The sequence below is a fragment of the Agrobacterium sp. M50-1 genome (assembly GCF_049843495.1).
Lineage (GTDB): Bacteria > Pseudomonadota > Alphaproteobacteria > Rhizobiales > Rhizobiaceae > Agrobacterium > Agrobacterium radiobacter.
The window spans coordinates 171289-226840 of sequence record NZ_JBBHZH010000007.1 but is presented as its reverse complement, the minus strand read 5'-3'; the positions used below and the strand labels follow the sequence as shown (position 1 = coordinate 226840).

The 55552-nt window shown below is 60.9% G+C and carries 58 protein-coding genes and 1 pseudogene (2 of these 59 running past the window's edge); 18 read left to right on the top strand and 41 right to left on the bottom strand.

Annotated elements, in window-relative coordinates:
• The 14 genes from WDZ78_RS17950 to ubiT all read right to left on the bottom strand — a co-directional run.
• Nucleotides 1-551, bottom strand: the 5' portion of a protein-coding gene (locus WDZ78_RS17950) for a cytochrome c3 family protein (RefSeq protein ID WP_425673823.1). The gene continues 145 nt to the left of window position 1, outside the view; the window shows 551 of its 696 coding nt (coding positions 1-551); it begins with the start codon at nt 549-551; its stop codon lies beyond the left edge, outside the window.
• 2 nt (nt 552-553) lie between these two features.
• Nucleotides 554-1045 (bottom strand): nitrate reductase cytochrome c-type subunit, encoded by a 492-nt coding sequence (locus WDZ78_RS17945; protein WP_080814697.1) that lies wholly within the window; start codon nt 1043-1045, stop codon nt 554-556.
• Nucleotides 1015-3519 carry a periplasmic nitrate reductase subunit alpha gene (gene napA, locus WDZ78_RS17940; protein WP_425673787.1) on the bottom strand — a complete coding sequence of 835 codons (2505 nt, stop codon included), beginning with the start codon at nt 3517-3519 and terminating at the stop codon, nt 1015-1017. The genes WDZ78_RS17945 and napA overlap by 31 nt, the downstream gene beginning before the upstream one ends.
• Nucleotides 3494-3781, bottom strand: coding sequence for a chaperone NapD (locus WDZ78_RS17935; RefSeq protein WP_060724395.1), 288 nt, complete (start codon nt 3779-3781; stop codon nt 3494-3496). The genes napA and WDZ78_RS17935 overlap by 26 nt, the downstream gene beginning before the upstream one ends.
• A complete protein-coding gene (locus WDZ78_RS17930) occupies nt 3774-4274 on the bottom strand; it encodes a ferredoxin-type protein NapF (protein WP_425673786.1) in 501 nt (166 codons plus the stop codon). The genes WDZ78_RS17935 and WDZ78_RS17930 overlap by 8 nt, the downstream gene beginning before the upstream one ends.
• 7 nt (nt 4275-4281) lie before the next feature.
• Nucleotides 4282-4467 (bottom strand): periplasmic nitrate reductase, NapE protein, encoded by a 186-nt coding sequence (napE, locus tag WDZ78_RS17925; protein WP_425673785.1) that lies wholly within the window; start codon nt 4465-4467, stop codon nt 4282-4284.
• Between the two features lie 204 nt (nt 4468-4671).
• Nucleotides 4672-5859, bottom strand: a complete 1188-nt coding sequence (locus WDZ78_RS17920) for an NnrS family protein (protein ID WP_425673784.1) — start codon at nt 5857-5859, stop codon at nt 4672-4674.
• Nucleotides 5856-6608 carry an ATP-binding cassette domain-containing protein gene (locus WDZ78_RS17915; RefSeq protein ID WP_020010326.1) on the bottom strand — a complete coding sequence of 251 codons (753 nt, stop codon included), beginning with the start codon at nt 6606-6608 and terminating at the stop codon, nt 5856-5858. Before WDZ78_RS17915 ends, WDZ78_RS17920 begins: the two co-directional genes overlap by 4 nt.
• On the bottom strand, nt 6605-7414 hold the full coding sequence (locus WDZ78_RS17910) for an ABC transporter permease (RefSeq protein WP_425673783.1): 810 nt from the start codon (nt 7412-7414) through the stop codon (nt 6605-6607). Before WDZ78_RS17910 ends, WDZ78_RS17915 begins: the two co-directional genes overlap by 4 nt.
• Before the next feature lie 5 nt (nt 7415-7419).
• Nucleotides 7420-8406, bottom strand: a complete 987-nt coding sequence (locus WDZ78_RS17905) for an ABC transporter substrate-binding protein (protein ID WP_425673782.1) — start codon at nt 8404-8406, stop codon at nt 7420-7422.
• A 141-nt stretch (nt 8407-8547) separates the two neighbouring features.
• Entirely contained in the window at nt 8548-8931 is a 384-nt protein-coding gene (locus tag WDZ78_RS17900) for a hypothetical protein (protein ID WP_425673781.1), read from the bottom strand.
• Complete coding sequence (gene ubiV / locus WDZ78_RS17895; protein WP_425673780.1) at nt 8928-9866, bottom strand: ubiquinone anaerobic biosynthesis protein UbiV; 939 nt, start codon at nt 9864-9866, stop codon at nt 8928-8930. The genes WDZ78_RS17900 and ubiV overlap by 4 nt, the downstream gene beginning before the upstream one ends.
• 5 nt (nt 9867-9871) lie before the next feature.
• Nucleotides 9872-10849: a ubiquinone anaerobic biosynthesis protein UbiU gene (gene ubiU, locus WDZ78_RS17890; protein WP_425673779.1), complete on the bottom strand. Its 978-nt coding sequence runs from the start codon at nt 10847-10849 to the stop codon at nt 9872-9874.
• Nucleotides 10840-11355 carry a ubiquinone anaerobic biosynthesis accessory factor UbiT gene (gene ubiT, locus WDZ78_RS17885; protein ID WP_111817554.1) on the bottom strand — a complete coding sequence of 172 codons (516 nt, stop codon included), beginning with the start codon at nt 11353-11355 and terminating at the stop codon, nt 10840-10842. Before ubiT ends, ubiU begins: the two co-directional genes overlap by 10 nt.
• Before the next feature lie 149 nt (nt 11356-11504).
• Between ubiT and WDZ78_RS17880 the strand changes: the two genes are divergently transcribed.
• From WDZ78_RS17880 to WDZ78_RS17870, 3 genes are read left to right on the top strand one after another with little or no spacing between them, the layout of a single operon-like run.
• Nucleotides 11505-11855, top strand: a complete 351-nt coding sequence (locus WDZ78_RS17880; protein ID WP_020010319.1) for a DUF488 domain-containing protein — start codon at nt 11505-11507, stop codon at nt 11853-11855.
• Nucleotides 11856-11911: 56 nt separating this feature from the next.
• Nucleotides 11912-13438, top strand: a complete 1527-nt coding sequence (locus WDZ78_RS17875) for a UbiD family decarboxylase (protein ID WP_425673778.1) — start codon at nt 11912-11914, stop codon at nt 13436-13438.
• Nucleotides 13435-14025 (top strand): UbiX family flavin prenyltransferase, encoded by a 591-nt coding sequence (locus tag WDZ78_RS17870; protein ID WP_425673777.1) that lies wholly within the window; start codon nt 13435-13437, stop codon nt 14023-14025. The genes WDZ78_RS17875 and WDZ78_RS17870 overlap by 4 nt, the downstream gene beginning before the upstream one ends.
• 4 nt (nt 14026-14029) lie before the next feature.
• Here WDZ78_RS17870 and WDZ78_RS17865 read toward each other — a convergent pair whose 3' ends face one another.
• A complete protein-coding gene (locus WDZ78_RS17865) occupies nt 14030-14707 on the bottom strand; it encodes an NnrU family protein (protein WP_425673776.1) in 678 nt (225 codons plus the stop codon).
• A 12-nt stretch (nt 14708-14719) separates the two neighbouring features.
• On the bottom strand, nt 14720-14875 hold the full coding sequence (locus WDZ78_RS17860) for a hypothetical protein (protein ID WP_003504656.1): 156 nt from the start codon (nt 14873-14875) through the stop codon (nt 14720-14722).
• A gap of 137 nt (nt 14876-15012) precedes the next feature.
• Between WDZ78_RS17860 and WDZ78_RS17855 the strand changes: the two genes are divergently transcribed.
• From WDZ78_RS17855 to WDZ78_RS17820, 8 genes and pseudogenes are all read left to right on the top strand, one after another.
• Nucleotides 15013-15546: a cytochrome c oxidase subunit 3 gene (locus tag WDZ78_RS17855; RefSeq protein ID WP_020809037.1), complete on the top strand. Its 534-nt coding sequence runs from the start codon at nt 15013-15015 to the stop codon at nt 15544-15546.
• A 4-nt stretch (nt 15547-15550) separates the two neighbouring features.
• Complete coding sequence (locus tag WDZ78_RS17850; protein WP_425673775.1) at nt 15551-15835, top strand: hypothetical protein; 285 nt, start codon at nt 15551-15553, stop codon at nt 15833-15835.
• Nucleotides 15836-16019: 184 nt separating this feature from the next.
• A complete protein-coding gene (locus WDZ78_RS17845; protein ID WP_003504650.1) occupies nt 16020-16472 on the top strand; it encodes a c-type cytochrome in 453 nt (150 codons plus the stop codon).
• 24 nt (nt 16473-16496) lie between these two features.
• A complete protein-coding gene (locus tag WDZ78_RS17840; protein WP_425673774.1) occupies nt 16497-17843 on the top strand; it encodes a cbb3-type cytochrome c oxidase subunit I in 1347 nt (448 codons plus the stop codon).
• Nucleotides 17844-17909: 66 nt separating this feature from the next.
• Complete coding sequence (locus WDZ78_RS17835) at nt 17910-18722, top strand: CbbQ/NirQ/NorQ/GpvN family protein (protein WP_031233464.1); 813 nt, start codon at nt 17910-17912, stop codon at nt 18720-18722.
• Nucleotides 18723-18794: 72 nt separating this feature from the next.
• On the top strand, nt 18795-20693 hold the full coding sequence (locus WDZ78_RS17830; protein WP_425673773.1) for a nitric oxide reductase activation protein NorD: 1899 nt from the start codon (nt 18795-18797) through the stop codon (nt 20691-20693).
• 146 nt (nt 20694-20839) lie between these two features.
• A pseudogene (locus WDZ78_RS17825) lies at nt 20840-21142 on the top strand (DUF2249 domain-containing protein); the annotation flags it as partial.
• Between the two features lie 81 nt (nt 21143-21223).
• A complete protein-coding gene (locus tag WDZ78_RS17820) occupies nt 21224-21757 on the top strand; it encodes a DUF2249 domain-containing protein (protein WP_425673772.1) in 534 nt (177 codons plus the stop codon).
• An 82-nt stretch (nt 21758-21839) separates the two neighbouring features.
• On the opposite strand, the gene WDZ78_RS17815 is transcribed toward WDZ78_RS17820, so the two are convergent.
• Nucleotides 21840-23072 (bottom strand): NnrS family protein, encoded by a 1233-nt coding sequence (locus tag WDZ78_RS17815; RefSeq protein WP_425673771.1) that lies wholly within the window; start codon nt 23070-23072, stop codon nt 21840-21842.
• Nucleotides 23073-23308: 236 nt separating this feature from the next.
• Here WDZ78_RS17815 and nirK point away from each other — a divergent pair, with 236 nt between their 5' ends.
• From nirK to WDZ78_RS17800, 3 genes are all read left to right on the top strand, one after another.
• Nucleotides 23309-24451 (top strand): copper-containing nitrite reductase, encoded by a 1143-nt coding sequence (gene nirK, locus WDZ78_RS17810; RefSeq protein ID WP_425673822.1) that lies wholly within the window; start codon nt 23309-23311, stop codon nt 24449-24451.
• 109 nt (nt 24452-24560) lie between these two features.
• Nucleotides 24561-25478 (top strand): SUMF1/EgtB/PvdO family nonheme iron enzyme, encoded by a 918-nt coding sequence (locus tag WDZ78_RS17805; RefSeq protein WP_425673770.1) that lies wholly within the window; start codon nt 24561-24563, stop codon nt 25476-25478.
• Nucleotides 25479-25627: 149 nt separating this feature from the next.
• Nucleotides 25628-26329 carry a Crp/Fnr family transcriptional regulator gene (locus WDZ78_RS17800; protein WP_020010304.1) on the top strand — a complete coding sequence of 234 codons (702 nt, stop codon included), beginning with the start codon at nt 25628-25630 and terminating at the stop codon, nt 26327-26329.
• Nucleotides 26330-26387: 58 nt separating this feature from the next.
• Here WDZ78_RS17800 and WDZ78_RS17795 read toward each other — a convergent pair whose 3' ends face one another.
• From WDZ78_RS17795 to WDZ78_RS17745, 11 genes are all read right to left on the bottom strand, one after another.
• Entirely contained in the window at nt 26388-26783 is a 396-nt protein-coding gene (locus WDZ78_RS17795) for a c-type cytochrome (RefSeq protein ID WP_425673821.1), read from the bottom strand.
• A 69-nt stretch (nt 26784-26852) separates the two neighbouring features.
• Nucleotides 26853-27413 carry a gluconate 2-dehydrogenase subunit 3 family protein gene (locus WDZ78_RS17790; RefSeq protein ID WP_425673769.1) on the bottom strand — a complete coding sequence of 187 codons (561 nt, stop codon included), beginning with the start codon at nt 27411-27413 and terminating at the stop codon, nt 26853-26855.
• Nucleotides 27413-29098, bottom strand: coding sequence for a GMC oxidoreductase (locus WDZ78_RS17785; RefSeq protein ID WP_425673768.1), 1686 nt, complete (start codon nt 29096-29098; stop codon nt 27413-27415). The genes WDZ78_RS17790 and WDZ78_RS17785 overlap by 1 nt, the downstream gene beginning before the upstream one ends.
• A 148-nt stretch (nt 29099-29246) precedes the next feature.
• Nucleotides 29247-30101 (bottom strand): sugar phosphate isomerase/epimerase family protein, encoded by an 855-nt coding sequence (locus WDZ78_RS17780; RefSeq protein ID WP_425673767.1) that lies wholly within the window; start codon nt 30099-30101, stop codon nt 29247-29249.
• A gap of 124 nt (nt 30102-30225) precedes the next feature.
• On the bottom strand, nt 30226-31395 hold the full coding sequence (locus WDZ78_RS17775; RefSeq protein WP_425673766.1) for a Gfo/Idh/MocA family protein: 1170 nt from the start codon (nt 31393-31395) through the stop codon (nt 30226-30228).
• A gap of 11 nt (nt 31396-31406) precedes the next feature.
• A complete protein-coding gene (locus tag WDZ78_RS17770) occupies nt 31407-32456 on the bottom strand; it encodes a sugar phosphate isomerase/epimerase family protein (RefSeq protein WP_020010298.1) in 1050 nt (349 codons plus the stop codon).
• A gap of 38 nt (nt 32457-32494) precedes the next feature.
• Complete coding sequence (locus WDZ78_RS17765) at nt 32495-33517, bottom strand: LacI family DNA-binding transcriptional regulator (RefSeq protein WP_425673765.1); 1023 nt, start codon at nt 33515-33517, stop codon at nt 32495-32497.
• A gap of 3 nt (nt 33518-33520) precedes the next feature.
• Nucleotides 33521-34489, bottom strand: coding sequence for an ABC transporter permease (locus WDZ78_RS17760; protein WP_174054780.1), 969 nt, complete (start codon nt 34487-34489; stop codon nt 33521-33523).
• 1 nt (nt 34490) lies between these two features.
• On the bottom strand, nt 34491-35435 hold the full coding sequence (locus WDZ78_RS17755) for an ABC transporter permease (protein ID WP_425673764.1): 945 nt from the start codon (nt 35433-35435) through the stop codon (nt 34491-34493).
• Nucleotides 35432-36925 (bottom strand): sugar ABC transporter ATP-binding protein, encoded by a 1494-nt coding sequence (locus WDZ78_RS17750; RefSeq protein ID WP_425673763.1) that lies wholly within the window; start codon nt 36923-36925, stop codon nt 35432-35434. Before WDZ78_RS17750 ends, WDZ78_RS17755 begins: the two co-directional genes overlap by 4 nt.
• A gap of 103 nt (nt 36926-37028) precedes the next feature.
• Entirely contained in the window at nt 37029-38051 is a 1023-nt protein-coding gene (locus WDZ78_RS17745; RefSeq protein WP_425673762.1) for a substrate-binding domain-containing protein, read from the bottom strand.
• Nucleotides 38052-38357: 306 nt separating this feature from the next.
• On the opposite strand from WDZ78_RS17745, the gene WDZ78_RS17740 reads away from it, so the two are divergent.
• A complete protein-coding gene (locus WDZ78_RS17740; RefSeq protein ID WP_425673761.1) occupies nt 38358-38753 on the top strand; it encodes a (R)-mandelonitrile lyase in 396 nt (131 codons plus the stop codon).
• 203 nt (nt 38754-38956) lie between these two features.
• Here WDZ78_RS17740 and WDZ78_RS17735 read toward each other — a convergent pair whose 3' ends face one another.
• The 12 genes from WDZ78_RS17735 to WDZ78_RS17680 form a co-directional block, all read right to left on the bottom strand.
• The gene (locus tag WDZ78_RS17735) at nt 38957-41266 is read right to left on the bottom strand and encodes a GAF domain-containing protein (RefSeq protein WP_425673760.1); all 2310 of its coding nucleotides are present in this window, start codon (nt 41264-41266) and stop codon (nt 38957-38959) included.
• Between the two features lie 32 nt (nt 41267-41298).
• A complete protein-coding gene (locus tag WDZ78_RS17730) occupies nt 41299-41724 on the bottom strand; it encodes a response regulator (protein WP_425673759.1) in 426 nt (141 codons plus the stop codon).
• An 11-nt stretch (nt 41725-41735) separates the two neighbouring features.
• The gene (locus tag WDZ78_RS17725; protein WP_020010289.1) at nt 41736-42845 is read right to left on the bottom strand and encodes a PAS domain-containing protein; all 1110 of its coding nucleotides are present in this window, start codon (nt 42843-42845) and stop codon (nt 41736-41738) included.
• 93 nt (nt 42846-42938) lie between these two features.
• Entirely contained in the window at nt 42939-43700 is a 762-nt protein-coding gene (locus tag WDZ78_RS17720) for an SDR family NAD(P)-dependent oxidoreductase (protein ID WP_425673758.1), read from the bottom strand.
• Between the two features lie 3 nt (nt 43701-43703).
• Entirely contained in the window at nt 43704-45458 is a 1755-nt protein-coding gene (locus WDZ78_RS17715) for an SMP-30/gluconolactonase/LRE family protein (RefSeq protein ID WP_425673757.1), read from the bottom strand.
• Nucleotides 45383-46366, bottom strand: a complete 984-nt coding sequence (locus tag WDZ78_RS17710) for an NAD-dependent epimerase/dehydratase family protein (protein WP_425673756.1) — start codon at nt 46364-46366, stop codon at nt 45383-45385. Before WDZ78_RS17710 ends, WDZ78_RS17715 begins: the two co-directional genes overlap by 76 nt.
• Entirely contained in the window at nt 46363-47445 is a 1083-nt protein-coding gene (locus tag WDZ78_RS17705; protein WP_425673755.1) for an ABC transporter ATP-binding protein, read from the bottom strand. The genes WDZ78_RS17710 and WDZ78_RS17705 overlap by 4 nt, the downstream gene beginning before the upstream one ends.
• Before the next feature lie 2 nt (nt 47446-47447).
• On the bottom strand, nt 47448-48278 hold the full coding sequence (locus WDZ78_RS17700) for a carbohydrate ABC transporter permease (protein ID WP_142172418.1): 831 nt from the start codon (nt 48276-48278) through the stop codon (nt 47448-47450).
• Nucleotides 48279-48288: 10 nt separating this feature from the next.
• Complete coding sequence (locus WDZ78_RS17695) at nt 48289-49215, bottom strand: carbohydrate ABC transporter permease (protein WP_425673754.1); 927 nt, start codon at nt 49213-49215, stop codon at nt 48289-48291.
• An 83-nt stretch (nt 49216-49298) separates the two neighbouring features.
• Nucleotides 49299-50570, bottom strand: coding sequence for an ABC transporter substrate-binding protein (locus tag WDZ78_RS17690; RefSeq protein ID WP_026363630.1), 1272 nt, complete (start codon nt 50568-50570; stop codon nt 49299-49301).
• Between the two features lie 24 nt (nt 50571-50594).
• Nucleotides 50595-51761 (bottom strand): mandelate racemase/muconate lactonizing enzyme family protein, encoded by a 1167-nt coding sequence (locus tag WDZ78_RS17685; RefSeq protein ID WP_425673753.1) that lies wholly within the window; start codon nt 51759-51761, stop codon nt 50595-50597.
• Nucleotides 51758-52666 (bottom strand): dihydrodipicolinate synthase family protein, encoded by a 909-nt coding sequence (locus tag WDZ78_RS17680; protein ID WP_026363629.1) that lies wholly within the window; start codon nt 52664-52666, stop codon nt 51758-51760. Before WDZ78_RS17680 ends, WDZ78_RS17685 begins: the two co-directional genes overlap by 4 nt.
• A gap of 114 nt (nt 52667-52780) precedes the next feature.
• On the opposite strand from WDZ78_RS17680, the gene WDZ78_RS17675 reads away from it, so the two are divergent.
• The gene (locus WDZ78_RS17675) at nt 52781-53692 is read left to right on the top strand and encodes a 2-dehydro-3-deoxygalactonokinase (protein WP_425673752.1); all 912 of its coding nucleotides are present in this window, start codon (nt 52781-52783) and stop codon (nt 53690-53692) included.
• Nucleotides 53693-53736: 44 nt separating this feature from the next.
• Nucleotides 53737-54375 (top strand): SGNH/GDSL hydrolase family protein, encoded by a 639-nt coding sequence (locus WDZ78_RS17670; protein ID WP_425673751.1) that lies wholly within the window; start codon nt 53737-53739, stop codon nt 54373-54375.
• Nucleotides 54376-54406: 31 nt separating this feature from the next.
• Here WDZ78_RS17670 and WDZ78_RS17665 read toward each other — a convergent pair whose 3' ends face one another.
• Nucleotides 54407-54496, bottom strand: coding sequence for a lipocalin family protein (locus tag WDZ78_RS17665; RefSeq protein WP_425673750.1), 90 nt, complete (start codon nt 54494-54496; stop codon nt 54407-54409).
• A gap of 251 nt (nt 54497-54747) precedes the next feature.
• Here WDZ78_RS17665 and WDZ78_RS17660 point away from each other — a divergent pair, with 251 nt between their 5' ends.
• Nucleotides 54748-55552 carry the 5' portion of a glucoamylase family protein gene (locus tag WDZ78_RS17660; protein WP_425673820.1) on the top strand. Its footprint extends 347 nt past the window's final position, so 805 of the gene's 1152 nt are visible here — the first part of the coding sequence; it begins with the start codon at nt 54748-54750; its stop codon lies beyond the right edge, outside the window.

Sequence of the window (55552 nt, the reverse complement as noted above, 5' to 3'; positions counted from 1 at the left end):
CCCTTGTGGCAATCGATACAGGTGGCCTTGCCCGTCAGCAGATATCGGGAATGGATATCGGCGGCGCGCTGCGTCTGTTTGGTAAAATCCATGGCGGCGGAGGAATGGCAGTTGCGGCATTCCAGGCTGTCATTGGCCTTCAGGCGCGACCATTCGTGCTGGGCAAGCTCCAGACGCTTGTCGAGGAACTTCTTGCGCGTATCGATAGTGCCGAAAATCTTGCCCCAGACCTCCTTGGAGGCCTGCATCTTGCGGGCGATCTTGTCCGTCCATTCATGCGGCACATGGCAATCCGGACAGGAGGCGCGCACGCCGGAACGGTTGGAGAAATGCACCGTCCGGGTCAGTTCCTCATAAACATTCGCCCGCATCTCGTGGCAGGAAATGCAGAAGGCTTCCTTGTTGGTCATTTCAAGCGCGGTGTTGAAGGCGCCCCAGAACATCACCCCGCCGACAAAACCGCCAAGCGTCAGGAAAGCGAGGCTAAGCGTGCCCGCCGGTGTCGTAAGGACCGCCCAGAGCCAGACGAGAAGTTTTTTCACTCGGGCGATCATCATTCGCTACCCGCCGGTTTGACGCCCATTTCGCTCATGTCCTGAAACGTGTTGGGCACGAGCGGCCGCGTATCGGCCTGCGGCACATGGCAGGCAGTGCAGAAATAACGGCGCGGCGAAACATCCGCCAGCATCTGGCCTTCGCGCGTCATGTAATGCGTCACGCTGATCATCGGCGCGCCGGAATCCTGCGTGAATTCGCGCTTGTGACAGGAGAGACAGCGGTTGGCATTGACCGAAAGCTGGTAGCCGTCGATCGAATGCGGAATGACCGGCGGCTGTTCCGGATAGGCGCGCATGCGCCTGAAGTCGTCGATCACCCATTTCGGCAGGGGTTTGGCGGGCTCGGTGCGCATGGCGTCGCCGCGCGGGCCGGACAATTCCGGCACCATCTGCGCAACGGCGCCCGTCGCCACCGCGACCACCAGAAGCGTGGCGACCATCCATCCGTGTTTCCTGATCATGCGACTGGCTCTATCTTGACTGCGCATTTCTTGAAATCCGTCTGCTTGGAGATGGGATCGGTTGCGTCGAGCGTCACCTTGTTGATGAGCTGGCTCGCATCGAACCAGGGAACGAAGATGACACCAGGCGGCATGCGGTTGCGGCCGCGCGTTTCCACGCGGGAGCGGATTTCCCCGCGGCGCGAGACGATGCGGATTTCCGCGCCCTGATTGAGCCCGCGCTTGCGCGCATCATCGGCATTCATGAAACAGCGGGCGCCGGGGAAAGCCTTGTAGAGTTCCGGCACGCGCATGGTCATGGAACCGGAATGCCAGTGCTCCAGCACGCGGCCCGTCACCAGCCAGGTATCGAATTCTTCGTCGGGAGATTCGGCCGGCGGCTCATATGGCACGGCGATGATGACCGCCTTGCCGTCTTTGTTGCCGTAGAACTTCACGCCCTCGCCGGGTTTGACATAGGGGTCGTAACCCTCGCGGTAACGCCACAGCGTTTCCTTGCCGTCCACCACAGGCCAGCGCATGCCGCGCACCTCGTGATAGGCATCGTAAGGCGCAAGATCATGGCCGTGGCCGCGCCCGAAGGCGGCATATTCCTCGAAGAGGCCCTTCTGCAGATAGAAACCGAAATCCTTGGATTCCTGGTTCTGGTAATCCGCGTTGATCTCGCTCAGCGGGAACTTGCCGACATCGCTGTCCTTGAAGAGAACCTCATAAAGCGTCTTGCCGCGATAGGCGGGATTGGCGTCGAGTATCTCCGCCGGCCACACTTCATCGGTGGTGAAGCGCTTGGAAAATTCCACCAGCTGCCAGAGATCTGAACGCGCCTCGCCCGAGGCCTCGACCAGCTGGTGCCAGACATGGGTGCGCCGCTCGGCATTGCCATAGGCGCCTTCCTTCTCCACCCACATGGCGGCGGGCAGAATGAGGTCGGCGCTCATGGCGGTGATGGTCGGATAGGCATCCGAGACCACGATGAAGTTTTCGGGGTTGCGATAGCCCTGATAGGTCTCGTTCTTGGTATTCGGACCGGCCTGAACGTTGTTATTGACCTGCACCCAGTAAAAATTCAGCTTGCCGTCGTGCAGCATGCGGTCCTGCTGCACGGCGTGATAACCCGGCTTTTCCGGGATAATGCCATGCGGGATGCGCCAGATTTCCTCGGCATGTTTGCGGTGTTCGGGGTTGGTCACCGTCATGTCGGCAGGCAGGCGATGGGCGAAGGTTCCGACCTCACGCGCCGTGCCGCAGGCCGAGGGCTGGCCGGTGAGCGAAAACGGGCTGTTGCCCGGCTCGGAAATCTTTCCCGTCAGCAAATGAATGTTATAGACCATCTGGTTGGCCCAGACGCCGCGAACATGCTGGTTGAACCCCATGGTCCAGAGCGACATGACCTTGCGTTTCGGGTCGGCATAAAGCTCGGCCAGCTCCTCCAGAAAACCGGCTTCAACGCCGGTCATGGCCGCGGTCTTTTCCAGCGTGTATTCGGAGACGAATTCCTTGAAGGTTTCGAAATCGATCGCTTCTGTCTTGGTCGGATCAGCGGAATTCGCGGCATTCACCTCCACCGGGTTGTCCGGCCGCAGGCCGTAACCGATATCGGTGACGCCGCGCACGAATTTCGTGTGGTTCTTCACGAAGTCTTCGTTGACGCGCCCGGTCTTGATGATGTGGTTGGCGATGTAATTGAGGATGACGAGATCCGTACCCGGCTTGAAGACCATCGGGATATCGGCCAGATCCATGCTGCGATGGGTGAAGGTCGAAAGCACCGCCACCTTCACATGGTTGAAACCCAGCCGCCGGTCGGCGATGCGGGTCCACAGGATGGGATGCATCTCCGCCATGTTCGAACCCCAGAGCACGAAGGCATCGGCATGTTCGAAATCGTCGTAACAGCCCATCGGCTCATCCATGCCGAAGGTGCGCATGAAGGCATAGGCAGCAGACGCCATGCAGTGGCGGGCATTGGGATCGAGATTGTTGGAGCGGAAGCCGGCGCGCATCAGCTTGGTCGCGGCATAACCCTCGAAGATCGTCCACTGGCCGGAACCGAACATGCCCACCGCCGTCGGTCCCTTTTCCTTCAGCACCCGCTTGCACTGCTCGGCCATGACGTCGAAGGCCTCGTCCCAGCTTACCGGCTCGAACTCGCCATCCTTCGCGTAAACGCCGTTTTTCTTGCGCAGAAGCGGGGTCTGCAGGCGGTCCTTGCCATACATGATCTTGGACAGGAAATAGCCCTTGATGCAGTTGAGGCCGCGATTGACCTCCGCCTGCATGTCGCCGTGGGTGGCGACGACCTTGCCTTCCTTGACGCCGACCATGACGCCGCAGCCCGTGCCGCAGAAACGACAGGGCGCCTTGGACCATTTGATCTGCAAGGCGGAAACGCCGCCCGGCACCGGCTGGGCCGCGGCCGGCAGCGCAATGCCTGCCGTCGCCGCCGCAATGCCGGCGGCATGCGCCTTCAATAGATCACGCCGCGTCAGTTCGCTGCTCATCGCCGCTTGTCTCCTCTGTATCGACGTGTTCGAAAACCATGTTGGCGGCAATCACACCGTCGAGTGTCGAAATATAGGTGAGCGTATCGCCCAGCATGCCGGTGCTCGTGCCATCGATGACGATGACGATCTTGCCGTTGCCCTCGCCATGAACCTCGACATTGTCGAGCGTTAAAAGCGTTGCGAGCACGGCGTCGCGCATCTGCGGCATCACCGCCACCACGGCGCTTGAAACATGATACCGGCCTGTATTTTCAGGCATATTGCTTCTCCGTGGCTGTTTCCTTGATCTCGATCACACCGGCCGGGCAGACGGACACGCAGGCCCCGCAGCCGGTGCAGGCTTGTTCGATAAGTTCAGGCACGAAGGGACCGCCGCGGCGCGGGCGAAACCGGATGGCCTCGGTCGGGCAGGCATCGCGGCAGGCCTGACAATCAATATTGCCGAAGGCGAGACAGCCCTCGCCGATCGCCATGACATGATCGAAGCGTTGCGCGGCGGGGGCGGCAAACACCGGCTCCGGACAGGCCTCGGCGCATTTGCCGCAAAAGGTGCATTCCCCGACGGAGAAATCCACCGAAGGCAAGCCGCCCACCATGGCAATGATGCCGGTGGGACAGGCTTCGACACATTTTGCGCAACCGCTACAAGCGGTGAGGTCGCTCAACGCGACCCCGGGGGGACAGATGCGTGGTCTATGTTTTTGCCCACCACGCAGCAAATCGCGCCGGCTGAGAGAGACTTCCATCATCATGGCGCCCTCAATGACCGGGCGGCCCCGGAGGGCCGTAAATGATCTGGAACATCCAGACGATAAAGCCATAAGCCCCGACAAATCCGACCGCCAGAACGGGCCAGATTCCAAAGGCCAGAACGGCGAAGGTCACAAGTTCCCTCGTCCGGCCAGGCTTTTCATCTGCGTGTTGAGGCGCGATTATTTTAGGCATATTCGCGTTTCCTATTCGTTTCGAGTCATCATCGGCTAAAAGACGGAAATATTCAACTATTTGATTTTATTGATTATTTATTAGAACTAACATTCATCAAGACCGCTCGCCTAAGTCACTGATTTCGCATTGTGCTTTTGCTGAAAAAATAAACAGTCGACGTAAATGGGTTGAACGCCCGACCGTCGGAGCTGCCGGAAGCTCTCATCCGCAGGCTCCCTTATCGTCCATGCCCGGCGCGCGCATGAAAGGGAGAAAACTCTGCAGCCAGGCGCCGAAACTCGCCGCCCAGAGCATTGCACTGAGGCCGTGGTGATAGGGTGACAGGATCGCGGCGAAATCGAACTCAGGCAGGATGCGGATCAGTCCGGCCGCCGCCATCAGGGCAGCCGACGCATGGGCCTGCCATGGCAGAGACGCCAGATTGCGGCCCGTGTGCCGGAGCCCGGCGATGATGAAAACCGCCATGACAGCGCATCCAAGCGCCCCGACCGACAGGAGATGCAGCCCTGCGGCGGGCGTAACGGAAAAACCGAGCCGTGTCGCCCCGAGCGCCAGAAATCCCGCGCCGGCAAAAGCATTACCAAGCCCGAGCAGCAGCACCTCGGTCCTGAAGACCGCACGCCCGATGAACCATTCGGCCAGCCGGTCGAAAAACGCCGCACCGGCCGCAAGCGCTAGCCAGGCGCAGACATCGCTTTGCGGAAAGGCGAGCCTCGTCGCCATATAAATCGTCACCATGGCGCCCGCCATGTGCTGGCGGCCGGGATGCGGCCGGTAAGGCGTGGTCTCCCCGCTTGGATCGAGCGCCAGATTGATGACGACCACATTGATGCGGGCTGCCGAGAGCGAAAACAGCACGATGAAGATGCACAGCGCCACTTCCAGACAGCGGGATGCGAATGCGAGATCGCCGGCCCACCAGCCATAACGCACACCCGCTTCCGTCGCCGCGAAAAGAAGAAGCCAGATGAGGAATGTCAGGTGCTTCACCGTGCGCCGCGCCAGCATTGCCCTGCCGATGAGGGCAGAGAGCGCCAGCAGAAAAGCCATATCGAAAAAGCCGGCCAGCAGGCTCCACGCATCAGCCCCCAAGACACCGATGATGCGGCCCGGCAGCCAGAGGCAGGCAAGATGGACCAGCGCTCTCCCCTGCGCCGGTTTCGTATCCGTCCATTCCGGCACCGCCGACCCGAGGAAACCCGCAAGCGCCATGCCATAGGTGCCAAAAATCATCTCATGGGCGTGCCATTGCGAGGCAGGCACGGCATCGGCGAAAGGCAGGCCATAACCGCCGATAACCACCCACAAAAACGGCCAAACCGCGCCATGCATGGCGGCCTGAGGAAAAAACAGCCGCAGGGCTTCGGAAAGGATCGGCGGCGGCCTCATCTGACCCGCTCCCTCGCCGAAAACAGTTCGGCAAAGGCCGGGCTCTCGGCCAGGCGTTCCGCTTCATCGAACACCGCCCGCGCCATGCGCCCGCCCGGCGAGCCGGAAGGCTTGTGAGCGGCAACCACGCGGCCGTCCATGCCTGAAAGCACGATCAGCCTGTCGGCCACCATCAGCGCTTCATGAAGATCATGGGTGACAAGAAGGGTGGAGAAACCGCGCCTGCGGGCGGTACCCACCAGAAGCTCCTGCAAATGGCGTCGCAGGCCGACATCGACGGCGCTGAAAGGTTCGTCCAGAAACAGCATGTCCGGCTCCACCGCCAGCGCCCGCGCCACACCGGCGCGCTGGCGCATGCCGCCGGAAAGCTCGACCGGATATTTGTCGAAATCCGCTTCTTCCAACCCAACTTCGAGCGCAAAACACCCAGCCCTTTCACGGCGTTCCCGTTTCGGCATGCCGGTGGCCGCAAGGCCGTAGGCGATATTGTCGATCAGCGTCATCCATGGCAGCAGCCGCGGTTCCTGAAAGACCAGACCCTGCCGGCGATATCGACGATGCACGCGGCCGCGAACGGGATCGATGATGCCAGCCGCGATCTGCAGGATCGTCGTCTTGCCGCTGCCGGAAGGGCCAAGCAGCGCCACGGTTTCCCCCGGCGCGATGCTCAGGTCGAAATTCTCGAACAGGCTGCGACCTAAAAAGGCGTGGCCGACATGTTCAAAACGCAGGTTGGAATGATCGCTCATCGTTTGACACCCCATGGCAGCCCGGCGGCGCGCCAGCGTTCCAGCGCTTCGCGCAGCAGATGCAGCAGGCCGTAATCGGTGAGCAGCGCCAGCGCGACGGTGATGGTGAGCCAGGCGCTGACCTGCGCGATATCGAACAGCGCGCGTGCGGTGGCCAGTTCGCCGCCGATGCCGCCGGAATTCGACAGAAGCTCCGCCATGACAGTTACTTTCCACGCACTGCCGGCCGTCGTGGTCCAGGCGGGAAAGAGATAGGAAAGCACATGCGGCATGGTGACGGTCCGCAACCGGTAAAACCATGGAGCACCGAAGGCCTGCGCCATCACCTCCAGCTGACGATCCCGCTTGGCGACACCTTCCAATGCACCGGCAAAGGAAACGGGAGCCGATGCGATGACAACGGTCATGACGGCAGTGCCGCCGGAAGAACCGAACCAGATCAGCGCCAGCACGATCCAGCCTATGGGCGGAACGCCGAGCAGGACGGTGACAACAGGCTTCATCAGCCGCATGGCAGCGAAGGAGTAACCCGCCATCACGCCGGCGACGGTGCCGATGCCCACCGCAATGGTGAAACCGGTCAGGGCCCTGACGGCGCTCTGCGACAGGATCGCGAGGAAATCCGGCCTCGCCGCAAGCACTCCGATAGCCGCGAAGGTCTCACCCGGCGAAGGCAGGATGAAGGAGCCATAAATTTCATGCCCGGCCTGCCAGGCGGCGAGAAAGCAGAAAATACCCGAAAGCCCTGCCCAGCCCGCCCAGAGATAGCGGCCCATCCAGCCAAGACTTTCGAGAATGCGGTTCATGCCTGCTACACCAGATAAAAACCGTCATCCGGCCGCCGACCGCCGATGATCGCGGGGTCGGCCTTGGCGAGTTCATCGTAAAACGCCTCAAGATCGGTACGCGCAGCACTCGCCTTCAGCGCACATAGATGGCTAGTCGGGAAGGAGGCAGCGATGATGTCAGGCGGAAAGCCCAGAGCTTCGGCGACGGCATCGGCCGCCGTCTTCGGATCGGCGATGGCGCTGGCGAGCGCCGCCTCCATGGCGGCCTGCAGCGCCTCTATGCCGGACTTGCCGAGCTTTTGCTGAACCTGCGACGTCAAGGCGAGGCCGGCTTGCGGGATTTCAGCCTTGCCGGCCACCTTCGCCCATTCCTGCTGGATATCGATGGTGCGGTGGACGGTCATGAAAAACGACTTCGCCTTGATCAGCACAGCGGTTGCGGCCGGTTCGCTGAGCAGCGCCGCATCCACCCTGCCCGTCAGCAGCAATTGCACAGCTTCCGGCGGCGAGGCGGCATATTCCAGCTTGATGTCGCCGGGCTTCAAGCCGTTTTCGGCAACAAGCCGGCGCAGCACGAAATCGGGCATATCATTCTTGAACGGCAGGGCAAGCGTCTTGCCGGATAGGCTTTTCAGCGAGGTCAGCGTCTCGTCTTTCGAAACGATATAGAGCAGACCCGTGGTCAGCACGTTGAGCAGCCCGAGGCCGAGGCCGCGATTATGGAGATTGGCGGCCCCATAACTCGGCATCACCACCGCCCCCATGGAGCCTGAGGCGACGGCGGCGCGCATTTCATCCGGCATTTTCCAGGCCCTGAAGACGGACCCAGGCGCAACGTCCTTCAGGAACCCGCTCTTTACCGCATGGGCCAGCACGGCGGACGGCGCGGCGGGAGGCCCGTAAAAGGTGAGCGGTGTCTCCGCTTTCAGAATATGCGGTGCGGCAAGCGTCGCCACCGTGAAACCGGAAAGGGCCGAAAGAGCCTGACGACGGGTGAGATGATGGGCCATGGTCCTGATCCTTGTTCGCGCCGGAAGCGCCCCCGATGCCCGCACAACCGGCCTTGCGGCCCGGAGCGTCACCAACCCGGAAATGACATTTTGCAAGCGGGTGCTCTTTGCGCAGGATCAAACAGCGCCGGAAGCGAGGGGCTATTTGCATGTTTTAAGAGACCGGGCCTCTCGCAGAATGCGCGAACCCTCCTGCGCGGCGGCGGCGATATCGAGAAACATCAGTCTCGCCGTTTCGACGACGCCTTCATCGACCGTATCGTCCTCGGCAAAATCCGACAGCATATCGGCTAGAAGCCCGATCTTGCGTCGCTCCTCGCGGGCGGCGGCAAGGAGCTTGACGACATTGCGCTGGCGCTCGAAATCCTCAAGCTCGCGCAGCGCGTCGTGCACCCTGTCGCGGCAGCCGCAATCGAGCGCGCTTTGCAAAACCACGTTACGCACGAGATGGATCGCCGCCGCGATATCCGCTCCGCCCGGCGCTGCTGCGGACAGCGTTTGTTCACTTTGCCCGTTCGTCGTCATGCATTCACCCCATGCGCCGTGTTGCGGGCGCGGGCGATCCAGGCCGCCCCTTCCCGCCCGTGGTGAAAACCATTGGAAAAAGGCACGTCCGGATAGATTTGGCTGAGACGGGCAAGACCATCTTCCGCACCCCGCCTGCCGGTCAGAACATCGTCATGGATCTGCGCCACCGCCACCATGTCGCAATCCTGCGGCGAGAGGCGGAAGCGGGCGATGCCGGCAGCGGCCAGATCCTGAAGCTCGCCGAGCAGCGACTGGCAGGTGTGCGACACCGTCTGCACCCCGTTCAGCGCCAGAAACGACTGCCGGTCGAGCGTGCGCACCGGCAATCCATCCGGATCGTCGCCACAGACGAACTGGCAATTATCCTTGATATTGCCCTTGGCGCGGGCATGGGCGCAGCGCGCCGAAATGGCGAGCGGCAGGCGGCCGAAGACGAAGATTTCGAAGTCCACATCAGGCGTCTCCGCCACGATGCGCTCCACCGAGATCATCGGCAGTTCCGGCGGCAGGCAGATGGCGCTTGCCCCGCGCGAGGACAGCAGCCGCGCGGTGGCTGCATTATAAACATTCACCATCGGCCCGACGACGTGCGGCGCGCCATGCAGCATGCCAAGGGCGGAAAGGTCATTCGCCTCGACGGAATAGGGACTATCGGCGATCAAGCCGCGCAGCTGGCGGCTTTCCCGTTCCAGCGTCACCAGTGAAAGCGTCGAAAGGATCACCTGTTTTCCGGCGCACTCCAGCCGCTCGATCACCTCTGCCAGATGCGGCTCGGTGAAATGAAACCGTTTGGAACAGACGGTCTCGCCGAGATAGACATGGCTGACGGGCGCTTCATCGGCGATGCGGAAATAGAAATCTCGCCATTTCTCGCCCTGCCAGAGATAAAGGACCGGGCCGAGCGCCAGAGTGGTCGTTACAGGTTTTGCCATCGCCTTCATCTCCAGCGTTTCTCGTAAGCGCCAACGGTGGTGCGCTGGCCTTCGCTTAAGAGCCGCAGGCGTGAGAGCAGCCTGCCGCGTTCTTCGGCACCGGCGGAAAGCGCCCGGTGCAGGGTGGAAACCACTTCCGCCACATAGGCCTTGCCGCGCTGGCGACCCTCGATCTTCAGCGCGCTAACCCCTGCGTCGCGCAGGGAATCGATCTGGTCCATCACGTCAAGCGACACCGGATCCTCGAAGGCATAGGACTTGTCGTCAGCGATCTCGAAACGGCCCTTGCACAGCGTGGGGTAACCCGCCGCCTCCCCCGCCGGAAAGCGGTTGATAGTGTAATCACCGAGTTCTGACACCAGCTCCTGCCCATCCTGCCGGTAATGCACATGGCTTGCCGGCGAGCAGACGCCGTTCATGTTGGGTGATTTGCCTGTGGCGTAGGACGAAAGCGAACACCGTCCCTCCGCCATGACGCAGAGACCACCGAACACGAAGATTTCGATTTCGCAGCGGATTTGCCGCGCCAGCCGGGCGATGTCAGGAATCGTCAGGGTGCGCGGCAGCACCACCCGTTTTGCGCCGAAAGCATCGACGAGAAAATTGACCGCATCGGCATTGGAGGCGGAGGCCTGTACCGAGACGTGGATGCGCTGCTGCGGATGGTTTTCCGCCACATGCGCCATCAGGCCGAAATCGGCGAGGATAAGCGCGTCAGCCCCCGCCTTCACGGCGTCGGCCGCGCCGCGATACCAGATATCCTCATTACCTGCGCGCATGAAGGTGTTGAGCGCCACAAAGGTCTGGACACCGCGTTTCTTCGCGTAAGTGATGGCGTCGGCCAGCTCTTCGCGGGAAAAATTGAGGCCGGGGAAATTGCGAGCATTGGTTTCATCACGAAAGCCGCAATAGACGGCGTCCGCCCCGGCATCCACGGCCTCACGAAAGGCGGCGGGCGTTCCCGCAGGACAGATCAGTTCCATGCCTGCTCTCCCCGCGTTTCGGACAGAACGTGGCCGCGCAGACGGTTCGCGACACGCGTTACCACCGGCGCGAAAGGCCCGGCAAATGCACCGAGGTCGCGCGGCAGATCGATGCCGCTGTCATCAAGCGCATTGCGCAGCGCCAGCATCGCCTCCATGTCGCCGGTGACGCTGAGATCACGCGAAAAGAACAGCGCATCGGCATCCTGCCGCCCCTCCATCAGCGCAAGCAGCATGAAAAGCGGTCCCTCGACCGCCGCGTCCGTCTTGGGCAGGCGGCCCTTTCGGCTGACGGTGATGGCAGGACTTGCGGGTTCGACCATGAAGGCGAAGGGGAGATCGACAGGCAGAAAAGCGTAGCGCTTGTTGCGATGTTCGCCGAGCCGGACGAACATATCCGGGTGCCGCTTCATGATCTGCGCCAGCATCGCCGCCGTCGCTCGCTGCACCACGGCAATCGGCAGAAAATTCAAGGGGGTGGCGATGGCGGCGGGAAAAGGTCTCATGAAGGTTCCTGTCGGCTCTGTTGCGGGCGGCAACCTAACCGCGGCGCACGGATGGCGGTTTGAGCGAACGCAAAGACAGGGTGATTTTCCGGCGTGAAACGATGAAAAGCGCTATAGATCACGGACTTGTCAAGCGAAGGAGGCCGCCCATGTCCGATATAAGGGTCAAACGGATTTACGAACCCGCCAGCGAGGATGACGGCACGCGCGTTCTGGTGGACCGGCTCTGGCCGCGCGGCATGCGCAAGGAAGATGCAAAACTGTCGCTATGGCTGAAGGCGATCGCGCCCAGCAACGAATTGCGCAAGAACTTCTCCCATATGCCATCGCGCTTTGCCGAATTTACCCGGCATTATCATGAGGAACTGGCGGCCAGTCCCGATGCCGTGGCCCAGATGAAGGAGCTGATGGCGAAAGGCCGGGTCACACTGCTTTATGCCGCCCACGATACCGAACACAACCACGCCCTCGTTCTCGCCGACTATCTTCGTTCGCGCTGAACCCGCATTTGCGGCAGCGCAAGGACATGCCCCACTGCCACCGGCAAACAGGCGGCATGAAAGACGAGCGCACAGACAAAGAGACAGAAACGAAACCCTTCCGCGCCGCCGATCTGCGCGGTTTCGTCCGGTTGCTGGAAGAGCGTGGGCAGCTGCGGCGAATCCGCCAACCGGTCTCGCTGGTGCACGAGATCACCGAAATCCACCGCCGCGTACTCGCCGAGGGCGGGCCGGCGCTGCTGTTCGAGCAACCCGTCGACCACGAGGGCAAGGTGCGGGAGATGCCGCTGCTTGCCAATCTGTTCGGCACGCGTCAACGCATCGAATGGGGGCTCGGGCTGGAAACGGGCGGCCTGCCCACGCTTGGACAGAAGCTGGCAGAATTACGAGAACCGCGGCCGCCGAAAACCATGGCAGAGGCCTGGAGCAAGCTGCCTTTGCTCCGGGCGGCGCTTTCCATGCGGCCACGCAACGTCTCCCGCGCGCCGGTGCAGGAAAGGGTGCTGACGGGTGATGCAATCGATCTTGCCCGCCTGCCGGTGCAATGGTGCTGGCCGGGCGAACCGGCCCCGCTCATCACCTGGCCGCTGGTCATCACCCGTTCGCCTGATGATCCCGACGATATCAATGTCGGCATCTACCGCATGCAGGTGTTGGGACCCGAAAGGGTGATCATGCGCTGGCTGGCTCATCGTGGCGGGGCACATCACCACCGGCTTTGGCAGGCGCGCGGGCTGGATATGCCCGTTACCGTCGCCATTGGCACTGATCCCGCCACCATTCTCGCCGCCGTCATGCCGCTTCCCGACCATATCAGCGAGCTTGGCTTCTCCGGCCTGCTGCGCGGCTCGAAAAGCCGCATCGCAAAAGCTTTAACCGTGCCGATGCCGGTGCCGGCCAATGCCGAAATCGTGCTGGAGGGCACCGTTTCGGCAAAGGAAACGGCACTCGAAGGCCCCTATGGCGACCATACCGGCTATTATAATTCGGTCGAATCCTTCCCGGTCATGACGCTGTCGGCAATCACCATGCGCCGCGATCCGATCTATCTTTCCACCTATACCGGCCGGCCGCCGGACGAACCCTCGGTTCTCGGTGAAGCCATGCTCGAGATTTTCCTGCCACTCGTGAAAAAGCAGTTTGCGGAAATCGTCGATCTGTGGTTGCCGCCGGAGGCCTGTTCCTACCGCGTCATGGTCGCCTCCATCGACAAGCGTTATCCCGGCCAGGCAAAGCGGGTGATGATGGGCCTCTGGTCGATGCTGCCGCAGTTCAGCTATGTGAAGCTCATCATTCTGGTCGATCCCGACATCAATGTCCGCAGCTGGGCGGATGTCATCTGGGCGCTCTCCACCCGTTTCGATGCTTCGCGCGATACGATGATCATAAACGATACGCCGATCGACTATCTCGACTTCGCCTCTCCTAAAGCCGGTCTCGGCGGCAAGATGGGACTGGACGCCACCCACAAGCTACCGCCGGAGACGGAGCGCGAATGGGGCCGCGTGCTATCCATGACGCCTGACGTGATCGCGAAAGTCGATCTGATGTGGCGCGATCTCGGCCTTGGAGAACGGCCATGACCCCGTGCCGCGTCGTGGTCGGCGTCACCGGCGCCTCGGGTGCCGGCATAGCCCTGCGCATCGTTGAACGCCTCGCCGGGATGAAAAGCGTCGAAATCCATCTCGTCCTTTCGCAATCGGCCAGACGCACCCTGCTGCATGAGGAAGGTGCACAAGCCATAGGGCGGATGTCGTCGCTCGCCAGTGTCAATCACACCGTCGATGACATCGGCGCGGCAATTGCCAGCGGCTCTTTCCCGACAGCCGGCATGATCGTTGCGCCCTGCTCCATGCGCACACTTGCGGCCATTGCAACCGGCCTTTCGGACAATCTTCTCACCCGCGCCGCCGATGTGCATCTGAAGGAGCGCCGGAAGCTGATCCTGATGACACGCGAGACGCCGCTGCATCTCATCCATCTGCGCAACATGTGCGCGGTGACGGAAGCGGGCGCCACCGTCATGCCGCCGGTTCCGGCCTTTTATAACAGACCGCAAAGCGTCGCCGATATTGTCGACCAGATGGCCGCTCGCGCCATTGATCAGCTCGGCATCGCTTCCGCGCCGCAGGCGACGATATGGCAGCCACATGTGGTGAAGGCGCCCTGATCGATCAGAGATAGGCCATAGGGTCCGCTCCGAAGAGCGCAGCATGGCCCCCTGCAAGCAGCCACCAGATCGTCAACGCCGTCAGCGCCGCAGCAAGCAGCATCGGCCCGTCCACGGCGAGGCGCGTTTTGCCGGAGAGGATTGCTGCGAAGGGAACCGTTGCGCTGCCGGCAGCCGTCGCGCTCCACGCATCGCCCAGTCTTTTCCGCGCGCGTTTTTCGGTCATGGCCATTCCGCCGAGAGAAAACAGCGCAAAGCCACCGAACAGGATGACCGAGCGCAGGTCGCCATTCGGCACGACATGGCCAAGCGACCAGAACAGAAAACCGACAAGCACCGGGTGCCGCGTGATGCGCACGATTGCCCCCGGCTCCTGCCCCTGCCGTACGGAAATGGAGAGCGGATTGACGCTGAGGAGGCCTGCCAGCACGAAAAACAGGCCGAGCGGTGCTGCCAGAAACGTGACATGCGCCTGCCAGGGCGCGACATCCCAGAGCGGAATATAATCGACGGACAACGCGGCATAAAAAACCCAGGCCAGCGTCAGAAGCGAGACGACGGAATAGGCGCCGAAATAAGCGGGCCTGCCGATGGCCGCAATCAGCCGGCCGCGCACGGCCGGCACGGCGGGAATGGAATGCAGCGCCACGAAAAGCGAAAGAGCGGCGACAAGTTCAAGCATGCGACTGTCTTCTCATTGGTTCAGGAACAGCACCGACGCAATCGCCACGGAGGCAAGAACGGCGGAAACCGCGCCCATGCGCTGTAATACTCCCATACGGTACAACAGTACCGCAAAGCCAATGATAACAGGGGTTGCGACAATCAGCCCGACCTGTGCGTCGTTCATGGGAAGCTCCATTTTCCAGAGTTGCGCTTTGTCAGGACAATAGGACTTTGCGCGCTCCCTTCTTTGACCGACCGCAAAGAAGCGGGGTTTGAGGACGCCTAAGCGTGGCTTGCTGTTTTACAATTACGGACAAGGCCATGGCGATCAATACGGAAGAGGAAAGCGGAAATCTGCTCCTGTGGATTCTGGTCTGGAGCGAACTTGCCGCCTTCGGCGCGCTGATCGGGGCGTTCATCATCGCCTTCGCACTCAATCCCGAGGGATTTGCCGCCGCACGCCAGCATCTGCAGCCGCAGCTTGCCGGTCTCAATACGCTGATATTGCTGGCAAGCGGCTGGCAGGCGGCCGTTGCGGCCAGCCGCTACACCGCACTGCCGGGCAAAAGGCGGGCGCTTGTCCTTGCCGGCCTTCTGGGCTTCGCTTTCGTTGGTGTGAAGCTCTATGAATATTCCACCGAAATCGCCTTCGCCTCCGATCCCGCCTATGGCGCATTCTTTGAGCTTTATTTCCTGCTCACCGGCTTCCATCTGCTGCATGTCATCTTCGTCGCAATCCTGCTGTTCATCGTGGCCTGCTGGCCGAAAAACGAGAACATCACGCTGGTGACGACGCTGTGGCATGTCATCGATCTGGTCTGGATCGTCATCTTTCCCGTCGTTTATCTGGTTTGACATCATGATCCATCGCACCTCCCGCCAGCTTGCAAGAAGCTTCGCAGCACTCGCCATTCTCGTTCTCGCCGGCACGGCCGTCGTCATATCGTGGAAGGCGGCGTTTCTGCCGCCGGTCGCAGCCGCCTGCCTGATGCTGCTTTTCGCGCTCATGAAATCCAGACGCGTCATCGACGACTTTCTGGGCTTTCGGAAAGAGCGCGGCCCGCTGCGCGCCGCCCTTCTGGCATGGCCCGCCATCTTCGCCGCCGCCGCGCTTTTGCGGGCGTTTCTCCAGGGCATTTTGTAACTCTGAAAAGCCCGGCGGCACCACCTCTCCCGTTGTTTGCCAAAAGGCAAAGAACGCCCGCGGCCAACGGCTAGAAAGGGTTCAGGCCCCACCGCATTCCGCCAGCCAGCTGGCAAATCCCGGCATGAGGGTTCGATCAAGCCAGTCCGCATAAGCGGTCTTCCGGATGGAAAGGACCATTGGCATGGCAGAACGCCTGACCAAAACAGGAGCGCGAAACGTCTTTTACGGCGGCTCCATCTTCTTCTTTGTCATATTCGTCGGGCTGACCGCCCATAGCCATTATTACATGCGCACCACCTCGACGGACGAAAGCACGCTGACGGAAAGCGTCGCGCGCGGCAAGCATGTGTGGGAGAAAAATTCCTGCATCAACTGTCACACGCTGCTCGGTGAAGGCGCCTATTTCGCGCCTGAACTCGGCAACGTCTGGAAGCGCTATGGCGGCGTGGAAGACAAGCAAGCGGCGCGCGATTCCATCAAGGGCTGGATGGCCGCCCAGCCGACCGGCATCGAGGGCCGACGCCAGATGCCGCAGTTCAATCTCACCGAACAGGAACTCGATGATCTCGTCGACTTCCTCGAATGGACGAGCCGGATCAAGACGCAGAACTGGCCGCCGAACGAGGCGGGTTGAGGTGGACGGCAAGGAAATGACGAGATGAAATACCAGACACAAAAAGTCGCCATGCTGTATTTTTACGGCGCAATCGGGCTGTTCGTGGCGCAGATCCTGTTCGGCGTCGTCGCCGCCACGATCTACGTGCTGCCCAATACGCTTTCCGAGCTTCTGCCCTTCAACATCGTGCGCATGATCCACACCAACGCCCTTGTGGTGTGGCTGCTGATGGGCTTCATGGGCTCGACCTTCTACCTGTTGCCGGAAGAGACGGAAACGGAGCTTTACAGCCCGAAACTCGCCGTCGCGCAGTTCTGGATCTTTCTGGTGGCCGCAGCCGTTGCGGTGGTCGGATATATGTTCCGCATCCATGAAGGCCGCGAATTCCTCGAGCAGCCCTTCGCCATCAAGGTCGGCATCGTCCTCGTCGTCCTGATGTTCCTGTTCAACATCACCATGACGGCGCTGAAGGGCCGCAAGACCACTGTTATCAACATCCTGCTCTTCGGTCTCTGGGGTCTGGCTATCTTCTTCCTCTTCGCCTTCTACAATCCCATGAACCTGGCGCTCGACAAGATGTACTGGTGGTACGTCATCCATCTTTGGGTGGAAGGCGTGTGGGAACTGATCATGGCCTCGATCCTCGCCTTCCTGATGATCAAGCTCAACGGCATCGACCGCGAAGTGGTGGAAAAATGGCTCTATGTCATCGTCGGCCTTGCCCTCTTCTCGGGCATCCTCGGCACCGGACACCACTATTACTGGATCGGCGCGCCCGGTTACTGGCAATGGATCGGCTCGCTCTTCTCGACGCTGGAAGTGGCCCCCTTCTTCACCATGGTCATCTTCACCTTCGTCATGACCTGGAAGGCCGGCCGCAAGCATGAGAACCGCGCGGCATTGCTCTGGTCGATCGGCTGCTCGGTCATGGCCTTCTTCGGCGCCGGCGTCTGGGGCTTCCTGCACACGCTGTCGTCGGTGAATTACTATAGCCACGGCACGCAGCTCACCGCCGCCCACGGGCACCTCGCCTTCTTCGGCGCCTATGTGATGCTGAACCTCGCCATGATGGCCTATGCCGTGCCGGAAATGCGAAAGCGCGCGCCTTACAATCAGTGGCTTTCGATGACGAGCTTCTGGGTGATGTGCACGGCCATGTCGGTGATGACCTTCGCGCTGACCTTTGCCGGCGTGGTGCAGATCCAGCTGCAGCGCGTCATGGGCGAAAGCTTCATGGATGTGCAGGACCATCTGGCGATCTTCTACTGGATCCGCCTCGGCTCGGGTTTCGCGGTTCTCATTTCGGCGGCCATGTTCATCTGGGCAATCCTGGTCCCGGGCAAAGAAAAACAGGGTGGCGTTGCCCGCCTCGTGCAGCCCGCCGAATGAGAAAACGGACCGGCTCTCCTTTTCCCCCGGAGAGCCGGTTCCTTACCATCAAACATGGAGATGACCATGAACACCCTCTTCCGCCCGACGCCGCCGCCCCTGCCGGATGCCCCCTTCTACACGCCGCTCGGCAATGAATGCGTGCTGTTCGAAAGCGCCTGGGTGCGGCAATTGCCGCTTCTGCTGAAAGGCCCGACAGGCTGCGGCAAAACCCGTTTCGTCAGCCATATGGCGGCGAAACTCGGCCTGCCGCTTTCGACAGTTTCATGCCACGACGACCTTGCCGCCGCCGACCTGACCGGCCGTTATCTGCTGAAAGGCGGTGAAACCGTGTGGATGGACGGCCCGCTGACACGCTCTGTGCGCCAGGGCGGCATATGTTACCTCGACGAGATCGTCGAGGCGCGCAAGGATGTGGCCGTCGTGCTGCATCCGCTTACCGACGACCGCCGCATCCTGCCGCTGGAGCGCACCGGCGAGGTTCTGGAAGCGCCCTCCGGCTTCATGCTCGTCGTGTCCTACAATCCCGGCTACCAGAACCTTCTGAAAAGCCTGAAGCCCAGCACCCGCCAGCGTTTCGTCGCCATCGAATTCGATTTCCTGCCGAAGGAGCAGGAGATTGCCGTCGTTTCGCATGAAAGCGGGCTGGATGCGCGCGATGTCGAGCCGCTCGTCGATCTCGCCCACCGGCTGCGCGGCCTGAAGGGTCACGATCTGGAAGAAGGCGTCTCCACCCGCCTGCTCGTCTATTGCGCCAGCCTCATCGATACCGGCCTTCCCGCCCGGCAGGCCGTGCGCGCGGCGATGATCGAGCCGCTGACCGACGAGCCTGACGTAAAGGCAGCGCTGCATGAAGTCGCGGATGCGATCATCCGATAGGGCGCATTTATATCCATCTCGGAGTGCGCGGCGAGGCCCGCGCATTCCGGCTCGATGCCATGAGGATAAACCATGCTGGACTTTCTGGAACTGGAAGAAACCGTCGGCCGCGCCTGGCACAGGCTGATCGGCGAAACCGGCACATGGCTGCGCTTTCCGGATCATGCCGTGAAGCTGGAGGATATGCAGGCCGTGCTGGCCATCTGTTTCCGCGGTTTTGGCGGTGAACATGCGGTGCAGATCGCCCCGGCCCGCGCCCGCACCTCCACGCACCGGCTGAGGCTTCGCCAACGCATGGGCCTTGGCGAAGAAAAGTTGGCCCAGCCCGGCCGTGATCATGCCACGCTGATGCTGCCGCCGGTGCTCGATCTGTTTCCCGACCGCCGCCTCAACCGCGATCTTTATCTCTGGCTCGCTGCCGCCATGGCGCTGATGCCGCTTCAACCGGTCGTGGCCGCCGACCCGCTGCGCAACGATCTTGTCCGGCTCGACCGCGCCGCAGAACTGGCGGAAGCCGTCATCCATGCCTTCCCCGGAATGAAGACCCGTTATCGCCGGCTTTGCGCCGCCCTGCTCGCGGTGCGCCAGAAGCGGCCGCTGCCGCAGGCCGAGCAGCAGGTGGAACAACGGGTGCTCTCCATGCTGGCGGAAGCGGCGGGGATCGAGGGCCATACACCGCCCGCCGGCTTCCCGGCCAAGGCGCCGCCGCGCTACCTGCCCATGCTGCCGGTTCCGCTCTGGCCGGACACGCTGCTGCGCGAAACCTCCGAGGCGCGGCGGGGCGAAGACCAGCCGGCGGCGAGCGCCGCGCCGCAGGGGGCGGAAGCGGCCCGCCATATCGCCGTGCGAGAAAAGGCGGAGAACCGGCAGACCGAGCGAAGCCCCTTCATCCTCAACCGTTTCGAAAAAATCCTTGCCATGGCCGAGATGGTCAATGTCGACCGTCCCGGTGACGACAGCGACGATGCCGACGGCAGTGCGGCCGACGAGTTGGACGACATGACGTTGGGAGAAAGAAAGGGACGGCCTTCCGCCCGCTTCCGCTTCGATCTCGACCTGCCGCCCGAAGCGCTGGATCATACGCCGCTGACGGCGGAACTGACCTATCCGGAATGGGATTATCGCAGTGGCACCTACCTCGCCGACCATTGCCGGGTCATCGCCTCCCCTGCGAAGGGTGCTGAGACGGCGCCGGAACCCGACCCGGACACCAGGAGCCTTATCCGCCGGGTCAGGCGGCAGTTCGAGGTACTCAGGCCACGTCACGAAATGCTGCGAGCCCAGCTTGACGGCAACGATCTCGATCTTGACGCGGTGGTGCGCGCCAGAAGCGACATCGCCGCCGGCGGACAGGGCAGCGACCGCATTCATATTGCAAGCCGCCCGCAGGCGCATGATCTCGCTGTGACGATCCTCGTCGACGTGTCGCTGTCGACCGACGCCTGGTTCGACAATCGCCGAGTGCTTGCTGTGGAGAAGGAAGCGCTGCTGGTGCTTGCCCACGGGCTTTCCGCCTGCGGCGACAACCACTCGATCCTGACCTTCACCTCACGCCGCCGCTCTTGGGTGCGAGTGGAGACGGTGAAGGATTTCGATGAGCCGATGGGCCACGCTGTCGAGCGTCGCATTGCGGCGCTGAAGCCCGGCTTCTACACCCGCATCGGCCCCGCCATCCGCCATGCCAGCGCCAAGCTGCATGAAAGACCGGAGCGCCGCAAGCTGCTTCTGTTGCTGACGGATGGCAAGCCGAATGATGTCGATCATTATGAAGGTCGCTTCGCCATCGAGGACAGCCGCCGCGCCGTTTCCGAGGCAAGGCGCTCGGGCGTCAGCGTCTTCGGGGTGACTGTCGACAGCAAGGCGCAATCCTATATTCCGGCCATGTTCGGCCAGAACGGCTATGCCATCGTCAGCAGGATAGCGAAGCTGCCATCGGCGCTGCCGGCAATCTATCGCAGCCTTGCCGGCTGAAGCCTGTCGCGCAAACGGACCTGACGAATCTCAGGTTTATTTGCGCGGCGACAATGTCTCCCAACCACACGGCGGATAGGTTTTTCCAGTCCGCCGGCCGGCCGCACCGCCGGACATAGTTTCATCCGCGGCCGTGGAGCCAACCTATGTCCGAAGCCCAAACTGCAACCAATATCGATGTGCGCATCATTCCGCACCGCGAACGCCATCCGCGCATTTTCGGCGCGCTTAGCGCATTGGCTCAAGGGCAATCGCTGCAGATCACCAGCGATCATGATCCCCGTCCGCTGCTTTACCAGCTTGCCACCAATTTCCCCGGTGAATTCGGCTGGGAGTATCTCGAACAGGGTCCTGAAGTCTGGCGTCTCGATATCGGCCGGCTGGAAGAACAGGCCGAAGGCTCCGAGGACGATATGTCCGGCTGCGAATGCTGCTGCGGATCCGAGCATCGACCCCAGCGCCTGCGGCATGGTGAAAAGCCCTCTGGCGGACGGCTCGTGCCGCCGCCAGCCGACTAACGAGGTGAAGCAATGACGGAAATGATCAGGGAACTCGATGTCCGGCCGCTTTTGCAGAGCGGCGGCGAGCCCTTTCCGGCAATCATGGAAGCCGTGGCCGGGCTTGCGCCGGGTGAGGCGCTGCGATTATTGGCCACCTTCCGGCCCGTTCCGCTGTTCAAGGTGATGGCCGAGCGCGGTTTTAACCATCAGGTCCGGGAAATCGGCGGCGGCGACTGGGAAGTACTGTTTACGCCGCAATCCAGTGAAGCCGAGCAGATTTCCGTTTCACCGGCGCTTGCGGGCAACGCCGAGGAGCCGCAGATATGGCCCGACCCCATCACCTATCTCGATCTCAGCGACGAGGCGACCGGGGGTCAGACGAGCCGTACGCTTGCCGCACTTGATCGTCTTCCCCCGGGCGCCGTGATCTTCGTGCTGATGCCGCAGGAACCGACCTTCCTCTACCCGGAGCTTCTGGCCCGGGGCCATCAATGGGCCGGCAATTTCGACGAGGCGCGCACGGCGTTTCGCATCTTCATCCGCGCCGGGGCCGGTGCACATTAAACCATCGGGTATCCTCGATAACGAAACGCCCCGGAAATTGCTTCCGGGGCGTTTCGTTTTGGCGGTTTAGCAACGAACCCGACTACGCTTTCAGCGGTTTGCGCTCACGCATCAGGATCGGCCCGTATTCGACGCAGAAGAGACCGAAACCGACGATCCAGAGAAGCGCCGAGCAGGCGTAAAGATGCATCATCGCGCCCGGGAAGAACTCGGCTGCCGGTCTCAAGAGCGCGCAGGCGATCAGAGATACATAAGCTGCGATGGTGACCCTGCTGGCCGCAAGCTTGCGTCCGGTGTGGCCAAGGCTTGCTCTCGTCATGACCGCAAGCATCATGCAGCCGATGACGCCGACGGTGAAGACATGCAGGACGGAGCGCGTATCCATGACATCGAGAGCCGCCAGCGCAATGGCGATGAAACCGGCGGGGATGAAGGCATAGGCCACATGCAGCACCACCAGCACCTGCTCAGGCCAGGTCGTCCAGCCGCGCCAGCGGATCAGACGCACGGCGTGCATGAAAGCTGCCAGAAGCGCCGTGGGCACGGCCACCATGCTCTCGGGCTCTATCGTCCAGACGGCCAGCGCCGCAATGCCGGTGAGGATGGCGGCGGTGTCGAAGCCGTTATAGGGCACGGGGAAATCCGTGCGGCCGAAACGGTTCAGCCAGTTGCGGGTGAAACTCGGCACGATGCGGCCACCGACGATGATGACGAGGACGGTATAGGCCGAGACCGCAAGGCGGGTCGCCATCTGGCTGTGATCGCCGCCAATCGCCGCCACATGGAAAATGATATTGGCGGCGGAGAGCGCCAGCAGCCCGCCCAGCACTTTGAGGTCTTTCCATTTGCGCCCGGCAATGACTTCGCGCGCGCAGATCGTGAGAAGCGCCGGCAGGAAAAGCCCGTCCACGGCTGCAGCGGTGACCACGCCCACTTGATCCGGCACAAGCAGCAAAAGCCGGCCCGCGCACCAGAGCGCAAACAGCCAGACCAGCGGTTTGCCCGACACGGGCAGCCGCCCGGTCCAGTTCGGCACAGCCGTCAGTAGAAAGCCGGCCAGCACCGCCGAAGCGAAACCGAACAGCATCTCATGGGCATGCCAGTTCGGCGCACCGTAATCTCCGCCGATGTCGACAAGGCCGGAAAGGGCTGCGATCCACAACACCATCGCCACGATGGCCCAGATGGCGCCGCCGAGGAAAAATGGCCGAAAGCCATAAGAAAAGATAACCGGGCCGGTGCGCGCCAGCCCTCTTGGAATGCCGCCCTTTGGCCGGCTGCGCCCTTCGGTGAGAACGGTTTCGCTGCCACTCATTATAATGCTCCTTGCTTGGTCTTGACATATGTCTAGACCCAAGCCCGTCCGGCTTCTTTGCGAACAGGCAAAGAGGAGGTGCGACGCCTCCGCATGAAGCCGTAACCGCCTGCCAAAATGTCGCAGGTGGCCCGACGCGCAGTTTGCTCCATCTCAAATTGTATTTCCGCCCCTCCGCTACAAATGCTCTGACAGAGCGAAACATGCTCTGCCCTAAGAGGGACAGGAGAAATATGATGACGGAAACCTTCCACATCACACGGCGTAATATTCTCGCAGGCGCAGCATTTGCAGGGGCTATAGCTCCCGTCATCATGCCATCGGCAGCGAGCGCGGCAGAGGAAAAGAAGGCCGCAGCCAAGCCATTGACGAGCGCGGAGATTGCAGCGCTACCTCGCGTAAAGGTTGATCTCGTCAAGCCGCCCTTCGTGCACGCCCACACGCAGAAAGCCGAAGGCGGACCGAAGATCGTCGAGTTCACCTTGACGATCAAGGAACAGAAAATGGTCCTCGACGACAAGGGCACCGAGGTCCATGCCATGACCTTCAACGGTTCGGTTCCCGGGCCTCTGATGGTGGTGCATCAGGACGACTATGTCGAACTGACCCTCATCAACCCCGACACCAACGAGCTGCAGCACAATATCGATTTCCACTCGGCCACCGGCGCGCTCGGCGGCGGCGGGCTCACCATCGTCAACCCCGGTGAAAAGGCGATCCTGCGCTTCAAGGCCACCAAGGCCGGCGTTTTCGTCTATCACTGCGCACCTCCCGGCATGGTGCCGTGGCACGTCACCTCGGGCATGAACGGCGCGATCATGGTGCTGCCGCGCGAGGGCCTGACGGATGGCCACGGCAAGGAGCTTGTTTATGACAAGGTCTATTATGTCGGCGAGCAGGACTTCTACATTCCCCGCGACGAGAACGGCAATTTCAAGAAATATGAAAGCGCCGGCGACGCCATGGCCGATACGCTGGAGGTGATGCGCAAGCTGACGCCGAGCCACATCGTCTTCAACGGTGCAGTCGGCGCCCTGACGGGGGAACACGCCCTTCAGGCCGCCGTTGGCGAAAAGGTGCTAATCGTCCATTCGCAGGCAAACCGCGACACCCGCCCGCACCTCATCGGCGGCCACGGCGATTATGTCTGGGCGACGGGCAAATTCCGCAACCCGCCGGATCTCGACCAGGAAACCTGGTTCATTCCCGGCGGCACGGCGGGCGCGGCCTTTTATACCTTCGAGCAGCCCGGCATCTACGCCTATGTCAACCACAACCTCATTGAAGCCTTCGAACTGGGTGCAGCCGCCCATTTCAAGGTGACTGGTGAGTGGAACAACAGCCTGATGCAGGCCGTGCTCGCTCCGTCGAGCATATAACGCCCGGAAGCGCGCCGCCGCCAACAGAGTGCGGCGCGCTTTCTTTCTGCTCTCTGCGGCCTGAAGGCAGGCCCGAACTTTGGCGTTCCCGCAACGCAGGCAGGTTTCCATGGGCATTCCCGGCAACAGCCATTTCCCAAATGCCGTCTCGCTTCTTTTGCCGCTCTCGCTTGCCACACTGCTGGCGACGGTGATCGGTTTCCAGTCCGGGATCATCCACGGTAGCTCCGATCAGCGCACGGCCATGACCCAGCCGCAGGTCGTTACCGTACCTGCTGGCAGTTTCACCTACCGGGCGGAAGGCGAATATTTCCGCAATGGTTATGCCGTCGATGGACCGATGGTCGACGTAACGATGCGGCAAAACCTCACAATCACGAAATATCAGGTGTCGAGCGCGGATTATGCGCGCTGCGTCGCCGAAGGCGGCTGCCAGCAGCCGGAACCCGGCTTTGCCGCTCCGGTCGACGGCGAGATACCGGCAACCGGCATCAGCCAGGATGACGCCCGCGCCTACGCCGCATGGCTGAGCGAGCGGACAGGCGTCACCTGGCGCCTACCGAACGATACGGAACTGGCCTTTGCCGCCGGCTCGCTTTTTCCGGACGAGACGCTTGGCGTAGCTGCCGATAGTGAAAACCCCGCTTTGCGCTGGCTGGCGGATTATGAGCGGCAGACCAGCCGCAAGGCCTCGGGCAATCCCGTTCCGCAATCCTATGGCAGCTTCGGCGAAAACGAATATGGCCTTGCCGATTTCGGCGGCAATGTCTGGGAATGGACCTCGAGCTGCAGCCGGCGTGTGACGCTTGGTAATGATGGCGAAATGCTGGATACCGTCGCCTCATGCGGTATTCCCGTCGCTTCGGGAAAACACCGTGCGGCGATGAGCGCCTTCGTCAAAAACCCGAAAAGCGGTGGCTGCGCCGTCGGCGTACCGCCTGATAATCTCGGTTTCCGGCTCGTGAAGGATACGCGCTGGTATGCGCCGCTTCTCGAAAAGCTTCGCGCAGCCGCCCTGATTTCTTGATAATCATCAATTAAAACAATTAGTTGATTCATATCATTTGATCTTCTTCCACCGGTGATAGTGCTGTATTGTGAAGATACAGAAGAGGCCGACACCCGGGTGCCCATGGCGGGAACCGTGGCGGCGGCCGACCACCGGAGAGGGTTCAAGTGAAGATTGACCGAAGCGTCATCCGGTCGCTGGCCTTGTTTGCCAAGATGGCCGACGATGAGCTGGACGGACTGCTGACCCACGCCACATCCCGGCTCGTGTCGGCGGGCGAAGCCATTTTCGAGCAGGGCCGGCCGGCCACGCATTTCTTCCTGCTCATCCACGGCCGCCTGAAGGTAACGCAAGTGACCCATGACGGTCAGCAGATCATCGTGCGCGTGGTGCACCCCGGCGATCTCTTCGGTTTCGCAAGGGCGCTGCAGCGGGCCGATTATCCCGGTACCGCAACGACGGCTGCCGAAAGCGTGATCCTGTCCTGGCAAACCGATCTCTGGCCGCAATTCGTCGAGCAGAACCCGCATCTTGCCGTCTCAGCCATGCAGACAATCGGCCAGCGTCTCGAGGAAGCCCATACGCGCATCCGCGAAATGTCGACGCAGGAAGTGGAGCGCCGGGTGGCCCATGCCGTGCTGCGCCTTTCGCAGCAGGCGGGACGCAAGGAGCTGGACGGCATCCGCATCGACTTTCCGATTTCGCGTCAGGATATCGCCGAAATGACCGGCACGACGCTGCACACCGTTTCCCGCATCCTCAGCAGTTGGGAGAGCAAGGGGCTGGTGCAGGGCGGGCGGCAGAAGCTTCTGGTCTGCAATCTGCCGGGCCTCGCCCAGCTGGCGGAAGGCGAAGTGAGCCAAGTGTAACGCGCAGGCGCCTGACCTTCGCCAGAAGCTTTACTTCTACCGCGTAGCTGCACTGCTCTCACTCAGCCGGTTTCGAAGCCGCGCTTTCGATATAGGCGATGAGATTGTCCAGATCTTCCGGCTTGCTGATGCCGGCCAGCGCCATCTTGTTGCCGGGTATTTTCTTCTTGGGCGCGCTCAGGAAATCCCGCAATTCTTCCGGTGTCCAGACAAGGCCGTCCTCGCCCGCTTTTTTCATCGCAGCCGAATAAGTATAGTCAGACACGCCGCCTGCCGCACGGCCGATGATGCCGTTAAGCTGTGGGCCGACCCTGTTTTTTGCGCCCTCGCCTATGGCGTGACAGGCGGAACAGCGCTTGAAAACCGCCTCCCCCTTGGCAACATCGCCCTCCGAAAGAGCGGGAACGGTGCTTGCGGTCAGCATAGCCGCCGCGATGATGAGTGTCTTGCGCATCATGTCATCCTTGTCTTGCCGTATGAATGCGGCCCGCGCGCAAATGCGGACGGGCCAACAGTTCTCTCTTCAGGTCGTGCCCCAGGCAGGCGTTCCCTTCTTGTAGGGAACGCGGTCTTCGAAACCACCGGGGATTTCGTCGTAGACGAGAACTTCCGTGGCGCCGATCTTCGAGGTGAAGAAGCCGAGCAGCGTCAGCTGCTTGACCAGCGTGAAGGCGTGCGGCTTCGCCGGCGTCTGTTCAGCCTTGGCCTGCCTGTCCAGCGCGGAAAGCAGCGCCTGCCGCTCTCCTGCCGTCAGTTCCAGAAAGGCCTTTTTGTGTTCGGCCTGACTGCGCTTCTCGATGTCGGAAATTGCCGAAAGGAACAGCGTCCGCTGCTCCTCGGTGTAGCAATCGGCCGCATAGACGGCCATGAAGGCACCCACTTCAGCATCCTTCGCACCGGGCGTGGAAGTGCGGGGAATGATGGTCTCCGCCACTTCGTCCAGAAAGCGGATTTCCTCCGGTGTAAAGACATGGCCAGCGCCGGCAGGCTTGGCAGCATTTTCCGCGGCCGTCAGGACATCCGCGCCGATCAGCGGAAGGCCGGTGGCAATGGCTATCAGTTTCAGCAGTTCGCGTCTGTTCATCACAGGTTCCCCTTCTTGCGTTCGGAAACGGCAAATTCGGCGGCACGCGCCGTCAGCGCCATGTAGGTCAAAGACGGGTTGACGCAGGAAGCCGAGGTCATGCAGGCACCATCAGTCACAAAGACGTTCTGTGCATCCCAGACCTGGTTGTTGCCGTTGAGGACGGAGGTTTTCGGGTCACGCCCCATACGGGCCGTTCCCATTTCGTGAATGCCCATGCCGGGTGCATAGTTGCCCCTGGAGGGTTTGACGTTCTTGATGCCGACCGCCTCGAACATCTCGACGGCGTCATTGACCATGTCTTCGCGCATGTCGAGTTCGTTCTGCTTCATCTCGACATTCATGGAGAGGACCGGCAGGCCCCATTTGTCCTTCTTCTCATGATCGAGCTTCACGCGGTTCTCATGGTAGGGCAGCATTTCGCCGAAAGCGGTCATGCCGATGGTCCAGCCGCCCGGCTCGGTCAGCGCTTCCTTGTAATCGGCTCCGATATTGAGCTCGGCGATTTCCCGTTCCCAGCGCGAACGGCTGGCCGAGCCCTGATAGCCGAAACCGCGCAGATATTTACGCTTGTCGTCGCCGGTATTGCGGAAACGCGGAATGTAGAAACCTGCCGGACGGCGGCCCTTGAAGTAGAAGTCCTCGAAGCCTTCCACCTGGCCGGTCGCGCCCATGCGGAAATGGTGGTCCATCACGTTGTGGCCGAGTTCGCCGGAGCTGCTGCCGAGGCCGCCTTCCCAGACATCGGTGGCCGAATTCATCAGCACCCATGTCGAGTTCAGCGTCGAGGCGTTGAGGAAGATGATGTCGGCGGTGTATTCATAGGTCAGGTTGGTTTCTGCATCGATGATCTCGACGCCGCGAGCCTTCTTCTTGTCCTTGTCGTAGAGGATTTCCTTGACGATGGAAAAAGGCCGCAAAGTGAGATTGCCGGTGGCGACCGCCGCAGGCAGGGTCGATGCCTGCGTGCTGAAATAGCCGCCGAAGGGACAGCCCAGCCGACACTTGTTGCGGAACTGGCAGCGTGTGCGCTCCTGATCGGGAAGTTCCTGGGTGATGTTGGCGCAGCGCGAATTGATGAGGTGGCGCGTGCCCTTGAACTCTTTCTTCAGCCGGCTGGCCACATCCTGCTCGACGAAATTGAGCGGAATAGGTGGCAGGAATTCGCCATCAGGGAGAATATCCAGCCCTTCGCGACTGCCGGAAATACCGGCGAAGCGCTCGACATAGTCATACCAGGGGGAAACATCCTCATAACGGATCGGCCAGTCGACGGCGATGCCTTCTTTCGCATTGGCCTCGAAATCGGTCTGCGACCAGCGATAGGTCTGGCGTCCCCAGAGCAGCGAGCGGCCGCCGACGTGATAACCGCGGAACCAGTCGAAGCGCTTTTCCTCGACATAGGGCGTTTCCTGCTCGTCGGCCCACATGCCGAGCGTCGCCTCTTCCAGCAGGTAATCGCGGCTGAGAACGGGATATTTCGCCTTCATTTCCTGCGTGGCGCGGTTGCGATGGGGGTAATCCCAGGCTTCCTTGTCGGCATTCTGATAGTCGGTGATGTGCTCGATGTTGCGGCCGCGCTCCAGCATCAGGACCTTCAGGCCCTTTTGCGTGAGTTCCTTTGCGGCCCAGCCTCCACTGATGCCTGAACCGACAACAATCGCATCATAATGATTGTTTGCCATGATAACTCCTCCGATGTGAGCTTGGAAAAAACGACAGGGCAAAGCGCTTCCCGTCGCAACGCGGCGGAAACTGGTCATGCGTCTGTCGAACCTCATGCGCCCCGGCGAACCGGCCGCCGGGGAGCGGTTCTGGTTTTACTGGCAGTGTTTACTGAATGGTCGGAAGGCGTTCATTGAGGAACGCGTTGCCCTTGGTCACGACCGCTTCGGCATCGAGCGGAAGGTCGTGCTCAAGGATGAACCATTTTGCGCCGGCCTGTTTTGCCGCCGGCAGGATCGTCTTCCAGTCGAGAGTGCCGGTGCCGAGTGTGGCGAAGCCGCGCTCGTTTTCCGCCGTTCCCGCAGGCGCATTGTCCTTGGCGTGGATGGCAAAAACCTTGCCCTTCAAGGTGCCGAGGAACTCTGCCGGATCATTGCCGCTGCGCGCCACCCAGGCGACGTCGACTTCGGCCTGCAGTTTCGGGCCTGCCGCATCGAGCAGCAGTTCAAGCGCCGTCTTGCCGTCGAACTTGACCATTTCAAAATCGTGGTTGTGATAGGCCATGGAGAGGCCTGCCGCAGACAGTTTGTCCGCATATCCGCCGAGCTCCTTGCCGAAGGCGGTCCAGCCTGCAGCATCCTTCGGGCGGTCTTCCGGCTTCAGGAAAGGCACGGTCACGACAGGATTGCCGACGGCCTTCTGCTCCGTGATGACCTCATCGAGATTACCGCGCAGCTTGTCGATCGGCACATGCGAGGAAATGACCTTGATCTTGTGCTTTTCGAGAAGCGTGTTCAGCTCGCCGGGGCTGACCTTCTGCATATCCACCGTTTCCACGGCGGAAACGCCAGCGCGGTTGAGGATGGCAAGCTGTTCTTCCAGCGTTCCGGAATTGCGCAGGGTGTACATCTGCGCCGCAATCGGCAGCGTCTTGCTGTCATCGGCAAAAACCGGATTTGTGATGCCGGCCGCCAATGCGACAACGACTGCCATGCCTGCGAATTTTGACTTGAACGTTTTCAAACGCGTAACTCCCTTTCCGTTTGATCAATGTGACGACACGCCCACCCTTCCCGGTCTCCTTGACCGGGCCGGTGCCGGGCACAACCTCCGTTGCCCCGCGTCGTCTCCTCCGATAGGCTGCGACCTAGATGTCGATTTTGACCCAGGTCGAGGTCTGGCTGGAGCGAACGGCGGCATCGATGAATGCGAGACCCGCAAGGCCGTCCTCCATGCCGGGGTAAATCACCTCCCCGGCGGCTATTTTTCCCTCCCTCTTGGCGATGATTGCGTCTGCGGCTTCGCGGTAGATCGTCGCAAAACCCTCGAGATATCCTTCCGGGTGCCCTGACGGCACGCGGCTGACGCGGCTGGCGGCGGCTCCAGCGCCCGCACCGTTGCGGGTGATCAGCCGCTTGGGCTCCCCGTAAGGTGTGAACCACAGCTCATCCGGCACCCGGTGGTGCCATTCCAGCCCGCCCTTGTCGCCATAGACCCGCAGCGACAGCGCGTTTTCATTACCGACCGCGATCTGGCTTGCCCAGAGCATGCCCTTGGCGCCGCTTTCGTAACGCAAGAGAATATTGGCGCTGTCATCCAGCTGCCGGCCCGGCACGAAGGAGGTCAGATCCGCGTAAAGGCTGCTGGGGATTTCGCCCGTGACGAAGGCGGCGGCGTTAAAGGCGTGCGTGCCGATATCGCCGATTGCCCCGCCCGCGCCGGAGCGGCTGGGGTCCGTGCGCCATTCCGCGCCCTTCGCCCCGGTCTTTTCAACCGCTTGCGTCAGCCAGTCCTGCGCATATTCGGCCTGGACGTGACGCAGCTTGCCGATGTCGCCACTGGCAATCATCTCCCGCATCTGCCGCAGCATGGCATAGCCGGTGTAATTATGCGTCAGAATGAACAGCCTGTCGGATGCCCCGACGATTTTGGCCAGTTCCTTCGCCTCCTCCAGTGTCGCGGTCACCGGCTTGTCGCAGATGACGTGAATCCCGGCCTCGAGAAAGGCCTTGGACGGGGCGAAATGAAGGTGGTTGGGGGTCACGATGGCGACCGCCTCGATTCCGTCTTCACGACCGGCCTCAACCGCCGCCATCTCCTCGAACGAGGCATAGGAGCGCTCCGGCGCGATGCCGAGCAGCGTTGCCGACGCGCTAGCACGCGCCGCATCGGAAGAAAGCGCGCCTGCCACCAGTTCGTAACGGTCATCGAGCCGGGCGGCGATGCGGTGCACTGCGCCGATAAAGGCGCCCTGACCACCGCCGACCATGCCGAGACGGATACGGCGGCTATCGAATTTTTTTGTAGCGGAGGACATGGCTATCCCTTTCAAAGTCCGAGAAGGCGACGGTTGGCGGCATCATCGACGCCGCTTTTGGCGAAATCGTCGAAAGCCCGCTCGGTCACGCGGATGATATGGTTTTCAATGAAGGCTACGCCCTCACGCGCGCCATCTTCCGGGTGTTTCAGCGCGCATTCCCATTCCAGCACCGCCCAGCCGTCGAAGTCATATTGGGTGAGCTTGGAAAACACCGCGCCGAAATCGACATGCCCGTCACCCAGCGAGCGGAAACGCCCCGGCCGGTCGACCCAGCTCTGATAACCGCCATAGACGCCCGAGCGGCCCGTCGGATTGAACTCGGCATCCTTGACGTGAAAGGCGCGGATACGCTCGTGGTAAATGTCGATGAAATCGAGATAATCCATCGCCTGCAGTACGAAATGCGAGGGATCGTAGAGGATGTTGGCGCGCGCATGATTGCCGGTGGCGTCAAGAAAACGCTCGAAGGTGACGCCGTCATGCAGATCCTCACCCGGATGCAGTTCATAGCAGAGATCGACGCCATTCTCCTCGAATGTATCGAGAATGGGTGTCCAGCGCTTGCCGAGTTCGGCAAAGGCCATTTCGACAAGACCAGCCGGACGCTGCGGCCACGGATAAACGAACGGCCATGCGAGCGCACCGGAGAAAGTCGCATGGCTTTTGAGGCCAAGATGCTGCGACGCCTTCGCCGCACACTTCAGCTGGTTGACCGCCCATTCCTGCCGCGCCACAGGGTTGCCGCGCAGTTCGGACGGTGCAAAACCGTCGAACATTTCATCATAGGCGGGGTGAACGGCCACAAGCTGGCCCTGAATATGGGTCGAAAGCTCGGTGATCTCGACACCGATCTCGGCCAGACGGCCCTTGATATCGTCGCAATAACCCTTGGAGGCGGCGGCTTTCTCGAGATCGAAGAGCTTGGGATCGGTCGGCACCTGAATACCCTTGTACCCCAGCGAAGCCGCCCATTGGCCGAGATTGTCGAGCGTGTCGAAGGGGGCTTTGTCCCCGACAAATTGCGCGAGGAAAATCGCCGGGCCTTTGATCGTCTTCATGTCCTTACACTCCTTGCATTCACAATTCCGGCTGGCCGCTACCGGTGCGGCGGGCGGCAGGGCGCGACCGAGCCGCGCACCACCAGTTCCGTATCCAGCACGATGGTTTCGGCCGTGCGTTTGCCGTTCAGCCGGTCCACCATCAGCGCCATGGCCCTGCGGCCCATTTCCTGCCGGGGCTGGCGCACCGTCGTCAGCGGCGGTTCGAAGGCATTGGCGAAGATGATGTCGTCGAAGCCGATGACCGAGACATCGGACGGAACCGACAGGCCCCTGCCCCGCAGCTCGCTGATCGCACCGATCGCCATCTGGTCGCTCGATGCGAAGATCGCGGTGAAGGCAATGCCATTTTCAAGAAGACCTGCAATCGCCTGACGGCCGGCCTCGATGCTGTAATCGCCCGTCACAACAAGTTCGTCGGCATAAGCGATACCGGCCTCGCCAAGTGCATCGCGGTAACCGTCGAAACGCTCCTGCGCGAGACTTTCCGGGACCGGGCCGGCCAGATGCACGATCCGTTCATGCCCCGCCTCTATGAGATGGCGCATGGCGTTGATGGAAGCGGCGCGGTTGTCGACCTTGACGGTCGGCAGCGCGAGGCCGGGCACCGTTTCCGACGCGATGACGATCGGCGGCAGCGCATCGCCCTGATCGAGAAGCTCGGACGGGAACTGGCCGGTCATCAGGATAAGGCCGTCGGCATGTTTCTGCCGCACCATGTCGATATGGGTCGCCACGCGGTGTTCATCGTTGCGGGCGTCACCCATCAGCACCTTGAAACCCGCTTCGCCTGCCGCCTCTTCCACGCCCTTGTAGATTTCGAGATAAAACGGGTTGCCGATATCGCGAACGAGAAGGATGACGGTGTTGTTGGATTGTCGGCGGAAGCTCGCCGCCTGCGCATTGGGAACGAAGTTCGCCTGCCGCACGGCGTCGAAAACCTTCTTTCGGGTTTCCGGGCGAACCTTGTCGGGTTGCTGCAGCGCGCGCGATACTGTCGCGATCGAAACGCCCGCGAGAGCTGCAACTTCCCTGATATTCGAACCTTGGTCTTTGCTCATCTGTCACACACGCAACTGCTTTTGGCGGCCATAAAGCAGCATCAGCGCTAGCAACGTGACACCGAATATGATCTGCCGTGCCCATACATCGAGGTTGAGCGTTATCAGTACGCTTTGCAGAATGGTGAGCGCAACTGCCCCGGCCATGGTTCCGACATATCCGCCCGCACCGCCGGCAAGCGAGGTGCCGCCGATGACGACGGCGATGATCGACGGAAGCACATATTGGTCGCCGACGGAAATGAAGGACGTGCCGGTGTAGCCGATGACGCAAACCCCGGTCAGCCCGGCAAACAGGCCGGAAAGGCCATAAAGCAGCGTGCGGATCAGGGAGACGGGCAATCCGGTGAGCGTCGCCGCTCTCTCATTCGAACCGATGGCATAGATGGCAAAGCCGAAGGCCGTGCGGCGGAGCACGAACAGCATGATAGCGGCAATGCCCAGCCAGACGAAGAGCACGCCGGGAATGCCGAAGATGAGCGGACGGTTGATGAAGCCCGCCAGCAGCGGCGCCGCCGCCCCTGATGGAACGCCCTGCGAATAGACCACCAGACCGCCCTGAATGACCGCCGTCATGCCGAGCGTCATGACCAGCGGCGGAATGCGCACGAAGGTGATACCGAGGCCGTTGATGAGGCCGATCAGGAAGGGAACGCCACCCGCAACCAGTATGGCGAGCGGTATGCCCGCATTCTGGCCGTTCATCATGTTGCCGGCAAGGACCGCGCCGAGCGAGATCATCGCACCGACGGACAGATCGATGCCTTCGCGACCGCCGAGGATGACGAGGTTCTGCCCCGCCGCGACGATGCCGAGAATGGCGGCAATCGTCAGCAGCCGCACGATCTGCGAGCCCTGTGCGAAGCCGGGTGAGAGCAATTCCCCGACAAGCAGCAGGAAGGCCGATGCGCCAATGGCAATGGTCAGGGGATCGGTGAGGAGGGTTTTGAGTTGCAAGCCGGGATTGGTCATATCAACGCCTCGTCACCAGAACGCCGCCGGCCAGCGCCGTCAGCACGATCAAACCCTGCACCAGCGTCTGGTACTCGAAGGGCAGGCCCGCAAAGAAAATCACATTACCGATCATGCCAAGCACGAGTGCGCCCGCAATCGACCCGGTCGAGCTGCCGAAGCCGCCGGAAAGCGCCGTGCCGCCCAGCACCACCGCCGAGATGGAGGAAAGCGCCAGACTTGCGCCAAGAAGCGGGTCGCCCGAGGCCGTCTCGCCGGTGAGGCAGAGCGCCGCCAGCGCCGAAAACAGCCCGGAGATCATGTAGGCGCCAATGCGGATGCCGGAAAGGCGCAGGCCCGTCTGGAAGGCTCCGGTGCGATTGCCGCCGACCGCCAGGAGATGCGTGTGAAACGGAATGCGCGATACGATCAGCGTGAAGGCGATGCCGGCCACGAGCACCCACAGCACGAAGGGCACGCCGATGAAGCTGCCGGAATAGGTCTGCCAATAGGCTTCCGGCACCGGAAGACCCGCCTGCGGCAGCACCCAGATCGCCAGCCCGGCGAAGATGATGCCCGTCGCGAAGGTGGTAACAATCGGCTGGAAACGCAGGCCGGAGATGAAGAGGCCATTGACCAGTCCACAGAGAAGCCCGACAGCCGCACCCGCCGCCATGCCGGCAAAGACCGCGCCCGTCGTACCACCCAGCGCCGCGATGACACTGACGGTGACGACATTGGCGAGCGCAACGATGCTGCCGACCGACAGATCGATATCTCCCGCCAGAATGACATAGGTCTGGCCGATGGCGACCAGGATCAGCGGCAGAAACGTCGTCAGGTTCGATTGCAGCACGGAAGGCTGAACGAAGGAGGGCTGCAGAAACGTGTTGACGGCAACGAGAACGGCCAGAACAACGAGGGTGATGATCCAGGGTTGCCTGCGCAGAAAACCGGAAGAGCTCATGCGGCGTCTCCATAGGCGGCGCGGGTCATGTTTACGGATGTCATGTCGGCTCCGGTCAGTTCCGCGGAGATGCGCCCGCCATTAAAGACGAGAATGCGGTCGGCATATTCGAGGATTTCCGCATCTTCCGAGGAATAGAGAAGAATGGTCGCGCCGGCATCGGCCTGCTGCCGCATCAGCGCGAAGAGGTCGGCCTTTGCACCAAGATCAATGCCCTTGGTCGGATCATCGAGCAGCAGCAATTTTGGTGCGGTGGCGAGCCAGCGGGAAATGAAGATCTTCTGCTGGTTACCACCGGAAAGCGTGCCGATCGGCATATCCAGGCCGGCAAATTTCGTTTTCATGTCATCCGCGACCTTCTGCACGCGCGGTCTCAGCGTCGCGGGCCGGATCAGCCGCATCTTTTCGCGCACCATGAGGGCAGCGACGAGATTTTCGAAGATCGACCGGCCCTGAAGCGACGCGTCACGTCCGCGGTCACCCGAGACATAAGCAAAACCACTATGAACGGCCTGAGAAGGCTTGCCGATGGTGATGTCACGACCTTCGAACCGGATTTGCCCCGTTGCAAACGGGTTGGCGCCGAAGAGGCCCTTCAGCAAGGCTGACTGGCCCTGCCCCTGCAAACCGGCCAGACCGACGATTTCGCCCGGATAGGCTTCCAGACTGACGCCGCGAACGCCCTCGCCCGCAACATCCGTTACCTTGAGGCTGGGGACTGCGGCGGCACGCCCCTGCCGGCGAGCCGGTGCTGCGCGGACATCGCCGACCATATCGTGCACGACGGCCTCGCGGCTGGTGGCTGCCGTATCCAGTTCGGAAATCGTCGCGCCATTGCGCATCACGGTGATGCGGTCGCAGACGGCAAAGACCTCATCGAGACGGTGGGAAATCATGATGGTGGAGACACCGTCGGCCTTCTTGGCCCGAAGTATCTCGAAAAAGCGCTGCGACTGGCGGCCATCGAGCGCCGCTGTCGCCTCGTCCATGATCATCAGGCTGGCATTCTGGGCGAATACCTTGAGGATTTCGACAAGCTGGCGCTGATCCGGCGGCAGCGTGCCGACGATCGCATCCGGCGTCAGCCCTTCACCGGCGACACCGTCAAACAGCGCGATCAGTCTCGCCGCCTCGGCCTTCAGCGCCTTGCTGTCAACAAAGACGCCGCGTTTCGGCTCGCGCCCGAGGAAAATATTATCGGCAACGGAAAGCTGCGGAATGAGGCTCAGTTCCTGGTAGAACAGGGCGACACCGGCATTTTCGGCGTCCCGCGGGCTTTTGAAGCGCACGTCCTCACCGTTGAACCTGATTGTGCCGCTGGTCGGAGCCACCGCGCCCGCAACGATCTTGCAGAGCGTGCTCTTGCCGCAGCCATTGGCGCCCAGGAGCGCGTGAATTTCACCGCGGCCCACGGTCAGCCTGCCGTCCGAAAGCGCACGCACAGCGCCAAAATTCTTCGTTATGCCGGCCGCTTCCAAAGCGTTCGCCATCGCATGTCCCCGAATTATGCTTGTCACAGGCGGATGGCCAAGGCCCGGTCCGCACTCGAATTTCTGGTTCGGGCCGGCGTTCGCCGCCGGCCCGAGACGGATATTACTTGAAGAACTCGCCGGCCTGTTCCGGCGTCACGGTTGCCGTGACGGACCAGTATCCGGGCTTTCCTTCTGCAGCCTTGATGTTGTCGGCAAGGTTGTCGTTGCTGACAAAGGGGATCGGAATGTAGATGGCGTTGCCATAGGTGCCACCAAAAATGCCGTCCTTGAATTCCTTACCCTGCAGCTTCAACACCGCGACGTTGAGCGCGCTGGCCATGACGCCGGGAGGATTGACCGAAGCGCCGGAATTGAACTTTTCCTTTTCCCAACGGGTCATGAAGTCCTTGCGGATTTCACCTGTTGCAGCGATGTCCTTGGTCTTGCCGGCGGCTTCGATGGCGCGCCATGCGCCGTCTGCCATGCCGTCCTGCACCCAGACGCCGCTGATATCGGGATAGGTTGCAAGCAGGTTCTGCATGGCCTGCTGGCCCTGCGCCTGATCCCAGCTCGCATTGGCTTCGTTCAGCACCTTGATGTCAGGATATTTCTTGAACACTTCGCGGTAACCGGCGACGCGGGCTTCGTTGGCCGGGTTGCCGGCGATGCCATTGATGGCGACGACGCTTCCCTTCCCCTTCAGCGCATCCGCAAGCCATTGCGCGGACTGGGCCGCCCATGCCTTCTGGTCGATGCCGACATAGATCGCATCCTTCGAAGACACTTCCGCGTCGGTTGCGATGACGAGAATGTTGCGCGCCTTGGCCTGCGCGAAGATCGGGTCGAAGGCCGTCGGGCTGCCGGGATTGATGAGGATCGCATCAACGCCCTGGTTCATGAAGTTGCGGATATGACCGATCTGCCCCTGCACATCGACATTGCCGCTCTGGACGACGACTTCGACCTTGACGCCCTTTTCGCCCCACGCTTTTGCGGCGGCCTGAGCCTCTTCGATCATCTGCGTGCGCCATTCGCTGCCGACGAAGGAATTGGAAAGGCCGATCTTGAAGCTCTGCTCCTGGGCGTGCGCGGACGTGCCGGCCGCCAGCACCATAGCGGCGGCAGCCATCAAATGTCTAAACATGAAATTTGCTCCTCCAAGCACGATTTTCAACTGATGAAACCGTTTACATCGGCGAATGTAACCGGTTTCATAATTGAGTCAATCCCGAGAATGATTTTTATTGCGGCGTGTGGAAAGGAGTTGAAAGACGGCTGGCGGCGTTCGAAAACCCATATGGAAGAGCGGCATAACCACACGAAAAGATCGTATCATCGGGTTTTCGAGAAGCATATGAGCGTCTCCGGGCGGGCAGATTTTCACTCGACTGTGGACAAGCGGAGAATTCCCACATCAAATCACCGCCCAAGACCAGTCAGGAGAACAATCATGGAAATATTGCGCGCGGGAACACGGGCATCGGGCAAAGGCCCGGATGCCTGGTTCACCGGTTCGGTACGTATCGATCCGCTCTTCAACCCCTTCGATGCCGAACGGGTGCAGGGTGCCCAGGTGACTTTCGAACCCGGCGCCCGCACCGCCTGGCACACCCATCCTCTTGGCCAGACCCTGATCGTGGTATCCGGCCTAGGCCGCGCACAGCGTGAGGGTGGGCCGGTGGAGGAAATCCGCCCCGGCGATATCGTCTGGTTTGCACCGGGTGAACGACACTGGCACGGCGCCGCGCGAGATGTGGCGATGACCCATATTGCGCTTCAGGAGGTCAAGGACGGCAAGGTGGTGGACTGGCTGGAACATGTGACGGATGAGCAATACGGCGCATGACGCTGCCCCGCCGATCTGGCGGATGAACGGCCCGTAGCAGCGTGCGGGAGCCCGGCATCCGCAACCGATCCGGTGCGCCTGCGAGCCGCAACGCTACAGAAGCTGTCTGCAGCCTGGACAACGCTCAGGCGCTGGTCACGGATCCTCCCACGTCGATGGATGCGCTCGGGCCATACCGTGGGCCGGATCACTTGGACCGGCTGTCACTGCCCAAGCTGTGAAACTAGCGCATGCATGGCGACGCGCAGTCCATCCGGGTCGTAGTTGACCTCCACCCCCCCATTTCCCATCAGGCCCACGCGGATGAGCTTAGAACCAAATCCTTTGCCGGACGGTAGCGCCACGGGGGGACCGTCCTGTTCATTCCATTCCAGCACGAGTGTGCTTTCGCCACCGACAGCTTGGATCTTCCAAGTCACCGCGACGCTTCCTGCATCATTGGACCAAGCCCCGTATTTCAGCGCATTCGTGCCGAGTTCATGCATCAGGAGCGCAAGGCTCAAGGCAGTCCTTGGACCAACTTCGAGGTCCACACCTGACAGATGATAGCGACCTGGAAGGGAAAGTTGCCGGAGCACGGGATCAATCACAGCCACCATGCGTGCATAGGACCAATTCTGATTGAGCAGAACGTCATGCGCCTTGGACAGCGCATGCAACCTGCTGGTAAAGGCTTCAACAGGCGCTCGATCTCTGACGGGCCGCAAGGTCTGGGTCGCTATCGCCTGAACCATCGCCAGCGTGTTTTTGAGACGGTGGCTTATCTCGTGATTGAGAACCTGCTGCTCCTGCTGCGCGCGGATTCTGGCAATCGCCTCGCGTGTCCGGTCGGCAATCGTACGCACGAAATCGCGTTCTTCAGGCGTGAATTCATGTGGTTTTTCGTAATGTACGAACATGACGCCGGCGAAGGCGCCACGTTCGAGAATGGGGACATTGACGAGCACGGACATGCCCAGCGATTGAAGAAGATCGGCGGAATCCAAGGTTCTCGGATCGGCAGCGACATCCGATATGATGACCAGTTCGCCGCGCTTGAGATCCTCAATATAAGATCCGTAGTCCCGGAATTGATGAAGGCCGGCAACACTGAACATTCCATCCGCACACCAGTCCGGCTGCATCTGCACAGTCTCGGTAACAGGGTCAACGACGCCGTAACCGGCTCTTGTTGCCCCTTGCAGATTACGTGCCATGATTTCCGCTGCCGCGAATGCGACGTCGGCAACCGTGTCAAGCTCGCGGATCTTCTCCCCAAGTTCCAGGAACGCAAGTTGCCTGTCCTCCGAGAGTTTTTGCGCCGTAGCGTTTCTTGCGACCTTGATGAAGCCCGACAGATGGGATGATGAATGATTGGGCATCGGCCGTATCGTGCCATCCAGAAAAACACGCGTGCCATCGGCAGCGAGGTGCCACCGGCGATCAAGAGCAACGCCTTCGCGGGCCGCAGTTTTGACCTCGAGCGCAGGAATACCGGCTGCGCGATCTTCTGCCGTAAACATCTTCTCGAAGGGCCGGTCGAGCATGTCCGCCTCCGACCAGCCGAAAGTTTCCTCGGCGCCGCCGAACCAGCTCGTGATCCGCTGGTCTTCGTCAATAGTAAGGATGATGTAGTCCTTGGCTCCTTCAACGATCAGTCGCAGTTTCGTTTCGCTGTTCCGCAAGGCTTCTATCGCCTGCATGCGATCGGTCACATCAACGAAGATGATGACGAATTTATCTTCTCCGGTGGCCTGGACATAGCCATCGAACCAGCGATCCAGCGAGCCGACCCTGCGCGTGAAGCGCTTGCTTTGCCGGGTCTCCATCGCTTCGGCGACGTCGGAAATCCATTCTTCCTCGAAATCGGGAAAGACGCCTCGCATCGTTTGGCCTGGAACGTTGTCAGCCGCCAGGCCGAGCAAAGCACTCCATGCCGAATTGACCGTTTCATACCGCCAGTCGATGATTGTGCCGTCGAGATCACGGATGACCGAGCCGACGACGATCCCTTCTTCGAGTTGCTCGAAAAGTGCTCCCCAACGCTGCTCGGAAAGGAAGGTGGCGATCTGGTTGGACGCGACCCGGCCGATCCGGCTGAGCAGTTCCAACTCGCTTTCGGTCCAGGTTCTCGGCTCTCCGTCGATTGCGGCAAGCGCTCCAATCACCATCCCGTCAGGCATCGTCACGGGCACGCCCATGTAGGAAATCACACCCAAATCGGTGATAGCCAGATTATCTCTGACGAGGTCGTGAAGCGTTGCGTCTCCGATGATGAGGGGTGCTTTGTCGCGAACCACATGCTGGCAAAAGGAATGTGTAAGCGGCGTCTCAGCCGCTTCGGCCCATTTCTCCGGAAGGCCGAGATGGGCGATGAAGACCTGGCGATGCTCATCGAGAATCGAAATCAGAGCGACCGGACATTTCAGCCCAGCCTTCACGACTTCGATAATATCCTGGAATTCGGATTGGCCCTGAACATCAAGCAAACCAGAATTGCGAACTGCATCAATGCGTTCAGATGGTGAGTTCAAGGTCAATTCCTAGTCACGGAGCAGTGGCGTCATCACGCCGACAATGCGGCCAGCAGGTTGGGAGATAAAACGAGACTTGGCGGCACGGTAGCGGACCGGACGTCTCCACTGACAATAGTTTCAATGAATTGCAGCGCGTTCTGCAAGCCGTTCATCGTGTAAGGTTTCTCAATCGCGCCAAGCGCACCCGCGAAGTCCTCTGGGATCCTCTTCAGATTACCTGAAACGAAGACATAGGGAACTGCGCGGGAAGCAAGATGTTGGCCGACGCCTATTCCAGTCGGGCCGTCCAGTAACTGGATGTCTACGAAGGCAAATTGCGGCGACACCTTTTCTATCAACGAGAGAGCCTGCTTGCTGTCGGCGGCAATGCCGACGATCTCGTGTCCGGCGTCTTCCACTTCGCTCTCCAGCTCCATGGCCAGCAAAGCTTCGTCTTCGACGATCAAGATTTTCACAAAATATCCTCTCAATCTTTTACGGAAAGCGTGACCCGGACGTCGGTGCGGCGCTCATCGACTGTCCTGACGATCGTTGCACGCAGCTGCTTCAGGGAGGCTTCCAGCATTTTCTTGCTGAAGGCGGCCTGTTCCCCATCCACCTCCACCGGAACGACGGTATCGACAACCCTGATAAGGAAGTGCCCGTTGAGCCGCTTCACCTCCAGGTGCAGTTCGCCACCGCCCTCCCTCAGCCCCCTGCCAATGGCGTCGTCAATGAGCTCATTTATGATCAAAGCCAGAGGGGATGCCTTGGTGGCGGGAACCACGACCTCATGAAGGTCCGTCGTGAGATGTATATCGGCCCGTTTCAAGGCGCCGATCTTGTCCAACATCAGGGTATTGGCGAAATCCGCGACATCAAAATGGCCTACGTCCTCGTCGTTCAGAAGCTTTCGCTGGACGGTACTGAGCGCTTCGACCCGATTCAGCACCGACATCAACGTCCGCTCGACGACCTCATTGTCGGTCATGCGCGCCTGGAGTTTGACGATGGAGGCGATCGTCAGAAGGTTGTTTTTCACACGATGGTCGACCTCATGGACCAACGCGGTTTTGGCGCGCAGGGCTTCGGTCAGATCCGCCGTTCTCTTCGCCACTTCTTCCTCGGCGAGATGTCGCGCGCGGGCGAGTTCGGCCTCCTTGCTCTTTATATTGGTGAAGTCGAGCTGCGAGGCGAAAAAGTAAATCACCACTCCGGATACATCGCGCACCGGGCTTACAAACAACGCGTTCCAGAACTTCGTGCCGTCTTTCCGATAGTTGAGGATATCGATGGATATGTCTCTTTCCGACGCAACGGCGTCACGCAGTCTGTCGACCGCGGCCGAATCGGTCTGTGGCCCCTGAAGGAGACGGCAGTTTCGTCCAACCAATTCCTCCACCGCATAGCCGGTGAGGATGCAGAAGGCTGTATTGCAGAAAATGATAGGATTGTCGGGTTGCCGGGGATCTGTAATGAGCATCGGCATGCGGGTGGCCTTGAATGCCGCCGCAAACGGATCTTCGGAAGCATGCCCTGAAACGAGACGCTGTCCGGCGTCTTTGGCATTCTGCCGGGAATGGGGATCGTCTTTCATTCAGCGTCCTGAAAATTGCACGCCCATGAAATGGGTTATCTCGGCTTTTGTTCCAATCCCTGGAAAAAATCAGGGACGCAGCGTCAGTCGCCTTTAAAAGCCCCCGGTCATGAATATGGTTTCGCCTGTCATGAAGCTGCAAGCTTCGGAGGCGAGGAAGACCGCTGCTCCTACCATCTCCTCCGGTTTTCCGGCGCGCCCCATCCAGTTCAGCGTCCTTACATAGTCATCCCAACCCTCCGGATCCTCAAGGCGGCGATGGGCGTTGCGGTCGGTATCAATGAGGCCGGGCGCGAGAGTATTAAGCAACACATTATCGCGCGCGTAGTCTCTTGCCTGGCTTTGGATCAGATTGTGCTGCGCAGCCTTTGTTGCCGCATAAGCGGTAACGACGCTTTTGGGCCTCAGCTGATTGACTGATCCTATGGAGACGATCCTGCCCCATTTCCGAGCCGCCATTCGCGGCAGCGCCGTCTGCAGCATGTCGACCGTCGAGCCCAGATTGACCGCCAGTTGAAACGCCAGATCACCTGGCGTCAACGCCGAGAGCGTGGCATTGATCTGAGCACTGGCGTTGATAACGAGGATGTCGAGTGGCGCGATCGCCTCTGCCTGTTCGATAAGATGCCGGCCAGCATCGGCTTTTGAGAGATCTCCCGCCAGCTCAGACGCCGTTCCGCCGCCTGCGATGATCCGTTCCCGGACAGCTGCCGTGGCGCCCGCCTTCACGCCATGCAGGATGACCTGTGCACCCGCCCCGGCCAACCCTTCGGCGATCGCCGCCCCTATGCCCCGGCTTGAACCGGTGACGAGCGCCGTGCGGCCTTTCAGGCCAAAGATGTTTTCGAGGGACATTCGTTATCCTTCAAACAACGAGACGCGCGCGCCGGAAACTCCCGGGCGACAGGAAAACAGACCGCCTGACAGAGGCGCGTCGGCGAGTGTGGATGCAGGCAGGCGCGTCCGGGCGCTGGTGATGAACAGCGTCGACAGGTCCGGCCCGCCAAAGGCGATGCTGGAAGGACGCGGCACCGGCATATCGATTACCTGATCCAGCTTGCCGTTCGGAAGATAGCGACGCACGGACCAGCCATCCCAGATCGCGCACCAGACCCCTCCCTCCACATCCACGGCAAGACCATCCGGCCGGCCATCGGCGACGGGGATACGCGCGAATTCGCGCCGGTCCGACAGCGTTCCGGTCATGGGATCGCAATCATAGGCGTGGATCAGGCCGGGCACCGTATCAACGAAGTAGAACGTTCTGCCGTCCGGGCTCCAGCCGAGACCATTGGAGACGATGATGCCGCCCTCCTTGCGTTCGAATGCCCCATCGGCGTTGATACGATAAAGCGCGCCGGTGGGTTTTGAGGCGTCAATCCTCATGGACCCCACCCATATTGCACCGTCCGGTCCGCATTTGGCATCATTCAAGCGGTTGTCAGCGATGCCTGCCTCAGGGCTGACGAAGGGTGTGAGGCGACCGGATGCAAAATCAAGCCATTCAATCCCATCCTGAGACGCGACCAGAAGGCGGCCATCGCCAACCGGAATGACCGCGCTCACCAACTTGCCGGTCTCGCAGGTCTCGTTGCGGCCTGTCGCCGGATCGAAACGATGGACAGCAGGGTGGAGAATATCCACCCAGTAGAGAGCGTTCTCGCCATCGTGCCACACGGGGCTCTCGCCCAGTTGCGCACCCCATGGCAGGATACAACTCAAATCAGCACTCGGGCGGCCCGTTGCCGATCGCGGCCTCGGTCTGGAACTGATGGCGACGGCCCCCGCGGCGCCCGTGATGCGCCGCGCGGCGGCAATCAGCTCGCGGCCGGCAGGATGGATGTTGGAAGAATCAAGCCGCGAGGACGGGCCAAGCGCAACGAGCACACCCATCGGCGTATTGTCGCGACCCATGACGGGGGCGGCCACCGAATTCACTCCTGGCAGGTGCTCCTCATAGGAAATCGAATAACCGCGCGCCCGGGTCAGCGTTAGGTCGGCTTGGAGCGCATCGAGCGTGGTGATGGTTTTCGGCGTCTGCACATCGAGCGTCAGACGGTCCAAGAGGGCGCGGCCGACTGCGGGATCCTGGAAGGCGAGCAGCGCCTTGCCCGGTGCCGTGCAATGCAGGGGAACGCGACGCCCCACTTCGACACGAACCGAAAGCCCGTTAGGAGAACGTTCGGCGAGATATTGGGTCATCGTGCCGTCCAGGCGGCAGAGCGCCACCGTCTCCCCGAGTTCCGCCGCAAGCCTCTCGAGCTCCGGTGTTGCGGCGGAAACGAGATCGAAGCTCTCCCAAACCCTGTGCGACATTTCCAGAAAGCGCTGGCCGAGCACATAGGTGCCCCGCGCCTCATCCTGCCGGACGAGTCCATAGGCGATAAGCGTCCGCAAGATGCGTGCAAAGGTCGGCTTTGGCAGACCGGAGGCGCGCAGCAGCTCCGCAAAACGCGGCGGCTCCGGCGCATCGGCGACCATGTCGAGCAGCGTCAATCCCTTGGCCAGCGCGGCCGTCCCTCCCGGTGTCTCCGGCTTCATTGCGTCCGCTCCTTCGCGAGGCGCTGCCGTCTTGCGGCGGCCGCCTCTTCCAGCATCCGGTCCATCGTCCATTGTGCTTCAAATCCCAGAGTATTTTTGATGCGCTTGTTGGACGTATGGTAATAAACGCCGCCGCCGGGAAAATCGACTGTCACGATGGGAAGGCCAGTCAGCGCCGCCATCTTCGGCAGAAGTTCGCTGAAGTCGGCCGGTTCATCCCCGCCGAGATTGAAGGTGCCACCCGCCGACCCGGGGTGATCGAGAGCCAGCAGAATACCGGCAACCATATCGCGCGTATCCGTGATGTGCATGCGGAATGGACGGCCGTTTTCGTTGCGCGCCAGTATATGCGATGGCGCGCCTATATCGCTCGACTGCAGCAACTCGGCTATGGCGGTGTTTCCAAAATTTTCCTGCTGGCGAATGCGCGGTCGCAGGAAAAACCGCGGACCAGAAAAGAAACTGTCTTCATCGAGCAGCTCTTCCGCATCCTGCGTATGAGAGAAACGCAGGATCACCGTTTCCATGCCGCCCGTCCGCTGGTGAAAGCGCACCAGCTCTTCTCCCAGAAGCTTGGTGAGACCATAGGGCGAATTGGGGCGAAGCGGATGGTCTTCGGTGACCGGCAGGAACTGAGGACGGTTTTCCGGATACACCTCCCCGGAGGAGGCAAAAACGAACCGCCGAACGCCAGCCGCCGAGGCTGCGTCCAGAAGCCGATGCGTACCCTCGACATTGACAGCGAACATGCGGTCGCGATCGGCCGGGGCCCAAGACATGAAGGCTCCAAGGTGCAAGACCGCGCTCACGCCCTCCACGGCTTTGGAAACGGCCTGCACATCCTCCAGCGAGCCGACAATTTCCTCGCCACCGGCTCCCGCCGGCTTCAGATCAAGGCCCCGAACGTTTCGGCCCTGCGCGCGAAGTGCTGTTACAACGGCCTTGCCGACACGGCCGGCTGACCCGGTGACAAGGATCATAGCCGTCCTCCGGTTTTTGCGTCGAAGAGATAAAGCTGGGCCGGATCGAAGCCGAGCCGGAGCGCCTCGTTGCCGGGAAGATTACCGGTGTGCGAGACGCGGGCGATCAGTCCCTTGGACTTGCCCTCTTCGCTATCGGCCACCCTTGCGCCTTCATCACCGAAGTAGACGTATTTTTCCGAACCCAGGCTTTCCACCAGTGTCGGGCGCACGTTGAACATCACGGGCGCTTCGCCCAGCGTCAGATGCTCCGGCCGCAGGCCGACGACGACATCGCCTTCATGGGCTGTGGCCGCGGGCATGGCGACCGTCTGGCCAAACAGCGTCAGTGCACCATTGCGAAGTTCCGCATTGAGGAAATTCATGCCGGGCGAGCCGATGAAACCGGCAACGAAAAGATTGGCCGGGTTGTTGAAAAGCTCGTCCGGCGCTGCGATCTGCTGGATGATGCCGCCCTGCATGATAACCACCCGGTCCGCCATGGTCATGGCTTCCACCTGGTCATGGGTCACATAAACGGTGGTGACCCCTATGCGTTTGTGCAAAGCGCCGATTTCGGCACGCATGTGGACGCGCAGCTTGGCATCGAGGTTGGATAGGGGTTCGTCCATCAGGAAGGCCTGAGGCTGGCGCACGATGGCGCGGCCAAGCGCGACGCGCTGCCGCTGGCCGCCCGACAGATCCTTGGGCTTGCGTTCGAGATAGGGCGTCACCTCCAGAATGCGCGCGGCATCGTCGACCCTGCGATCGATTTCCGCCTTGTCCGTACCACGCATCTTAAGACCGAAGCCGATATTCTGGCGTACAGTCAGGTGCGGATAAAGCGCATAATTCTGGAACACCATGGCGATGTCGCGGTCGCCCGGCGCCAGATCCGTGACTTCGTTATCGCCGATGAATATCTGCCCTTCGCTTGCGGGTTCGAGACCGGCGAGGATTTTCAGCATCGTCGACTTGCCGCAGCCGGAAGGCCCGACCAGCACCACGAACTCGCCGTTCTCGATCTCAAGCGAAAAGGGCCTGAGCACGTTGAGCGCGCCATAGGACTTGCTGACGTTGCGAATGGAAATATTGGCCATGCTTATTTCTCCGCGCCAGCGGTGAGGCCGCCGACCAAATAACGTTCCAGGAACAGGTAGATTGCGATGATCGGCAGCGCGATGAACACGGATGCGGCGGAAATGTCGTTCCAGTAGGTGACGTATTCGCCCTGCATCGTGGTGATGCCGAGATTGGCCGTCCAGTTGTCCGGCGAGTTGACGAGGAAGGTGCGCGCATAGGCATAGTCCGCCCAGCTAAGCACAAAGGCATAAAGGGCCGTGGCGGCAAGGCCCGGCGTGGCGATGGGAAGAACGACGCGCACCATCGCTCCGATCGGCGAGCAGCCGTCGACCATGGCGGCCTGTTCCAGCTCTTTGGGAATGGTGTCGAAATAGCCTTTCAGCATCCATGTGGCGAAAGGAATGATCATGGTCGAATGCGCCAGCACCAGCGTCCACAGGCTGCCGATCAGGCCGAAGCTGGAAAAGATCGAAAACAGCGGAATGACGAGCAGTGTCGCAGGCAACATCTTGGCGGTCAGCACGAAGAGACCCATGGTCGCGCCGCCCCTCATCGAATACCGCGACAGCGCATAACCGGCGCTGACCGAGACCAGCATTGACAGCGCCACAGAGCCGATCGCCGCCAGCATCGAATTCCAAAGCCACAGCAGGATCGGTTTTGCCGCCCAGACCCGGGCGAAAATGTCCCATTGCGCATCGTCGGGCCAGAAGGTCGGTGGCAGGCGATACAGCTCATCGGTGGTGGAAAGCGCAGTGACTAGCAGCCAGTAGACCGGGAACAGGATCATAACCAGCGTGAAGATGACAGTCGCATAAAGCGCAAGGCTCTGTAAAAATGTCCGTTTCATCAAAGCCCCCTCAATAGATCGATTTCGAACGCCGGCCGAGCATCAGGAGGCTCGCGACGATGCAGATCACCAGTGTCAGCACGCCGACGGCGGCGGCGCGGCCAAAATTGTGATACTGAAAGGCTTGGTCATAGGTCATGATCGACAGCGTCTGGGTCGAACGCAGCGGCCCGCCGCCTGTCAGAACCTTGATGATGGAAAAGTCCCGGAAGACCCACAGCAGCGTCAGCACCAGCGTCACGCCCAGCACCGGCATCAAAAGCGGGATGGTGATCCAGCGGAAACGCTGCCAGACGCTTGCACCATCCACCTTGGCGGCCGCGTAGTAATCGGCGGGAATGGACTGCAGGCCGGCCAGACACATGATCGACACGAAAGGGAAGCCTTTCCACACCATGGTAATGGCAACCGCCCAGAAGGCGGCCGTAGAACTGCTGACCCAGGGGATCATCTGCTCGGTAAAACCAAGCTTTATCGCCAGCCAGCCGAAAAGGCCGAAAGAGGTATCGAACATCCATGCAAAGATAACGACCGCGATGATTTCCGGCACCGCCCAGGGCAGCGCCATGCCCAGGCGAGCGACGGTGCGGCCTTTGAAACGGTTATTGGCGAGAAGCGCCGTGCTGAGGCCGACCGCGACACTACCGACTGTGACGACGATGACCAGTTTCAACGTCACCCAGCAGGCCAACCAGAATTCCGGCGAGGAGAACAACCATGTGTAATTGCTCAGCGAAAACGGCCGGCTGGCGCCGCCGAGTCTCGGTATCTTGACCTGCTGGAACGACAGGTCGATGGCCAGAACGAGCGGCCAGACGATGATGGCGGCAACCATCAGGACCGCGGGCGCGATCAGAATATAGCCGAGGAGATGTTGCCGGCTGGGGCGCGCAAGATCGAAAAACTTGCGACGCCCAGCCCGAACGGGTTCGGTCATGGATGGTCCTCCTGCCGGATGCGGATGATGGCCATGGCCCTTTACGGGCCATGGCAGGACAACAAGATCAGGACAATGGGGGATCAACCCTTGATGGCTTCGGCCTTCGCCTGCATGGTTTTCGCCACCTCCGCCGGATCGAGATCCTGAATGATCATCCGCTGGCTTTCTTCCATCACCATCTTGCTGAACTCGTTGTAGAAGAGCTCAAGTCCGGTCGGAATGCGGTCGATACCCGCCTCGGATGCGGCCTTCATCGTCTCGATCAGCACCGGAAAATGCGGGATGGTCTTTTCGACGCCCGAGACGTCGGCCTTCGGGCTTGGCGGGGTGTTGCCGCCAAGGGTGGCATAGCTGCGCTGGAATTCCGGCGTCATCGTCAGCTTGATGAAATCCCAGACCAATGCCTTCTGGTCGTCGGGAATATCGGCCGGCATGGCCAGCACGTTGGACGAGCCGCCAAGCGGCGGATGAAGCGGCGGCGCGACATAAACGATGTCGCTCTTGGCCGAACCCTTTTCGGTCGTGCCGTAAAGCCAGGGCCCATCGAGCCGCATGGCCATCTTGCCGTCGGCAAACAGCTTACGCACGTCGCTGGCGCTCATGTCCACCGGGCTGATGCCGCTCTTCATCACGGTTTTCCATCGGGTCAAACCTTCAACCATCTGCGGCGTATCGATGGTGATGTTGCCGTCCTTGTCAGTCCAGTAGGCGCCGGCGTCGAGAATGTAGTTCAGCATCTCCGTCAGATATTGACCCGGCCCGCCCTTGGTTTCATGGCCGGTGCCGAACTGGTCGATAATGCCGTCGCCGTTCAGATCCTTGGTCGTGGCTTTTGCGGCCGCCAGAAACTCGTCATAGGTCTTCGGAACCGCGACGCCCGCATCTTCCAAAATCTTCTTGTTGTAGGCCATCACGAAACCGAAATAGTTGGTCATGATGCAGACGGTCTCGCCGTTCCATTCGCATTTCTGCTGGCCGGCCCAGCCGGTCATGTCGATGCCGTCCTTCTTCAGCCACGGGTCAAGCGGTTCGAGCCAGCCGCTATCGGCAAACATCTGGAATTCGAAGGAGGCGAGATGCACGATCTGCGGCGGCTGATTGGCGGCAAAAAGCGTCGTCATCGTGTCGGCGTAGGAACTACGCTCGGCCTTGGTGAACTCGATCCTGACGCCCGGATGCTGTTTCTCGAAGGCCGCGATGGCGGAACGCCACCATTCACCAGTGCCGGCATCGTCCGTTTGCCAGGATATGAATTTCAAAACGGTATCGGCCATCGCTGGTGCAAGTCCGGTCAAGGTCATTAGCATCGCGGTCGCTGTGCCAAGCGCCAGCTTTTTTATTCTTTTAGTCATGGGTTCCTCCTCCAGAAAACCAAATCAGATACGTTCAATAAGAGCGAGCGCCGCCTCCGACGGCTTGACGCCAAGTCCGGGGCCCGAGGGCAGGTGATATCTGCCTTCGCGGCAATCCATGTCGCCGGCAAGCAGCCGGCGGTTGGGCTCGAAAATCGAGTGCTGGAACTCGTGGCCCTTCAAAGTCGGCAATGTCGATGACGCCTGCAGGCTGGCGGCAAGGAAGATGCCCGCGCCGACTGTCGCGTGCGGAATTACGTCAATGCCCTGCTCGGCGGCAAGAGCACCAATGCGGATGAAATTGGTGATGCCCTTGTGGCCCATTTCCGGCTGCACGATTGCGATGCGGCAGCGTTCAATGCGGGCGCGCATGTCCCAATGGGTGCGCCATTCCTCGCCAACGGCGATCGGAACCTCTGTTCCCTTCGATACTTTTTCCAGCCCGGCGATATCTTCCGTCCAGACCGGCGCTTCGGCGAACCACGGGTCGAACGGCGTCATCTGCGCAATGAGTTCCAGCGCCCTTTCCGGCGTCTGGTTCCAGTGCATGTCGGCGGCAATCTTTGCCTGCGGGCCAAGAACCTGCCGGAGATTGGCGATCTCCGCCGCCGGGCCATCGTCGGCCACCGGCGTTGCGAATTTGAAGGCATCAAAACCACGATCCTGCCAGTATTTCGCCAGTTCCCCTCGCGCCTTCAGTGTCTTTTCGGGCAGCCCCGAAACATAGGCCGGAAAGCTGTCCACGCCGCCGCCGAGAAGGTCGCGCACCGATTTTCCGGCTTCCTGCCCGGCAATGTCCCAGAGCGCGATATCGAGCGCGGCGAGCGCATCCACGTAAAAGCCGCCGGTATAACCGCGCACCCGCATCATGTCGTAAAGATCGTCATAGATCGCCGAAGGATCGGACGCATCCCGACCGACCACGAAACCGGCAAGAAGATCGTTGATCAGCGCGGCGACCGCGCCGGGGGCGACGATGCCATAGGTCTCTCCCCAGCCGATGGTGCCCGCCTTGGTCGTCATGCGCACCAGAACGCTGCGGTCGAAGGTGGGGTAAACCGTGCGATTGCCCTTGCGAACGATATAGCCGTTCGGGTTGACCACTTCACCTTCCCTGAGAGCGCCAAGATAGGGGACCTTGCGCGGCTGGGTCAGGGTGAAAACTTCGACGGTTGCGACGGGGCTGCTCATGCTGCCTCCGGCGTAATGAGGCCGAGCTCGACAAGATTGGCGTCGATATCGGCAATGGCGGCCGAGTCGAGTTCGGGGGTCGGCGCACGCACGCCGATGCCGTCGATGACGCCGCGACGAGCCAGAACATATTTGGTCAGCCGCATGCGGTAGACCGCCTGAAGAACGAGGAGAGGCAGGGTGCGGACGTAGATCCTGCGGGCGTCTTCCGACCTTCCGGCGTTGAGTGCGCGATCGATGGCCACATGTTCCTCAGCGATCTCCAGCGCCGGCATGGCCGCGGTTGCCCCACGGGCATATTCATCGAGAATATAGCGCGCGCCGCCGCCGCCGATGACGCCCTTCAGCGTCGAAGGCGCCTGCGCGATGATGTGACTGATGGCGGGACCGGCGGGAAGCGTCTCTTCCTTGACATAGGTAACCTGCGGCAAGGCCTGCACGATTTCCACGATCGCCTGCGGCGAGAGGTCCGACCCTCGCGGGGCAGGCGCATTCTGCAGGATGATCTCAATACCTGGAAGCGCCTCGATGACCTTGCCGAGGAAGTCGATCAGCGCCGGCCCATCGGTTCCGACCGCCTTCGGCGGCTGCACCATCAGATGCCGGATGCCGAGCGCGGACGCCACTTTCCCGTGTTCGACCACCTCGCGCCAATCAGCAGCACTTGCTCCGGCGACAACGGGCGCACGGCCGCCGACCGTATCGACGACGATCTTCAACAGAACTGCCCGTTCTTCAGCAGTCAGGCTTTCCACTTCGCTGGCGAAGCCAGGAAACACGACCCCGTCCACGCCTTTTTCCAGGGCGAAGGCCACCAGCCGCTTCATGCCTGCTTCATCAATGCCGCCGTTCGCCAGAAACGGCGTCGGCAGAACGGGCAAAATCCCCTTAAGGCCGGCCACCATCATTCTCCTCCTATTTGGTATCATATATTGATACCTTGAATTCACTAATTGACACTAACGCGCATTGCGCCTTATGACAAGCCCCTAATATGAGCGCAGCAGGAGGATAGCCGCATGACAGGACAGCCGACGTCGATCGTAGTTGATTGGGGGACAACGTCGTTAAGGGCGGTGCTTGCCGATAACCATGGACAACCCATCGCTTCCCTGGAAACCGCGGACGGAATAACGACTGTCGCAAAAGGCGGCCACGAGGCGGTTCTTATGGCTGCCCTGACGCCCTGGTTCTCAGCACATGGGACACTGCCGGTCGCGGCCTTGGGAATGATCACCAGTCGTAACGGATGGGTAGAGGTTGATTATGTCGCCTGCCCCGCGGGTCCGGAACAGCTGGCCAGCGGCACGGTCAGGCGAAAGCTGCCGAACGGATCTGATCTGGTCTTCCTGCCGGGTCTCAAGGAGCCCCGGCGGACGCCGTTTCCGGACGTTATGCGCGGTGAAGAAACCCAGATTGTCGGCCATGGCCTCAATGATGAAATCATCGTCATCATTCCTGGAACGCACAGCAAATGGGCGCGGGTGAAAGCCGGGAAAATCGACGGCTTTCAGACATTTGTCACCGGCGAAATATTCAATCTACTGATCAACCACTCTTTCATCGCTAAAGGCTCGACGCAGCCGCCGGTGGATGATGACGATGCCTATGTGTGGGGCCTGAACGAGGCAAAACAGTCAATCGCCATGTCGTCTCTCCTGTTTGCAGCGCGCACGGGCGTGCTGGCCGGCAAGCTGTCTGCCGACCAATTGCGATCATTCGTCCGCGGTCTGGTGATCGGCCAGGAGTTTCGTCAGGCACGGGATGCCGGTTGGTTTGTCGAAAACGGTGAAGCAACCATCGTCGGTAATGACGGCTTGAACGACCTCTATGCCGAGGCGGCGAAAATCTTCGATCTGCAAATTTCGATGGGCGCCGACGATGATTTGACGAGAGGGGCGCTGCAGGTCCTGCATCGGGCGCTTCCGTGAATATCGCGTCCTGACATTACCCGTTTTACCTCAAAGGAGGTGATATGTACCAGTTTCCAGCCAGCATCGGCACCAGCCGCTACGACAGCGATATCATGACCACCCTCATGCGACTGCAGCGGCTGGGGCTGCCAGACGATCCCATAGCGTTTTACGGCTCCTCTTCCTTCCGGATGTGGAGTTCTCTTGCAGAGGACCTCAATTCCCTCAACGCCGTCAACCTCGGTTTTGGTGGCGGCACCTTTCTGTCTGCCCTGCATTACATGGACCAGCTTCTTGTGCCTCTGAAGCCTCGAAGGGCTTTTTTGTATTTCGGCGAAAACGATATTGCCAGCGATGGCCAAACGGCTGAAACGACGTATCGACATTTCCAGACATTAATCGATCGGATTTCCGCAGCCTTGCCACACGCGCAGCTGTTCGTTCTGGCGGTTAAACCCAGCCCGGCACGCTGGATTTATCGCGATGAGTTCGAGCGCTTCAACCACTTGACGCGCGATTGGTGTGACAAGGCGGCGACCGTGACCTTTCTGGACCCTAACGGGCGCCTCCTGGGTGAAAACGGACTGCCCATGTTCCGCTATTATCAACCGGACCTCGTTCACCTGAACGCCGCGGGCTACGCCGTCTGGGCCGAGGCCCTCAAGCCTGCCCTCGGGAAGGTCGCGCGGCCCGAGCGCTAGGAAGACGTAACGTCGGGCTGCGGACAGCCGATTAATAACCGCTCATTTCCAGGTAGCCCCGTCCCGAGGCGTTGCCCGTAAATTCGACCGGCCCGCCCCAAGAAGGGGTCGAAGTCGCCATCCATGCCTGTGAGGTTGAGGCAAAAAACCGTCGGTGAGCCGCGCAACATCAGGCCACCTCTCCGTGTGCATTTGGAATCAATGGGCGAGTCGGATAAGCCTGTCTGTGGGTCTGCTTCTTGTTTTGCTGGGGATCATCCGAGGTTGGAAGTGACGGACGAATTTTCTGCTGAACTTGATGGCCTGCATCACAGTACCTTCGATTATTTCTGGTCCGGCAGCCATCCTGAGAGCGGCCTTCCGAGGGACCGCATGGGATCGGAGGGTCGGCCGATCCACGAAATCACGTCCATATCGGGTGTTGGCTTCGGATTTCTTGCGCTGATCGTCGGCGTTTACCGTTCCTGGATCACAAGGCAGGCGGCGGTCGACCGGGCAAACCGCATGCTGCGATCTCTCAGCGCGGTGAAACTATTTCACGGCGCCTTTCCGCATTTTGTCCATACGTCTGGCGGCAAGACAATCCCATTTGCAAAGTTCGACGACGGCGGCGACCTCGTCGAGACTGCGCTTCTGGTTCAGGCGCTGATCTGCGCCCGCGAGTTCTTTGGCGGGCAATCATCAGGCGAAATCGATCTGCGCCGGTCCGTTAACGACATCGTCGAGGCGGTGGAGTGGGACTGGTTTACACAGGGAAAGCCCGGGCCCCTTTTCTGGCATTGGAGCCCCCGGTTCGGCTGGGCGAAGAACCTGCCGATCGTGGGATGGAACGAGGCTCTGGTGTGTTATGTGCTTGCGGCGGGATCAGCCGCACACGCGATAGACACGGCGTCTTACCACTCCGGTTGGGCGCGCAAGGGCGAAATCAGGAACGGTGAGACTTATCTCGGTGTCAGGTTGCCGCTTGGCGAGCCTTTTGGAGGTCCGCTCTTCCTGTCGCAATATTCGTTCTGCACTCTCGATCCGCGCGGTCTGGGTGATGCCTATTGCAGCGATTATCTTGAACAGGTTCATGCGCACAGCCTGATCAACTATCGTTATTGCAGCACTCGCTATGGGCCAGACGACGGATGGGGTCTCTCCGCCTGTGATGGGCCCAAGAAGTATATCGTCAATT

Coding starts and splice junctions, on each gene's coding strand:
- WDZ78_RS17875 (WP_425673778.1), top strand. CDS start 11,912: ATGAAAGACGAGCGCACAGACAAAGAGACAGAAACGAAACCCTTCCGC.
- WDZ78_RS17820 (WP_425673772.1), top strand. CDS start 21,224: ATGACGGAAATGATCAGGGAACTCGATGTCCGGCCGCTTTTGCAGAGC.
- WDZ78_RS17920 (WP_425673784.1), bottom strand. CDS start 5,859: ATGAGGCCGCCGCCGATCCTTTCCGAAGCCCTGCGGCTGTTTTTTCCT.
- WDZ78_RS17705 (WP_425673755.1), bottom strand. CDS start 47,445: ATGGCCAATATTTCCATTCGCAACGTCAGCAAGTCCTATGGCGCGCTC.
- WDZ78_RS17760 (WP_174054780.1), bottom strand. CDS start 34,489: ATGACCAATCCCGGCTTGCAACTCAAAACCCTCCTCACCGATCCCCTG.
- WDZ78_RS17900 (WP_425673781.1), bottom strand. CDS start 8,931: ATGACGACGAACGGGCAAAGTGAACAAACGCTGTCCGCAGCAGCGCCG.
- ubiU (WP_425673779.1), bottom strand. CDS start 10,849: ATGGAACTGATCTGTCCTGCGGGAACGCCCGCCGCCTTTCGTGAGGCC.
- WDZ78_RS17830 (WP_425673773.1), top strand. CDS start 18,795: ATGCTGGACTTTCTGGAACTGGAAGAAACCGTCGGCCGCGCCTGGCAC.
- WDZ78_RS17715 (WP_425673757.1), bottom strand. CDS start 45,458: ATGGACGATGGACCGGATGCTGGAAGAGGCGGCCGCCGCAAGACGGCA.
- WDZ78_RS17870 (WP_425673777.1), top strand. CDS start 13,435: ATGACCCCGTGCCGCGTCGTGGTCGGCGTCACCGGCGCCTCGGGTGCC.
- WDZ78_RS17855 (WP_020809037.1), top strand. CDS start 15,013: ATGGCGATCAATACGGAAGAGGAAAGCGGAAATCTGCTCCTGTGGATT.
- WDZ78_RS17685 (WP_425673753.1), bottom strand. CDS start 51,761: ATGAGCAGCCCCGTCGCAACCGTCGAAGTTTTCACCCTGACCCAGCCG.
- WDZ78_RS17750 (WP_425673763.1), bottom strand. CDS start 36,925: ATGGCGAACGCTTTGGAAGCGGCCGGCATAACGAAGAATTTTGGCGCT.
- WDZ78_RS17850 (WP_425673775.1), top strand. CDS start 15,551: ATGATCCATCGCACCTCCCGCCAGCTTGCAAGAAGCTTCGCAGCACTC.
- WDZ78_RS17845 (WP_003504650.1), top strand. CDS start 16,020: ATGGCAGAACGCCTGACCAAAACAGGAGCGCGAAACGTCTTTTACGGC.
- WDZ78_RS17915 (WP_020010326.1), bottom strand. CDS start 6,608: ATGAGCGATCATTCCAACCTGCGTTTTGAACATGTCGGCCACGCCTTT.
- WDZ78_RS17790 (WP_425673769.1), bottom strand. CDS start 27,413: ATGAACAGACGCGAACTGCTGAAACTGATAGCCATTGCCACCGGCCTT.
- WDZ78_RS17835 (WP_031233464.1), top strand. CDS start 17,910: ATGAACACCCTCTTCCGCCCGACGCCGCCGCCCCTGCCGGATGCCCCC.
- WDZ78_RS17740 (WP_425673761.1), top strand. CDS start 38,358: ATGGAAATATTGCGCGCGGGAACACGGGCATCGGGCAAAGGCCCGGAT.
- WDZ78_RS17935 (WP_060724395.1), bottom strand. CDS start 3,781: ATGCCTGAAAATACAGGCCGGTATCATGTTTCAAGCGCCGTGGTGGCG.
- WDZ78_RS17680 (WP_026363629.1), bottom strand. CDS start 52,666: ATGGTGGCCGGCCTTAAGGGGATTTTGCCCGTTCTGCCGACGCCGTTT.
- WDZ78_RS17720 (WP_425673758.1), bottom strand. CDS start 43,700: ATGTCCCTCGAAAACATCTTTGGCCTGAAAGGCCGCACGGCGCTCGTC.
- WDZ78_RS17840 (WP_425673774.1), top strand. CDS start 16,497: ATGAAATACCAGACACAAAAAGTCGCCATGCTGTATTTTTACGGCGCA.
- WDZ78_RS17930 (WP_425673786.1), bottom strand. CDS start 4,274: ATGATGATGGAAGTCTCTCTCAGCCGGCGCGATTTGCTGCGTGGTGGG.
- WDZ78_RS17785 (WP_425673768.1), bottom strand. CDS start 29,098: ATGGCAAACAATCATTATGATGCGATTGTTGTCGGTTCAGGCATCAGT.
- WDZ78_RS17745 (WP_425673762.1), bottom strand. CDS start 38,051: ATGTTTAGACATTTGATGGCTGCCGCCGCTATGGTGCTGGCGGCCGGC.
- nirK (WP_425673822.1), top strand. CDS start 23,309: ATGACGGAAACCTTCCACATCACACGGCGTAATATTCTCGCAGGCGCA.
- WDZ78_RS17910 (WP_425673783.1), bottom strand. CDS start 7,414: ATGAACCGCATTCTCGAAAGTCTTGGCTGGATGGGCCGCTATCTCTGG.
- WDZ78_RS17865 (WP_425673776.1), bottom strand. CDS start 14,707: ATGCTTGAACTTGTCGCCGCTCTTTCGCTTTTCGTGGCGCTGCATTCC.
- WDZ78_RS17860 (WP_003504656.1), bottom strand. CDS start 14,875: ATGAACGACGCACAGGTCGGGCTGATTGTCGCAACCCCTGTTATCATT.
- WDZ78_RS17805 (WP_425673770.1), top strand. CDS start 24,561: ATGGGCATTCCCGGCAACAGCCATTTCCCAAATGCCGTCTCGCTTCTT.
- ubiT (WP_111817554.1), bottom strand. CDS start 11,355: ATGAGACCTTTTCCCGCCGCCATCGCCACCCCCTTGAATTTTCTGCCG.
- WDZ78_RS17880 (WP_020010319.1), top strand. CDS start 11,505: ATGTCCGATATAAGGGTCAAACGGATTTACGAACCCGCCAGCGAGGAT.
- WDZ78_RS17695 (WP_425673754.1), bottom strand. CDS start 49,215: ATGACCGAACCCGTTCGGGCTGGGCGTCGCAAGTTTTTCGATCTTGCG.
- WDZ78_RS17755 (WP_425673764.1), bottom strand. CDS start 35,435: ATGAGCTCTTCCGGTTTTCTGCGCAGGCAACCCTGGATCATCACCCTC.
- ubiV (WP_425673780.1), bottom strand. CDS start 9,866: ATGGCAAAACCTGTAACGACCACTCTGGCGCTCGGCCCGGTCCTTTAT.
- WDZ78_RS17775 (WP_425673766.1), bottom strand. CDS start 31,395: ATGTCCTCCGCTACAAAAAAATTCGATAGCCGCCGTATCCGTCTCGGC.
- WDZ78_RS17795 (WP_425673821.1), bottom strand. CDS start 26,783: ATGCGCAAGACACTCATCATCGCGGCGGCTATGCTGACCGCAAGCACC.
- WDZ78_RS17690 (WP_026363630.1), bottom strand. CDS start 50,570: ATGACTAAAAGAATAAAAAAGCTGGCGCTTGGCACAGCGACCGCGATG.
- WDZ78_RS17770 (WP_020010298.1), bottom strand. CDS start 32,456: ATGAAGACGATCAAAGGCCCGGCGATTTTCCTCGCGCAATTTGTCGGG.
- WDZ78_RS17945 (WP_080814697.1), bottom strand. CDS start 1,045: ATGCGCAGTCAAGATAGAGCCAGTCGCATGATCAGGAAACACGGATGG.
- napA (WP_425673787.1), bottom strand. CDS start 3,519: ATGAGCAGCGAACTGACGCGGCGTGATCTATTGAAGGCGCATGCCGCC.
- WDZ78_RS17700 (WP_142172418.1), bottom strand. CDS start 48,278: ATGAAACGGACATTTTTACAGAGCCTTGCGCTTTATGCGACTGTCATC.
- WDZ78_RS17670 (WP_425673751.1), top strand. CDS start 53,737: ATGTACCAGTTTCCAGCCAGCATCGGCACCAGCCGCTACGACAGCGAT.
- WDZ78_RS17665 (WP_425673750.1), bottom strand. CDS start 54,496: ATGGCGACTTCGACCCCTTCTTGGGGCGGGCCGGTCGAATTTACGGGC.
- WDZ78_RS17815 (WP_425673771.1), bottom strand. CDS start 23,072: ATGAGTGGCAGCGAAACCGTTCTCACCGAAGGGCGCAGCCGGCCAAAG.
- WDZ78_RS17710 (WP_425673756.1), bottom strand. CDS start 46,366: ATGATCCTTGTCACCGGGTCAGCCGGCCGTGTCGGCAAGGCCGTTGTA.
- napE (WP_425673785.1), bottom strand. CDS start 4,467: ATGCCTAAAATAATCGCGCCTCAACACGCAGATGAAAAGCCTGGCCGG.
- WDZ78_RS17765 (WP_425673765.1), bottom strand. CDS start 33,517: ATGAGCAAAGACCAAGGTTCGAATATCAGGGAAGTTGCAGCTCTCGCG.
- WDZ78_RS17725 (WP_020010289.1), bottom strand. CDS start 42,845: ATGAAAGACGATCCCCATTCCCGGCAGAATGCCAAAGACGCCGGACAG.
- WDZ78_RS17675 (WP_425673752.1), top strand. CDS start 52,781: ATGACAGGACAGCCGACGTCGATCGTAGTTGATTGGGGGACAACGTCG.
- WDZ78_RS17905 (WP_425673782.1), bottom strand. CDS start 8,406: ATGGCCCATCATCTCACCCGTCGTCAGGCTCTTTCGGCCCTTTCCGGT.